General features: G+C 56.0%; 51 protein-coding genes (1 of these 51 cut by a window edge). 26 read left to right on the forward strand and 25 right to left on the reverse strand.

The features are described from left to right. From UR504_RS10055 to npr, 11 genes are all read left to right on the forward strand, one after another. Nucleotides 1-442: the final stretch of a calcium/sodium antiporter gene (locus UR504_RS10055; protein ID WP_039260412.1), read on the forward strand. The gene continues 536 nt to the left of window position 1, outside the view; only the last 442 of its 978 coding nucleotides appear in the window; its start codon lies beyond the left edge, outside the window; it ends in the stop codon at nt 440-442. Between the two features lie 13 nt (nt 443-455). After that, a complete protein-coding gene (gene kdsD, locus UR504_RS10060) occupies nt 456-1,442 on the forward strand; it encodes an arabinose-5-phosphate isomerase KdsD (protein ID WP_032659705.1) in 987 nt (328 codons plus the stop codon). Nucleotides 1,443-1,456: 14 nt separating this feature from the next. Then, nucleotides 1,457-2,023, forward strand: a complete 567-nt coding sequence (kdsC, locus tag UR504_RS10065) for a 3-deoxy-manno-octulosonate-8-phosphatase KdsC (protein WP_274243315.1) — start codon at nt 1,457-1,459, stop codon at nt 2,021-2,023. Further along, nucleotides 2,020-2,595 (forward strand): LPS export ABC transporter periplasmic protein LptC, encoded by a 576-nt coding sequence (gene lptC, locus UR504_RS10070; RefSeq protein WP_115876356.1) that lies wholly within the window; start codon nt 2,020-2,022, stop codon nt 2,593-2,595. The genes kdsC and lptC overlap by 4 nt, the downstream gene beginning before the upstream one ends. Beyond that, entirely contained in the window at nt 2,564-3,118 is a 555-nt protein-coding gene (lptA, locus tag UR504_RS10075) for a lipopolysaccharide ABC transporter substrate-binding protein LptA (protein ID WP_033146750.1), read from the forward strand. Before lptC ends, lptA begins: the two co-directional genes overlap by 32 nt. 6 nt (nt 3,119-3,124) lie before the next feature. Beyond that, a complete protein-coding gene (lptB, locus tag UR504_RS10080) occupies nt 3,125-3,850 on the forward strand; it encodes an LPS export ABC transporter ATP-binding protein (RefSeq protein WP_023309359.1) in 726 nt (241 codons plus the stop codon). Between the two features lie 47 nt (nt 3,851-3,897). Then, entirely contained in the window at nt 3,898-5,331 is a 1,434-nt protein-coding gene (rpoN, locus tag UR504_RS10085) for an RNA polymerase factor sigma-54 (protein ID WP_302236908.1), read from the forward strand. 22 nt (nt 5,332-5,353) lie between these two features. Continuing rightward, nucleotides 5,354-5,641 (forward strand): ribosome hibernation promoting factor, encoded by a 288-nt coding sequence (gene hpf / locus UR504_RS10090; RefSeq protein WP_111964975.1) that lies wholly within the window; start codon nt 5,354-5,356, stop codon nt 5,639-5,641. A gap of 82 nt (nt 5,642-5,723) precedes the next feature. After that, the gene (gene ptsN, locus UR504_RS10095) at nt 5,724-6,215 is read left to right on the forward strand and encodes a PTS IIA-like nitrogen regulatory protein PtsN (RefSeq protein WP_008501443.1); all 492 of its coding nucleotides are present in this window, start codon (nt 5,724-5,726) and stop codon (nt 6,213-6,215) included. 45 nt (nt 6,216-6,260) lie between these two features. After that, on the forward strand, nt 6,261-7,115 hold the full coding sequence (rapZ, locus tag UR504_RS10100) for an RNase adapter RapZ (protein ID WP_008501442.1): 855 nt from the start codon (nt 6,261-6,263) through the stop codon (nt 7,113-7,115). Beyond that, entirely contained in the window at nt 7,112-7,384 is a 273-nt protein-coding gene (gene npr / locus UR504_RS10105) for a PTS phosphocarrier protein NPr (protein ID WP_003861872.1), read from the forward strand. The genes rapZ and npr overlap by 4 nt, the downstream gene beginning before the upstream one ends. A gap of 39 nt (nt 7,385-7,423) precedes the next feature. Here the strand turns inward: npr and mtgA are convergent, their stop codons facing one another. From mtgA to lptF, 5 genes are all read right to left on the reverse strand, one after another. Further along, nucleotides 7,424-8,149 carry a monofunctional biosynthetic peptidoglycan transglycosylase gene (gene mtgA, locus UR504_RS10110; RefSeq protein ID WP_302236914.1) on the reverse strand — a complete coding sequence of 242 codons (726 nt, stop codon included), beginning with the start codon at nt 8,147-8,149 and terminating at the stop codon, nt 7,424-7,426. Next, entirely contained in the window at nt 8,146-8,799 is a 654-nt protein-coding gene (gene elbB, locus UR504_RS10115; protein ID WP_136195211.1) for an isoprenoid biosynthesis glyoxalase ElbB, read from the reverse strand. Before elbB ends, mtgA begins: the two co-directional genes overlap by 4 nt. Nucleotides 8,800-9,032: 233 nt before the next feature. Then, nucleotides 9,033-11,366 (reverse strand): aerobic respiration two-component sensor histidine kinase ArcB, encoded by a 2,334-nt coding sequence (gene arcB, locus UR504_RS10120; protein WP_302236917.1) that lies wholly within the window; start codon nt 11,364-11,366, stop codon nt 9,033-9,035. 135 nt (nt 11,367-11,501) lie between these two features. After that, a complete protein-coding gene (gene lptG, locus UR504_RS10125) occupies nt 11,502-12,584 on the reverse strand; it encodes an LPS export ABC transporter permease LptG (RefSeq protein WP_115876359.1) in 1,083 nt (360 codons plus the stop codon). Then, nucleotides 12,584-13,684: an LPS export ABC transporter permease LptF gene (gene lptF, locus UR504_RS10130; RefSeq protein WP_047650945.1), complete on the reverse strand. Its 1,101-nt coding sequence runs from the start codon at nt 13,682-13,684 to the stop codon at nt 12,584-12,586. The genes lptG and lptF overlap by 1 nt, the downstream gene beginning before the upstream one ends. Nucleotides 13,685-13,950: 266 nt before the next feature. On the opposite strand from lptF, the gene pepA reads away from it, so the two are divergent. From pepA to ahr, 5 genes are all read left to right on the forward strand, one after another. Beyond that, complete coding sequence (pepA, locus tag UR504_RS10135; RefSeq protein ID WP_023309366.1) at nt 13,951-15,462, forward strand: leucyl aminopeptidase; 1,512 nt, start codon at nt 13,951-13,953, stop codon at nt 15,460-15,462. 86 nt (nt 15,463-15,548) lie between these two features. Further along, nucleotides 15,549-15,992, forward strand: a complete 444-nt coding sequence (gene holC / locus UR504_RS10140; protein ID WP_008502815.1) for a DNA polymerase III subunit chi — start codon at nt 15,549-15,551, stop codon at nt 15,990-15,992. Continuing rightward, nucleotides 15,992-18,847 carry a valine--tRNA ligase gene (locus UR504_RS10145; protein ID WP_047173358.1) on the forward strand — a complete coding sequence of 952 codons (2,856 nt, stop codon included), beginning with the start codon at nt 15,992-15,994 and terminating at the stop codon, nt 18,845-18,847. The genes holC and UR504_RS10145 overlap by 1 nt, the downstream gene beginning before the upstream one ends. A gap of 123 nt (nt 18,848-18,970) precedes the next feature. Continuing rightward, a complete protein-coding gene (locus UR504_RS10150) occupies nt 18,971-19,474 on the forward strand; it encodes a GNAT family N-acetyltransferase (protein WP_045403561.1) in 504 nt (167 codons plus the stop codon). Between the two features lie 83 nt (nt 19,475-19,557). Beyond that, a complete protein-coding gene (ahr, locus tag UR504_RS10155) occupies nt 19,558-20,577 on the forward strand; it encodes an NADPH-dependent aldehyde reductase Ahr (protein WP_302236928.1) in 1,020 nt (339 codons plus the stop codon). A 43-nt stretch (nt 20,578-20,620) separates the two neighbouring features. Here ahr and UR504_RS10160 read toward each other — a convergent pair whose 3' ends face one another. Next, nucleotides 20,621-22,261, reverse strand: a complete 1,641-nt coding sequence (locus UR504_RS10160; RefSeq protein ID WP_302236931.1) for a dihydroxyacetone kinase subunit DhaK — start codon at nt 22,259-22,261, stop codon at nt 20,621-20,623. Nucleotides 22,262-22,398: 137 nt separating this feature from the next. Here UR504_RS10160 and UR504_RS10165 point away from each other — a divergent pair, with 137 nt between their 5' ends. Then, nucleotides 22,399-23,901 carry a helicase HerA-like C-terminal domain-containing protein gene (locus UR504_RS10165; RefSeq protein WP_302236934.1) on the forward strand — a complete coding sequence of 501 codons (1,503 nt, stop codon included), beginning with the start codon at nt 22,399-22,401 and terminating at the stop codon, nt 23,899-23,901. On the opposite strand, the gene UR504_RS10170 is transcribed toward UR504_RS10165, so the two are convergent. Beyond that, on the reverse strand, nt 23,881-24,822 hold the full coding sequence (locus UR504_RS10170; RefSeq protein WP_302237000.1) for a TIGR01212 family radical SAM protein: 942 nt from the start codon (nt 24,820-24,822) through the stop codon (nt 23,881-23,883). The two genes, UR504_RS10165 and UR504_RS10170, sit on opposite strands and share 21 nt — an antisense overlap. Before the next feature lie 686 nt (nt 24,823-25,508). On the opposite strand from UR504_RS10170, the gene gltB reads away from it, so the two are divergent. Both gltB and gltD read left to right on the forward strand, forming a co-directional pair. Next, the gene (gltB, locus tag UR504_RS10175) at nt 25,509-29,969 is read left to right on the forward strand and encodes a glutamate synthase large subunit (RefSeq protein ID WP_302236938.1); all 4,461 of its coding nucleotides are present in this window, start codon (nt 25,509-25,511) and stop codon (nt 29,967-29,969) included. A 9-nt stretch (nt 29,970-29,978) separates the two neighbouring features. Further along, nucleotides 29,979-31,397 (forward strand): glutamate synthase subunit GltD, encoded by a 1,419-nt coding sequence (gltD, locus tag UR504_RS10180; RefSeq protein ID WP_023309377.1) that lies wholly within the window; start codon nt 29,979-29,981, stop codon nt 31,395-31,397. A gap of 28 nt (nt 31,398-31,425) precedes the next feature. On the opposite strand, the gene sspB is transcribed toward gltD, so the two are convergent. From sspB to zapE, 5 genes are all read right to left on the reverse strand, one after another. Next, nucleotides 31,426-31,923, reverse strand: coding sequence for a ClpXP protease specificity-enhancing factor (sspB, locus tag UR504_RS10185; protein WP_115876392.1), 498 nt, complete (start codon nt 31,921-31,923; stop codon nt 31,426-31,428). Nucleotides 31,924-31,928: 5 nt separating this feature from the next. Then, a complete protein-coding gene (gene sspA / locus UR504_RS10190) occupies nt 31,929-32,567 on the reverse strand; it encodes a stringent starvation protein SspA (protein ID WP_014885418.1) in 639 nt (212 codons plus the stop codon). A 308-nt stretch (nt 32,568-32,875) separates the two neighbouring features. Next, nucleotides 32,876-33,268, reverse strand: a complete 393-nt coding sequence (rpsI, locus tag UR504_RS10195) for a 30S ribosomal protein S9 (RefSeq protein ID WP_003860436.1) — start codon at nt 33,266-33,268, stop codon at nt 32,876-32,878. Nucleotides 33,269-33,283: 15 nt separating this feature from the next. Then, nucleotides 33,284-33,712 (reverse strand): 50S ribosomal protein L13, encoded by a 429-nt coding sequence (gene rplM, locus UR504_RS10200; protein ID WP_003860434.1) that lies wholly within the window; start codon nt 33,710-33,712, stop codon nt 33,284-33,286. A gap of 302 nt (nt 33,713-34,014) precedes the next feature. Further along, nucleotides 34,015-35,139, reverse strand: coding sequence for a cell division protein ZapE (zapE, locus tag UR504_RS10205; protein WP_115876364.1), 1,125 nt, complete (start codon nt 35,137-35,139; stop codon nt 34,015-34,017). Nucleotides 35,140-35,328: 189 nt separating this feature from the next. Between zapE and zapG the strand changes: the two genes are divergently transcribed. From zapG to degS, 3 genes are all read left to right on the forward strand, one after another. Next, nucleotides 35,329-35,727 (forward strand): Z-ring associated protein ZapG, encoded by a 399-nt coding sequence (gene zapG / locus UR504_RS10210; RefSeq protein WP_008502832.1) that lies wholly within the window; start codon nt 35,329-35,331, stop codon nt 35,725-35,727. A gap of 171 nt (nt 35,728-35,898) precedes the next feature. Beyond that, a complete protein-coding gene (degQ, locus tag UR504_RS10215) occupies nt 35,899-37,266 on the forward strand; it encodes a serine endoprotease DegQ (RefSeq protein WP_115876365.1) in 1,368 nt (455 codons plus the stop codon). A gap of 91 nt (nt 37,267-37,357) precedes the next feature. Next, nucleotides 37,358-38,425 carry an outer membrane-stress sensor serine endopeptidase DegS gene (degS, locus tag UR504_RS10220; protein WP_111964987.1) on the forward strand — a complete coding sequence of 356 codons (1,068 nt, stop codon included), beginning with the start codon at nt 37,358-37,360 and terminating at the stop codon, nt 38,423-38,425. A gap of 55 nt (nt 38,426-38,480) precedes the next feature. On the opposite strand, the gene mdh is transcribed toward degS, so the two are convergent. Next, nucleotides 38,481-39,419 (reverse strand): malate dehydrogenase, encoded by a 939-nt coding sequence (gene mdh / locus UR504_RS10225; RefSeq protein ID WP_320739665.1) that lies wholly within the window; start codon nt 39,417-39,419, stop codon nt 38,481-38,483. A gap of 397 nt (nt 39,420-39,816) precedes the next feature. Here mdh and argR point away from each other — a divergent pair, with 397 nt between their 5' ends. The 3 genes from argR (at nt 39,817) to yhcN (UR504_RS10240) (ending at nt 41,303) form a co-directional block, all read left to right on the forward strand. Next, nucleotides 39,817-40,287, forward strand: a complete 471-nt coding sequence (gene argR, locus UR504_RS10230; protein ID WP_023309388.1) for a transcriptional regulator ArgR — start codon at nt 39,817-39,819, stop codon at nt 40,285-40,287. A gap of 375 nt (nt 40,288-40,662) precedes the next feature. Further along, nucleotides 40,663-40,926 (forward strand): peroxide/acid stress response protein YhcN, encoded by a 264-nt coding sequence (gene yhcN, locus UR504_RS10235; protein ID WP_023309389.1) that lies wholly within the window; start codon nt 40,663-40,665, stop codon nt 40,924-40,926. A 110-nt stretch (nt 40,927-41,036) separates the two neighbouring features. Next, the gene (gene yhcN / locus UR504_RS10240) at nt 41,037-41,303 is read left to right on the forward strand and encodes a peroxide/acid stress response protein YhcN (protein WP_032659672.1); all 267 of its coding nucleotides are present in this window, start codon (nt 41,037-41,039) and stop codon (nt 41,301-41,303) included. 61 nt (nt 41,304-41,364) lie between these two features. Here the strand turns inward: yhcN (UR504_RS10240) and UR504_RS10245 are convergent, their stop codons facing one another. The 5 genes from UR504_RS10245 to aaeX all read right to left on the reverse strand — a co-directional run bounded on the left by UR504_RS10245 (nt 41,365) and on the right by aaeX (nt 46,344). After that, nucleotides 41,365-41,637: a barstar family protein gene (locus UR504_RS10245; protein WP_090418892.1), complete on the reverse strand. Its 273-nt coding sequence runs from the start codon at nt 41,635-41,637 to the stop codon at nt 41,365-41,367. Between the two features lie 45 nt (nt 41,638-41,682). Continuing rightward, nucleotides 41,683-43,137 carry an NAD-dependent succinate-semialdehyde dehydrogenase gene (locus UR504_RS10250; RefSeq protein ID WP_271369471.1) on the reverse strand — a complete coding sequence of 485 codons (1,455 nt, stop codon included), beginning with the start codon at nt 43,135-43,137 and terminating at the stop codon, nt 41,683-41,685. Between the two features lie 90 nt (nt 43,138-43,227). Continuing rightward, complete coding sequence (aaeB, locus tag UR504_RS10255) at nt 43,228-45,195, reverse strand: p-hydroxybenzoic acid efflux pump subunit AaeB (RefSeq protein ID WP_320739668.1); 1,968 nt, start codon at nt 45,193-45,195, stop codon at nt 43,228-43,230. Nucleotides 45,196-45,200: 5 nt separating this feature from the next. Next, nucleotides 45,201-46,133 carry a p-hydroxybenzoic acid efflux pump subunit AaeA gene (gene aaeA, locus UR504_RS10260; RefSeq protein WP_248174950.1) on the reverse strand — a complete coding sequence of 311 codons (933 nt, stop codon included), beginning with the start codon at nt 46,131-46,133 and terminating at the stop codon, nt 45,201-45,203. Between the two features lie 7 nt (nt 46,134-46,140). After that, complete coding sequence (gene aaeX, locus UR504_RS10265; RefSeq protein ID WP_003860416.1) at nt 46,141-46,344, reverse strand: p-hydroxybenzoic acid efflux pump operon protein AaeX; 204 nt, start codon at nt 46,342-46,344, stop codon at nt 46,141-46,143. A 180-nt stretch (nt 46,345-46,524) separates the two neighbouring features. On the opposite strand from aaeX, the gene aaeR reads away from it, so the two are divergent. Further along, nucleotides 46,525-47,451, forward strand: coding sequence for an HTH-type transcriptional activator AaeR (gene aaeR / locus UR504_RS10270; RefSeq protein WP_023616809.1), 927 nt, complete (start codon nt 46,525-46,527; stop codon nt 47,449-47,451). A 58-nt stretch (nt 47,452-47,509) separates the two neighbouring features. On the opposite strand, the gene tldD is transcribed toward aaeR, so the two are convergent. From tldD to mreB, 7 genes are all read right to left on the reverse strand, one after another. After that, complete coding sequence (gene tldD, locus UR504_RS10275) at nt 47,510-48,955, reverse strand: metalloprotease TldD (RefSeq protein WP_023309396.1); 1,446 nt, start codon at nt 48,953-48,955, stop codon at nt 47,510-47,512. Nucleotides 48,956-49,039: 84 nt separating this feature from the next. Continuing rightward, the gene (gene yhdP, locus UR504_RS10280) at nt 49,040-52,843 is read right to left on the reverse strand and encodes an AsmA2 domain-containing protein YhdP (protein ID WP_302236959.1); all 3,804 of its coding nucleotides are present in this window, start codon (nt 52,841-52,843) and stop codon (nt 49,040-49,042) included. A gap of 40 nt (nt 52,844-52,883) precedes the next feature. Continuing rightward, entirely contained in the window at nt 52,884-54,353 is a 1,470-nt protein-coding gene (rng, locus tag UR504_RS10285; protein WP_111964993.1) for a ribonuclease G, read from the reverse strand. After that, nucleotides 54,343-54,936 (reverse strand): Maf family protein, encoded by a 594-nt coding sequence (locus UR504_RS10290; RefSeq protein ID WP_111964994.1) that lies wholly within the window; start codon nt 54,934-54,936, stop codon nt 54,343-54,345. Before UR504_RS10290 ends, rng begins: the two co-directional genes overlap by 11 nt. Before the next feature lie 9 nt (nt 54,937-54,945). Continuing rightward, nucleotides 54,946-55,434, reverse strand: a complete 489-nt coding sequence (mreD, locus tag UR504_RS10295) for a rod shape-determining protein MreD (RefSeq protein ID WP_023309399.1) — start codon at nt 55,432-55,434, stop codon at nt 54,946-54,948. Then, nucleotides 55,434-56,450: a rod shape-determining protein MreC gene (mreC, locus tag UR504_RS10300; protein WP_023309400.1), complete on the reverse strand. Its 1,017-nt coding sequence runs from the start codon at nt 56,448-56,450 to the stop codon at nt 55,434-55,436. The genes mreD and mreC overlap by 1 nt, the downstream gene beginning before the upstream one ends. Before the next feature lie 62 nt (nt 56,451-56,512). Then, nucleotides 56,513-57,556 carry a rod shape-determining protein MreB gene (gene mreB, locus UR504_RS10305; RefSeq protein ID WP_000913396.1) on the reverse strand — a complete coding sequence of 348 codons (1,044 nt, stop codon included), beginning with the start codon at nt 57,554-57,556 and terminating at the stop codon, nt 56,513-56,515. Nucleotides 57,557-57,671: the final 115 nt, after the last annotated feature.

A 57,671-nucleotide genomic window follows, 5' to 3' on the forward strand; every position in this document is an offset into this window, starting at 1 on the left:
TGGTGTTGCGCTGATCATCATGCCGATGGCAACGCGTATGGTCGTGGATAACGCGACGGTGCTGGCGAACTATTTCGCCATCAGTGAACTTACCATTGGTCTGACGGTGATTGCCATCGGTACCAGCCTGCCGGAGCTGGCCACGGCCATTGCGGGGGCACGTAAAGGTGAAGATGACATTGCCATTGGTAATATCATCGGTTCCAACATATTTAATATCGCCATTGTGATGGGCCTTCCGGCCCTCATTACGCCAGGGCCCTTTAATCCCCTGGCGTTCTCGCGTGACTACGGCGTGATGTTATTGGTCAGCGTGATATTTGCCCTGCTCTGCTGGCGGCGGCAACGACAGATCGGCAAAGGCGCAGGCGCGCTGCTGACGGGTGGATTTATCGTATGGATGGCGATGCTGTACTGGCTCTCGCCTCTTCTCTCTGGGTAAACGGAAACGCATTATGTCGCAAATAGAATTGCAGCCGGGTTTTGACTTTCAGAAAGCAGGCAAAGAGGTTCTGGAGATTGAACGTGAAGGTCTGGCGCAGTTAGATCGGTACATTAATCAGGATTTTAGTCTGGCATGTGAGAAGATGTTCTACTGTGCCGGCAAAGTCGTGGTGATGGGGATGGGTAAGTCCGGCCACATTGGACGTAAAATGGCGGCAACATTTGCCAGCACCGGAACCTCTTCCTTCTTTGTACACCCGGGGGAAGCCGCGCACGGCGACCTGGGTATGGTCACGCCGCAGGATATCGTCATCGCGCTGTCTAACTCCGGTGAGTCCAATGAAATTCTGGCGCTGATCCCGGTACTGAAACGACTGCAGGTGCCGCTTATTTGCATGACCAGCCGTCCGGAAAGTAGCATGGCGCGTGCGGCCGATATTCACCTGTGCGTGAAGGTTCCCAAGGAGGCCTGTCCGCTCGGCCTGGCGCCAACGTCCAGCACCACCGCAGCGCTGGTCATGGGTGATGCGCTTGCCGTCGCACTGCTTGAAGCCCGCGGTTTTACGCCGGAAGATTTCGCGCTTTCCCATCCGGGCGGCGCGCTGGGGCGCAAGCTGCTGCTTCGGGTAAACGATATTATGCACACCGGGGATGAGATCCCTCACGTCAGCAAAGAAGCCTCCCTACGTGATGCGCTGCTGGAAATCACCCGTAAGAATCTGGGTATGACGGTCGTGTGCGACGATCTGATGAAAATTCAGGGTATCTTCACCGATGGCGACCTGCGCCGCGTGTTCGACATGGGTGTTGATGTCCGAACCCTGGGCATTGCCGACGTGATGACGCCGGGCGGTATCCGCGTGCGTCCGGGTACGCTGGCCGTGGATGTGCTGAACCTGATGCAGTCCCGCCATATCACCTCCGTTATGGTTGCCGATGGCGACCAGTTGCTGGGTGTGGTACATATGCATGATCTGCTGCGCGCAGGCGTAGTGTAATGAAGGATAAGACAATGAGTAATGCGGGTGCATCCCTTGCAACCTGTTATGGCCCGGTCAGTACCCAGATGATGGCAAAGGCGAAAAACATTCGTCTGCTCATCCTGGATGTGGATGGCGTACTCTCCGATGGCCTGATTTACATGGGCAATAATGGTGAAGAGCTGAAAGCATTTAACGTCCGCGACGGCTATGGTATCCGCTGTGCGCTCACCTCGGGTATGGAGGTGGCTATCATCACCGGGCGAAAAGCTAAACTGGTAGAAGACCGCTGTGAAACCTTAGGAATTACCCATCTGTATCAGGGGCAGTCCGATAAGATGGCGGCGTTTAAGGATTTACTGGGTAAACTGGCTATCGCACCGGAAAACGTGGCCTACGTTGGGGACGATCTGATTGACTGGCCCGTGATGGCTGAGGTCGGGCTGAGCATCGCTGTTGCCGATGCGCATCCGCTGCTGATCCCGCGCGCTGACTACGTTACCCACATCAACGGGGGCCGTGGTGCCGTCCGTGAAGTCTGCGATCTGCTCCTGCTGGCGCAGGGCAAGCTTGATGAGGCCAAAGGGCAATCGATATGAGTAAAACCAGACGCTGGATTATCATTTTGCTTTCGCTAGTCGCACTGGTATTGATTGGCGTGAACCTTGCCGATCGCGACGATACGCAAACGGAAGTGGTTAACAATAGCGATCCAACCTATAAAAGCGATCACAGCGAAACCGTGGTCTACAGCCCGGAAGGCGCGCTGAACTATCGCCTGATTGCCCAGCATGTTGAATATTTTTCAGATGACGGTATTTCGTGGTTTACCCAACCGGTGATGACCACATTCGATAAAGACAAAGTGCCGACGTGGTCAATTAAGTCAGATCGGGCCAAACTGACAAATGACCGTATGCTTTATCTGTACGGCCACGTTGAAGTCAACGCCCTGACCGCTGACTCGCAACTGCGAAAAATTACGACGGATAATGCCCAGATCAACCTGGTAACCCAGGACGTGACGTCGCAGGATCTGGTCACACTGTATGGCACAACATTTAATTCCAGCGGTTTGAGAATGCGCGGGAACTTACGCAGCAAGAACGCCGAGCTGATTGAAAAGGTTAGAACCTCCTATGAAATTCAAAACAAACAAACTCAGCCTTAAAGTAATTATCGCCAGCGCGATGCTGGCGACCAGTCTCCCCGCGCTTGCTGTAACGGGCGATACCGACCAGCCGATTCATATCGAGTCCGACACCCAGTCTCTCGATATGCAGGGTAACGTCGTCACCTTCACGGGTAACGTCGTCATGACCCAGGGCACCATCAAAATTAACGCTGACAAAGTGGTCGTTACCCGTCCGGGTGGCGAGCAGGGCAAAGAGATCATTGATGGTTATGGCAACCCGGCAACCTTTTACCAGATGCAGGACAATGGCAAGCCGGTAAAAGGCCGCGCCTCGCATATGCACTACGAGCTGGCGAAGGACCTGGTAATCCTGACCGGAAACGCGTATCTGGAACAGCTGGACAGCAACATTACCGGCGACCAAATCACCTATCTGGTGAAAGAGCAAAAAATGCAGGCCTCCAGCGAGAAAGGTAAACGCGTCACGACCGTACTGGTTCCGTCGCAGCTGCAGGACAAAGGCAAGGGCCAGGCCCCGGCACAGAAGAAGAGTAACTAATCCGTTATGGCAACATTAACTGCAAAAAACCTCGCGAAGGCCTATAAGGGCCGCCGTGTCGTAGAAGATGTCAGTTTGACCGTCAACTCTGGCGAAATCGTGGGGCTGCTTGGCCCTAACGGTGCGGGTAAAACGACAACCTTCTACATGGTCGTTGGCATTGTGCCGCGCGATGCCGGCAACATAATCATTGACGATGAAGACATCAGTCTTCTGCCGCTTCACGCGCGCGCGCGTCGCGGGATCGGCTATCTGCCGCAGGAAGCCTCCATTTTCCGTCGTCTTAGCGTTTACGACAACCTGATGGCGGTCCTGCAAATTCGTAACGATCTGACCAGCGAACAGCGTCAGGATCGTGCCAACGAGCTGATGGAAGAGTTCCACATTGAGCATCTGCGCGACAGCCTCGGTCAGGCACTCTCCGGGGGCGAACGCCGTCGCGTTGAGATCGCGCGTGCGCTGGCCGCAAACCCTAAATTTATCCTTCTGGATGAACCGTTTGCGGGTGTTGACCCGATCTCGGTTATCGACATTAAACGTATCATTGAACACCTGCGCGACAGCGGGCTTGGCGTACTGATCACCGACCACAACGTCCGTGAAACGCTGGCCGTATGTGAACGCGCGTATATTGTGAGCCAGGGCAATCTGATCGCCCACGGTACGCCACAGCAGATCCTCGAAGACGATCATGTTAAGCGCGTCTATCTTGGGGAAGACTTCAGACTCTGATAGGGTAGAGGTAACGTAACGCCGAACCGGAGAAAAATGCTCTGAACATGAAGCAAGGTTTGCAATTAAGGCTCAGCCAACAACTGGCGATGACGCCGCAGCTACAGCAGGCAATTCGCCTGTTGCAACTGTCCACGTTAGAACTTCAGCAGGAGCTCCAGCAGGCGCTGGACAGCAACCCCCTGCTGGAACAAACCGATCTTCATGACGAGGTAGATACTCAGCAGTCACAGGACACTGAAGCGCTTGATACCGCCGACGCACTCGAACAAAAAGAGATGCCCGACGAGCTTCCGCTGGATGCCAGCTGGGATGAAATCTACACCGCCGGAACGCCTTCCGGTACGCGTGCGGACTACCAGGATGATGAGCTACCGGTCTATCAGGGAGAAACAACCCAGTCGCTGCAGGATTACCTGATGTGGCAGGTGGAACTCACTCCCTTCTCCGATACCGACCGCGCGATTGCCACCTCAATTGTCGATGCCGTTGACGACACCGGCTATTTGACCGTCACGCTTGACGATATTCTGGAAAGCATGGGCGACGAAGAGATAGAGCTTGAGGAAGTTGAAGCCGTTCTGAAGCGCATCCAGCGTTTCGATCCGGTAGGCGTAGCCGCAAAAGATCTGCGCGACTGCCTGCTAATCCAGCTTTCTCAGTTCCGCAAAGAGACGCCATGGCTCGACGAGGCGCGCGTGATCATCAGCGATCACCTGGATCTGCTGGCGAACCACGATTTCCGCACCCTGATGCGCGTCACGCGCCTGAAAGAAGATGTGCTGAAAGAAGCGGTGAATCTGATCCAGTCACTCGATCCACGCCCGGGACAGTCAATCCAGACCAGCGAGCCTGAGTACGTTATTCCGGACGTGCTGGTCAGAAAACACAATGGCCGCTGGGTCGTTGAGCTGAATTCAGACAGCATCCCTCGCCTGCAAATCAACCAGCAGTATGCCTCTATGTGCACCAGCGTGCGTAACGACTCCGACAATCAATATATTCGTAGCAATCTTCAGGAAGCGCGATGGCTGATCAAAAGTCTTGAGAGCCGAAATGATACGCTGCTGCGCGTCAGCCGCTGTATTGTCGAACAGCAGCAGGCTTTCTTTGAGCAGGGCGAAGAGTATATGAAACCGATGGTGCTGGCGGATATCGCCCAGGCCGTCGAGATGCATGAATCAACCATTTCCCGTGTCACCACGCAGAAGTATCTGCACAGTCCACGCGGTATTTTTGAGCTTAAGTATTTCTTCTCCAGCCATGTGAATACCGAGGGCGGCGGAGAAGCGTCGTCAACGGCCATTCGTGCCCTGGTGAAGAAGTTGATCGCCGCGGAGAACCCCGCGAAGCCGCTAAGCGACAGTAAGTTAACCACCATGCTGTCCGATCAGGGTATTATGGTGGCACGTCGTACTGTTGCGAAGTATCGAGAGTCTTTATCCATTCCGCCGTCCAACCAGCGTAAACAGCTGGTCTGACACAACCGATAAGGAAGACACTATGCAGCTCAACATCACTGGACAAAACGTCGAAATTACTGAGGCTTTACGCGAATTCGTGAACGCGAAGTTTGCAAAACTCGAGCAGTATTTCGAAAGGATCAATCAGGTCTATATTGTGTTGAAAGTGGAGAAAGTGACTCATATCTCGGATGCCACCCTGCATGTTAACGGGGGTGAACTGCATGCCAGTGCGGAAGGGCAAGACATGTACGCTGCTATCGACGGCTTGATTGATAAGCTTGCGCGACAGCTCAATAAACATAAAGATAAACTGAAACAACACTAATTGTCCGGGCAGTTAACGGGTGCAGGACGGCCTGTTGTGAAACACAACAGGCCATTTGTACAGTTAGCGCTTAGGTGAAATTATGATGAACAACGATTCCGCTCTTCAACTGAGCAATGTCCTTAACCAGGAATGTACCCGCAGTGCGGTTCACTGCCAGAGCAAAAAACGTGCGCTGGAGATCATCAGTGAACTGGCTGCTAAACAGCTGGGCCTGCCGCCGCAGGTGGTGTTCGAAGCGATTCTGACCCGTGAAAAAATGGGCAGTACCGGTATCGGCAACGGCATCGCGATCCCGCACGGCAAACTGGAAGAGGATACCCTGCGTGCCGTTGGTGTGTTTGTGCAGCTTGAAACACCCATCGCCTTTGATGCCATTGATAACCAGCCCGTCGATCTCCTTTTCGCGCTGCTGGTGCCTGCCGATCAGACGAAAACCCACCTGCATACGCTGTCGCTGGTCGCAAAACGTCTGGCCGATAAAACTATTTGCCGTCGACTGCGCTCGGCCCAAAGTGATGAAGAGCTCTACCAAATTATCACTGAAGCAGAAGGCAATCAGGATGATGCATAACCAGGAGATGGCCTTCACATCTGTTGTCCTGAGGAGAAACGGAACATGGTGCTGATGATTGTCAGTGGCCGTTCAGGGTCGGGGAAATCCGTTGCTCTGCGGGCGCTGGAAGACATGGGTTTTTACTGCGTTGATAACCTGCCGGTCGTGTTGTTGCCCGATCTGGCGCGCACGCTTGCGGAGAGACAAACCTCTGCAGCCGTCAGTATCGACGTCCGTAACATGCCTGAATCGCCAGAGATCTTCGAACAGGCAATGAGCAACCTGCCTGACACGTTCTCGCCTCAGCTGCTGTTCCTTGATGCAGACCGCAATACGCTAATCCGTCGCTACAGCGATACCCGTCGCTTGCACCCGCTTTCCAGTAAGAACCTCTCTCTGGAGAGTGCTATCGATGAAGAGAGCGACCTGCTGGAGCCGCTGCGTTCTCGTGCCGACCTGATTGTCGACACCTCTGAGATGTCCGTTCACGAGCTGGCAGAAATGCTGCGCACCCGGTTATTGGGTAAACGCGAGCGTGAACTGACGATGGTGTTCGAATCCTTTGGCTTCAAGCACGGTATCCCGATTGATGCGGATTATGTTTTCGACGTGCGCTTCCTGCCGAACCCGCACTGGGATCCGAAGCTGCGTCCCATGACCGGCCTGGACAAACCCGTCGCGGCCTTCCTCGACAGGCACACAGAAGTACACAATTTTATCTACCAGACGCGAAGCTACCTTGAGCTATGGTTACCTATGCTGGAGACAAACAATCGTAGCTACCTGACGGTAGCGATTGGCTGTACCGGTGGTAAACATCGTTCGGTTTATATCGCCGAACAGCTGGCCGACTATTTCCGCTCGCGCGGTAAGAACGTTCAGTCCCGTCATCGCACGCTGGAAAAACGTAAAACATGACCGTAAAACAGACCGTTGAGATCACCAATAAGCTGGGCATGCATGCACGCCCGGCGATGAAGCTGTTTGAGCTGATGCAGGGTTTCGATGCAGAGGTTCTGCTGCGAAATGACGAAGGCACCGAAGCGGAAGCGAACAGCGTGATCGCGCTGCTGATGCTGGATTCCGCTAAAGGGCGCCAGATTGAAGTCGAAGCCACCGGACCTCAGGAAGAGGAAGCGTTGGCGGCGGTGATTGCGCTGTTTAATGCAGGGTTTGACGAAGATTAAGGTCTGCTATTCAGGCGGGTAGCGCTGCGCTTACCCGCCCTACATTAATTTATTACTCTCCATAAACCCTTCCCCTCCCAACTGACGCATCTGGCGCATGATCCACGCCTGACGGCTACGCACGTACCCTGACGGGGCACTGGCTTTAAAACGGATGGGATTAGGCAGAACAGCTGCAAGCAGCGCCGCCTCCGACATGCTCAGCTTGCTGGCGGGTTTATTAAAATAGCGTTGAGATGCAGCTTCAACACCAAATACCCCGTCACCAAACTCGGCAACGTTGAGATACACGGTCAGAATGCGTTTTTTGCTCCAGACCGTTTCCATCCCCAGGGTCAACCCCGCTTCCAGCCCCTTTCGCACCCAGCTGCGGCCGTCCCACAGAAACAGATTTTTGGCCGTCTGCTGCGACAAGGTTGACGCACCGCGCACGCGGTTTTCATGGCTTTCATTATGGGCCAGCGCCTTCTCAATGGCCGCAACGTCGAATCCCCAGTGCTCCGGGAATTTCTGATCCTCCGCTGCGATGACCGCGAGCCCCATGAGCGGTGAGATCTCGTCCATGCTCACCCAGTCAGAATGGGCAACATAGCCGAAATCACCGCTGAGCCACGCGCCGAGCTGACGCTCAACCATCACGGCAGAGAACGGGACCGGCATAATGCTGAACAGGGCGAGTCCACCGCCCCAAAACACCGCCAGCACCAGAACGATGCGCAACAGGATACGTTTTACCCACGCGCCAGCACCAGATTGACGACTCATTCAGCCAGCACCAGCACTCGGGCGACCAGCTTTTCGATCCCCATAGCCGCTTCTGCAATATTCTGCGCCAGCATATACGCAGGCGTGGTGACTATTTTGTTATCTTCATCAACCACAATGTCATCCACCGGGCAAGGAACGTGCTCTCCCCCCATTTCCTCGACGATTTCCGCGGTATCAATATCCGTCCCGATGGTCAGGCGCAGCGGGAAATCAAAAATCCTGGGCAACATCGCCGGTGCGATACAGATAAAGCCCAGCGGTTTCCCTGCCGCATGCATGGCCTGCGACAGCGCTTTGAGATGAGGATCGATCTGACACTCCGCGCCCTGCTCGGCAAAGGTACTGAGATTTTTGGCCGCGCCAAATCCTCCCGGCACAATGAGCGCATCAAGCTCTGCGGCGTCTGCCTGAATAAGAGGATGGATATCACCTCGCGCAATACGTGCGGCTTCAATCAGCACGTTACGGGTTTCCGCCATTGGTTCACCGGTCAGATGGTTAATCACATCCGACTGATTTTTGTCTGGCGCAAAACAAATAACCTCCGCTCCCTGCTTAGCCAGGGCCAGCAGCGTGATTACGGCTTCATGTATCTCAGAACCATCGTAAACACCGCATCCGCTCAGCACGACACCAATCTTTTTCATCATGACAATCCTTTTCTGCAACTTGCTGAAGCACATTAATAATTTTGATTAAAACGCTATGCTTCACACATTTCACTGATTCATGTAACAAATCATTTAAGATTTGCTATCTTATCTGCGTGCGGCCTAAATTTTTCAGGCAGCGCCCTTTCGAAAATAACTTTAAAAAAACAGGCGCAGCCACGATTTCCCTGGTGTTGGCGCAGTATTCGCGCACCCCGGTTAAGCCGGGGTCATTTTTTTCTGGCGTCGACCCAGGCTTTAAGCACCGCAACATCGTTTTGCCACTCTTGTTTCATCTCTTCAACCCAATCACCCACGTTATCTTCCCATGCAGGTAAATCAGGCGACTGAATCTGTTGACCCAGCTGCTGAAGATGGCGCAAACCGACCGAGCCGGCGGCACCTTTGATTTTATGTCCTTCTTCGACGATGCCTTTCTGGTCCCGGGCCGTCAGGTTTGATTCCAGAACGCTCAGATAGCCCGGCATCATTTTTTCGAAGACCGCCAGACCATCGGTAATAAGTTTCGGGCCTACCAGATCGATATACTGCTCCAGCATCGCGGTATCGAGTATCGTTTGGGCTTTTGCGCTATCAACAGACGTCATGGTGCTCTCCTCTTCATCACGGGTATCCCAGAACTTCTTAATCATGGCGGTCAGAGCAGGCACCGCCAGCGGCTTGCTGAGTACATCGTCCATACCGGCATCGAGATACTCTTTTTTATCTTTTAGCACGTTCGCCGTCAGCGCCACCAGCGGCGGCAGTTCGTCGGCCGCGTACTGACGCGTCAGCTCACGCGAGATATCCAGCCCGGTCATATCCGGCAGCTGGATATCAAGCAGCACAAGGTCGTATTCGCCCGGTTCAAACATCTCCAGTGCGGCCTTACCGGTCATCGCGACATCCACGCTGTTGCCCAGTTTTTCCAGCACCGAGCGAGCCACAATCACGTTCAGCTCAATATCCTCCACCAGCAGAACGTGCAGGGCAGGCAGCGGCATATCGTCATTTTCGAAGGTATCTTCTACCTCTTCCGCCACCGCCGGCGCATGGACCGTCAGCGTGAAGGTTGACCCTTTGCCCGGCTGGCTGGCAACGGTGATATCGCCGCCCATGCTCTTCGCCAGACGTTTAGAGACCGCCAGGCCAATGCCTGTTCCGGTCGCCGGTTTTCCGCCGTTGCTGTCCTTCACCTGGTAGTACATGGCATAGATTTTGTCCTGCTCCTCCTGCGGAATACCAATCCCGGAATCCTCCACCTCGAAGTGCAGCATATCTCCTTCGTCATAGCGTATGCGCACCGCCACCTGCCCCTTCTGGGTAAATTTCACCGCGTTGCTGATAAGGTTCCACAGGATCTGGCGCAGACGCGTGCCGTCAGTCACCACTTTATGCGGCAGCGGCAGGGTTGGCTCCATGACAAAACTCAGTCCCTTCTGCTGCGCCTGCAGGCCAGACAGGTTTTCGAGATCGGCAAGGAAGCTGGTGAAATCAACAGGCTGATTATCAAGCTGAATTTTACGGCGCTCCATCTTATCCATATCAATAATATCGTTGAAGATATTACCCAGCGTGACCGCTGAGACATGAATAGTCTTGAGGTATTTTTCCTGCTCTGCGGTCAGGTCGGTATCCAGCAGAATACGGCTCAGCCCGACAATGCCGTTAAGCGGCGTGCGCAGCTCGTGGCTGATGGTGGAGATAAAGGTGGTCTTGTCGCGACTGGCGCGCTCCAGGGCATCCTGATAGCGCTTACGCTCGGTGATATCGCGGCCAAAGCCCATCAGGCCGTGGCGTTTCCCCACGCGGTCATAGTAGGGCACCTTACGGATCTCAAAACAGGCTTTGCGTCCGTCCGGGTAATCCAGCCACTGTTCATAGGTTAGCGAGACGTTATGACGGAAGACTTTTTCGTCGGTCTCCATGACCTTGGCCGCCGCCTCTTCAGAGTAAACGTCCTGCGGCTTCAGGTGAATCAGCTGCTTCTCGCTTTTCCCGGTGAGTAACTCCATCGCCCGGTTACAGCCGGAAAACTCTTTATCTTCATTGCGGTAAAACACCAGGTCCGGCGACGCATCGAGGAACGACCGCAGGAAAGAGGATTGCTGCTCAAGCTGGATCTGCGTGACCTCGCGCTCTTTCATTTCGATTTTCAGCTGCTCCAGCGTGGCCTGACGTTCGGCTTCCGCCTTCTCACGATCGGAGATCTCCTGATTCAGCTGCGCAATGTTGTCTTTGAGCTGGACGTTGAGCTTCAGGTCGCGCTCACGCATCTCTTCCAGTTTATCGACCAGCTTAGACAAACGCTGACGGGACTCTTCCAGCTGTTCAACCACTACGGAAAGGAAATAGACCGCCCAGGGGGTAATGAGCAAGCCAAAGAAGATGGAGCGGATGACGTCGATACTCTCGACCTGACCATGCAGAACCATAGTAACGGCCATTTGCACGACAATGGCCAGAACGACCAGCGCCAGCGCAAGCAGCATGGAGAAACGCACCAGCCCAAGCTTCATCATCAGGTCGACGTAATACTGGGCGAGCATTCGAATTTGCTTCATAGAGGATCCCTTCACGACGTTATCGCTCAATAATACTCAAATTCAGGGCGAGGCGTTGAAGGTTATGAGAAAAAGTGCGGGGTGAAACAGGTGATTAGCCTCGCTCCCGGGTAACCGGAAGCGAGGAGAGGTCATTCAGGAGCGTTTCAACATCAGCCAGAGGCTGATCAGGAGGAAGCTGGCGCTTGGCAGCAGCGCACCAATTATCGGCGGAATGCCATAAACCAGCGTCAGCGGACCGAAGATCTGATCGAGCACGTAGAACACAAAGCCGAAGCTGATGCCGGTCACGACGCGAACCCCCATCGGCACGCTGCGCAACGGACCGAAGATAAACGACAGCGCCATCAGCATCATTACCGCCACGGACATTGGCTGGAAGATTTTGCTCCACATGTTGAGCTGATAACGTCCCGCATCCTGCCCGCTCGACTTCAGATATTTCACATAGTTGTGCAGACCGCTGATGGAGAGCGCGTCAGGATCCAAGGCAACAACACCGAGCTTGTCAGGCGTCAGGTTGGTCTTCCACGTGCCGGTTACCGTCTGAGAACCCGTAATCTGTTTCGGATCGGTCAGGTCGGATTCATCAACCTGGGACAACCGCCACTGCTTATGTTCGGCGTCAAATTTCGCCGAAGAGGCGTGGCGAACGGACTGCAGACGGCGCTGGTCATCGAAAGCGTAGATGCTCACCCCGCCCAGTTCATCATTCCCCTTCACCCGTTCGATGTAGACGAAGTTTTTACCGTCTTTAGCCCATAAACCTTGCTGAGTCGAGAGCAGTGAACCACCGTACATGGCCTGAGCACGGTAGTTACGCGCCATCTGTTCACCCTGAGGCGCAACCCATTCGCCAATCGCCATGGTCAACAGCACCAGTGGGATTGCGGTTTTCATCACCGACAGCGCAACCTGCATACGGGTAAAACCCGAGGCCTGCATAACGACCAGCTCGCTGCGCTGCGCCAGCATTCCCAGCCCCAGCAGCGCCCCCAGCAGGGCCGCCATCGGGAAGAAGATCTGTACATCTTTCGGCACGCTGAGCAGGGTATACATCCCCGCGCCCAGCGCGTCATAGCTCCCCTGCCCGGCTTTTTTCAGCTGATCGACAAATTTGATAATGCCGGAGAGCGACACCAGCATGAACAACGTCATCATGATGGTGGTAAAAATGGTTTTACCGATATAGCGATCAAGAACGCCAAACGCCTGCATTAGATGGCTCCTTTACGCGAGAATCGGGCACGTATACGGCGCACAGGCACCGTATCCCACAGGTTTAACCCCAGCGCCAGTAAGATGTACAGGCTGTTGACGAACCATGTCCAGACCATAGGGTCCAGCTTACCCTTCGCGCCGTTGGAACGAATCGAGGTTTGCAGCAGGAAATAGATCAGGTAAAGCAGCATCGCCGGCAGCATAGAGAGCACGCGTCCCTGACGCGGGTTCACCACGCTCAGCGGAACGACAATCAGCGCCATCATAAACACGGTGAAGACGAGCGTGATACGCCAGTGGAACTCAGCGCGCGCCCGGTCAGTATCGGTATTCCAGAGGGTACGCATGTCCATTTGCTCGGTATCCGTTGGATCGAGCGCCACGGTCTGATGGCCGATAATGGCCTGATAGTTCTGGAAATCGGTAATACGGAAGTCGCGCAGCATCGCGGTGCCTTCAAAACGGGTACCCTTGTTCAGCGTCACGACCTGTGAACCATCTTTGCGCTGAGCAAGCTGACCGGAATCTGCAACCACCACTGAAGGACGCGCGTTTCCTTTGGGACGCAGCTGCGCAAGGAAGACGTCGTTGAATTTACTGCCGTCAACGCTCTCAATAAACAGCACGGAGTTTCCGTCGGTTGCCTGCTGGAACTGCCCCTGGGCTAACGCCGCCATGCCGGGGTTGGCTTTCGCTTCGGCCAGCACTTCGTCCTGATGGCGGGAAGACATGGGGCCCGCCCACATCACATTCACCGCCGCAACGATACCCGTGAACAGCGCCAGTATCATGGCGGCTTTCACCAGGACCGCTTTGCTCAGGCCGCAGGCGTGCATCACCGTGATTTCACTCTCGGTGTAGAGTTTCCCAAGCGTCATGAGCAGGCCAAGGAAAAGACTTAGCGGCAGGATAAGCTGCGCCATTTCCGGGATCCCTAAGCCAAGCAGGGAAAGTACCAGATTTGTTGGAATTTCGCCGTCAACGGCCGCACCGAGGATCTTAACCAGCTTCTGACAGAAAAAAATCAGCAGCAGGATGAAAAGGATCGCCAGTTGGCTTTTGAGCGTCTCCCGCACCAGATATCTTATGATTATCACTTTAAATACGCCCGTAAAAACCCGTCTCTTTGCTGGAAAATCGCTTGTTTCATGGCTTAAACGTCATTTATTCTCTTGAGTCGTCGAAATCATCGCTAAGATTAAAACATCCGGCGGATTCACGCTTCAGGATTGTTTCTGACGTGTCGAAACCGTAGTAACGTAAGATTAACACGAAGTCACCACAACAGCGGACATGAGTTACGAAAGGTTTCAATTCTATCCGTAGCTGCCGCCGTTGTCTTTAAGATTCAGGAGCGTAGTGCATGGAGTTCAGTGTAAAAAGCGGTAGCCCGGAGAAACAGCGGAGTGCCTGCATCGTTGTGGGCGTCTTTGAACCACGCCGACTCTCCCCGATCGCCGAGCAACTCGATAAAATCAGTGACGGCTATATTAGCGCCCTGCTGCGCCGTGGCGAACTGGAAGGCAAACCTGGGCAGACGCTGTTACTGCACCATGTTCCGAACGTACTGTCAGAGCGTATTCTGCTGATTGGCTGCGGCAAAGAACGCGAGCTGGATGAACGTCAGTATAAGCAGGTGATTCAGAAAACAATCAATACGCTGAATGATACTGGCTCAATGGAAGCCGTCTGCTTCCTGACCGAGCTGCACGTCAAAGGGCGTAACACCTACTGGAAAGTGCGTCAGGCGGTTGAAACGGCAAAAGAGAGCCTGTACAGCTTCGATCAGCTGAAAACCAATAAAAGCGAGCCGCGTCGTCCGCTGCGTAAAATGGTCTTTAACGTGCCAACCCGTCGTGAACTGACCAGCGGTGAACGCGCCATTCAACACGGTCTGGCCATTGCAGCCGGCATTAAAGCGGCTAAAGATCTCGGCAACATGCCGCCGAACATCTGTAACGCGGCTTACCTGGCTTCTCAGGCGCGTCAGCTGGCCGACGCCTACAGCAAAAACGTCATTACCCGCGTCATCGGCGAACAGCAGATGAAAGAGCTGGGGATGCACTCTTATCTGGCGGTCGGTAACGGCTCGCAAAACGAATCCCTGATGTCGGTCATTGAGTACAAAGGCAACCCGTCCGAAGACGCACGCCCGATTGTGCTCGTCGGTAAAGGCCTGACCTTCGACTCCGGCGGTATCTCCATCAAGCCTGCCGAAGGCATGGATGAGATGAAGTACGACATGTGCGGTGCGGCGGCGGTTTACGGCGTGATGCGGATGGTTGCGGAACTTCAGTTGCCTATCAACGTGATCGGCGTTCTGGCGGGCTGCGAAAATATGCCTGGCGGCCGCGCCTATCGTCCGGGGGACGTTCTGACCACCATGTCCGGCCAGACCGTTGAAGTGCTGAATACCGACGCCGAAGGCCGTCTGGTACTCTGTGACGTGTTGACCTACGTTGAGCGCTTCGAGCCGGAAGCGGTGATTGACGTCGCCACGCTCACCGGAGCCTGTGTGATTGCGCTGGGCCATCACATTACCGGCCTGATGTCGAACCACAATCCGCTGGCGCACGAGCTGATTGGTGCGTCAGAGCAGGCCGGGGACCGCGCATGGCGTCTGCCGCTGGGTGACGAATATCAGGATCAGCTTGAGTCTAACTTTGCGGACATGGCGAACATTGGCGGACGTCCTGGCGGGGCGATCACCGCGGGCTGCTTCCTGGCGCGCTTCACCCGCAAGTACAACTGGGCGCACCTGGATATCGCGGGCACCGCGTGGCGCTCCGGCAAGGCCAAAGGCGCAACCGGTCGCCCGGTAGCGCTGTTGTCGCAGTTCCTGCTCAATCGTGCGGGTTTTAACGGCGACGAGTAAGTCAAAACGGCAGTAAACCGTAGGCCGGGTAAGGCGAAGCCGCCGCCCGGCTTAAGCATTTAAAGTGAGCACAAGAAGCCCCATATATGAAGAATGCAACGTTCTACCTTCTGGACAACGACACCCATCAGGATGGCCTCAGCGCCGTCGAACAGCTGGTGTGTGAAATTGCCGCAGAACGTTGGCGCGCAGGCAAACGCGTGTTGATAGCCTGTGAAGATGAGCAGCAGGCGATTCGTCTCGATGAAGCGCTGTGGGCCCGCCCGCCGGAGAGTTTTGTTCCGCATAACCTGTCAGGCGAAGGTCCGCGCGGCGGGGCACCGGTTGAAATTGCCTGGCCGCAAAAGCGCAACAGCAGCGCGCGCGACATTCTGATTAGCCTGCGGATAGATTTTGCAGATTTTGCCACCGCTTTCACAGAAGTGGTAGACTTTGTCCCTTACGAAGAATCTTTGAAACAACTGGCGCGCGAACGCTACAAAGCGTACCGCCTGGCTGGTTTTAACCTGAATACGGCAACCTGGAAATAATGGAAAAGACATATAACCCACGCGATATCGAACAGCCGCTTTACGAGCACTGGGAACAGCAGGGCTATTTCAAGCCTAACGGCGACGAAAGCAAAGAGTCCTTCTGCATCATGATCCCGCCGCCGAACGTCACCGGCAGTTTGCATATGGGTCATGCTTTCCAGCAGACCATCATGGACACCATGATCCGTTACCAGCGCATGCAGGGCAAAAACACCCTGTGGCAGGCGGGGACTGACCACGCGGGTATCGCGACCCAGATGGTGGTTGAGCGTAAAATTGCCGCTGAAGAAGGAAAAACCCGCCACGACTACGGTCGCGACGCTTTTATCGACAAAATCTGGCAGTGGAAAGCGGAATCTGGCGGCACCATTACCCGTCAGATGCGTCGTCTCGGCAACTCCGTGGACTGGGAGCGCGAGCGCTTCACCATGGATGAAGGCCTGTCCAATGCCGTTAAAGAAGTCTTCGTTCGCCTGTATAAAGAAGACCTGATTTACCGCGGCAAACGCCTGGTAAACTGGGATCCGAAACTGCGCACCGCCATCTCTGACCTGGAAGTGGAAAACCGCGAGTCTAAAGGCTCCATGTGGCACATCCGCTATCCGCTGGCCGACGGTGCAAAAACCGCCGACGGCAAAGATTACCTGGTGGTCGCGACCACCCGTCCGGAAACCCTGCTGGGCGATACCGGCGTGGCCGTTAACCCGGAAGATCCGCGTTATAAAGATTTGATCGGCAAATTCGTGGTGCTGCCGCTGGTAAACCGCCGTATTCCGATTGTGGGCGACGAACACGCCGACATGGAAAAAGGCACCGGCTGCGTGAAAATTACCCCGGCGCACGACTTCAATGACTATGAAGTGGGTCGTCGTCACGCCCTGCCGATGATCAACATTCTGACCTTCGACGGCGATATCCGCGAAAGCGCAGAAGTGTACGACACCAAAGGCAACGAATCCGACGTTTATTCCAGCGACATCCCGGCGGAGTTCCAGAAGCTGGAACGTTTTGCCGCGCGTAAAGCGATCGTGGCTGCCGTTGACGCACTGGGCCTGCTGGAAGAGATCAAGCCTCACGACCTGACCGTGCCGTACGGCGACCGTGGTGGCGTGGTAATCGAGCCAATGCTGACCGACCAGTGGTACGTGCGTGCCGACGTGCTGGCGAAACCGGCTGTTGAAGCGGTTGAGAACGGCAGCATTCAGTTCGTGCCGAAGCAGTATGAAAACATGTACTTCTCCTGGATGCGCGATATTCAGGACTGGTGTATCTCTCGTCAGCTGTGGTGGGGTCACCGTATCCCGGCATGGTACGACAATGAAGGCAACGTCTACGTTGGCCGTAGCGAAGACGAAGTGCGTCAGGAAAACAATCTGAGCGCAGACGTTGCGCTGCGTCAGGACGAAGACGTGCTGGACACCTGGTTCTCCTCCGCGCTGTGGACTTTCTCCACCCTTGGCTGGCCAGAAAACACCGACGCGCTGCGTCAGTTCCATCCAACCAGCGTGATGGTGTCCGGTTTCGACATCATCTTCTTCTGGATTGCCCGCATGATCATGATGACCATGCACTTCATCAAAGACGAAGACGGCAAGCCGCAGGTTCCGTTCCATACCGTCTATATGACCGGTCTGATCCGCGACGACGAAGGCCAGAAGATGTCCAAGTCCAAGGGGAACGTTATTGACCCGCTGGACATGGTTGACGGTATCTCTCTGGAAGAGCTGCTGGAAAAACGTACCGGCAACATGATGCAGCCGCAGCTGGCGGAGAAAATCCGCAAGCGCACCGAGAAGCAGTTCCCGAACGGGATTGAGGCTCACGGTACCGACGCCCTGCGCTTCACCCTGGCGGCACTGGCCTCTACCGGCCGTGACATCAACTGGGACATGAAGCGTCTGGAAGGTTACCGTAACTTCTGTAACAAGCTGTGGAACGCCAGCCGCTTCGTGCTGATGAACACCGAAGATCAGGATTGTGGCTTCAACGGCGGCGAAATGACGCTGTCTCTGGCAGACCGCTGGATCCTGGCGGAATTCAACCAGACGGTGAAAGCGTTCCGTGAGGCGCTGGACAGCTACCGCTTCGACATCGCGGCGGGCATCCTGTATGAATTCACCTGGAACCAGTTCTGCGACTGGTATCTGGAGCTGGCGAAGCCGGTCATGAACGGCGGCACTGAAGCGGAACTGCGCGGCACGCGCAACACGCTGATTACCGTTCTGGAAGGCCTGCTGCGCCTGGCGCACCCGGTTATTCCATTCATCACCGAGACCATCTGGCAGCGCGTGAAGGTGATTGCTGGCATCAACGCAGATACCATCATGCTGCAGCCGTTCCCGGAATTCGATGCGGCGAAAGTGGATGAAGCGGCATCAGCGGATACCGAGTGGCTGAAGCAGGCGATCGTTGCAGTACGTAACATCCGCGCTGAAATGAACATTGCCCCTGGCAAACCGCTGGAGCTGCTGCTTCGTGGCTGCAGCGAAGCTGCCGTTCGTCGCGTCACAGAGAACAACACCTTCCTGAAAACCATGGCGCGTCTGGAAAGCATCACCGTGCTGCCTGCGGATGACAAAGGTCCGGTTTCCGTGACCAAAATCATCGACGGCGCCGAGCTGCTGATCCCGATGGCGGGTCTGATCGACAAAGACGCCGAGCTGGCTCGTCTGGCGAAAGAAGTGGCGAAAGTCGACGTGGAAATTGGCAAAATCGAAAGCAAGCTGGCGAACGAAGGCTTTGTCGCCCGCGCGCCGGAAGCGGTCATCGCGAAAGAGCGTGAGCGTCTGGTTGCCTTCGCCGATGCGAAGACCAAGCTGATTGAGCAGCAGGCGGTTATCGCTGCCCTGTAATGCTTTTACCCCTTACGCTTCAGAGCGTAAGGGGTATCCTTCCTGAAAACTCCTCGCTTGCACTCCCCTTTCTGCGGTGCTATTAACAGCAGTTATGTGTCAATTTTTGTAATGAGTAATGCTATGAGCGTGATTACCCCCGTCGCGACGACGATGCGCCGGATCGCTGAGCAGGATAACCCGGCTATCGCCGCCGTTATCCGCACCGTTTCTGCCGAATATGGCCTGACGGCCGACAAAGGCTACACGGTTGCCGACCCGAACCTGGACGCGCTTTACCAGCTCTACAGCCAGCCAGGGCACGCCTACTGGGTAATCGAGCAGAACGGCCAGGTTGTCGGAGGCGGCGGCGTGGCGCCCCTCAGCTGCAGCGAGCCGGATATCTGCGAGCTGCAGAAAATGTATTTTCTGCCAACGGCGCGCGGGCAAGGACTGGCGAAAAAGCTGGCGCTGATTGCTCTGGACCACGCGCGCAAGCAGGGTTTTACCCGCTGCTACCTTGAAACAACCGCTTTCCTCAAAGAGGCCATCGGCCTGTATGAACATCTGGGCTTTGAGCATATCGATGCACCGCTGGGCTGTACCGGTCACGTTGACTGCGAAGTCAGGATGCTGAAAAGTCTGTAACTTTCGTTCCTGCCCTCTTCTGTTAAGCGGCTGTAAACTGAATGCTCTACACTCTCAGTTCACACCACAACGGGGGAAACACAATGTCGAAGATAAAAAGCTACGCCGCACCGCAGGCGGGTGCAGAACTTGAGCTGTACGAGTACGATGCGGGCGAACTAAAAGCAGAAGACGTCGAAGTACAGGTTGATTACTGCGGGATCTGCCACTCGGATCTCTCGATGATCGACAACGAATGGGGCTTCTCCAGCTATCCGCTGGTTGCCGGACACGAAGTCATTGGCCGCGTCGTGGCGCTCGGTAGCGCCGCGCAGGACAAAGGGCTGAAAGTGGGCCAGCGCGTGGGCATTGGCTGGACGGCACGCAGCTGTGGTCACTGCGACGCCTGTATCAACGGAAATCAGATCAACTGCCTCGAAGGCGCCGTTCCTACCATCCTGAACAAAGGCGGTTTTGCCGATAAGCTGCGCGCCGACTGGCAATGGGTGATCCCGCTGCCGGAGAGCATTGATATCGAATCCGCCGGTCCGCTGCTGTGCGGCGGTATCACCGTCTTCAAGCCCCTGCTGATGCACCATATCACCGCCACCAGCCGCGTGGGCGTCATCGGTATTGGCGGACTGGGGCATATCGCCATCAAGCTGCTGCATGCGATGGGCTGCGAAGTCACGGCGTTCAGCTCGAACCCGGCGAAAGAGAAAGAAGTGCTGGCGATGGGGGCGGATAAAGTGGTGAATAGCCGCGATCCGCAGGCGCTGAACGCGCTGGCGGGCCAGTTTGATCTGATCATCAACACCGTTAACGTGGATCTCGACTGGCAGCCGTACTTTGAAGCGCTGGCCTACGGCGGTAACTTCCACACCGTGGGTGCGGTGATGAAGCCGCTGCCGGTTCCGGCGTTTACCCTGATCGGTGGGGATCGCAGCATATCCGGTTCTGCTACCGGTACGCCGTACGAGCTGCGAAAACTGATGAAATTCGCCGGACGCACCAAAGTGGCACCGACCACCGAACTGTATCTAATGTCGAAAATCAACGAAGCGATCCAGCACGTGCGCGACGGTAAAGCCCGCTACCGCGTGGTGCTGAAAGCGGATTTCTGATGTGAGTTTGCCGGGTGGCGGCTTCGCCTTACCCGGCCTACCTTCACTGCTGCGCCAATACGTTAAATACTTCCGCTATCGCGACCGCTCCCGGATCCATTACCCCATCCAGGTTCTCTTTATTGACATACGACGAGCGTCCCGCGCCGGCTTTCGCCATTTTCGCCGTTGCTTCGGCACCATGCTGTGCAGCCTTCGCCGCTGCCTCGATATCTCCCTTCAGCAACGCCTCCAGCGCCGGTTGCAGCGCGTCGATCAGCGTGCGATCGCCGAGATCTGCCCCGCCGTACTGCTTCATCTGCGCCAGTCCGCTGAGCAAGGCCTCAGGGAGCGTCTGACCATCGTGAAGCTTTTGCCCGGCCGCGGTGAAGAAGATCGACATCAGCACCCCGCTCGACCCGCCCATCACCGTCGCCAGCCGCTCGCCAACCAGCAGCAGCAGCTTAGACACATCATTAAGCGGGAGCGTGTTCTCCTCCAGTCGCTGCGCAATATCCCGCGCCCCTTGCGCAAAGGTGGAGCCGGTATCGCCATCACCCACTTTCGCATCCAGCGCGTTCAGGCGGTTTTCCAGCTGGATCAGCGTTGTCGACACTGCGGAGACACACGCTCCCACCTGCGGATTGTCAGACGGTGTATATTCCACACGGTCATGAATGGCGCTATGCGCCACGGTACGCAGTGGCGCAAACGCCACGGGCTTCTGCCAGCCCAGCGTCTCGACATCAGCGTGAATCGCCTTTTCGAAGAAATCATTGAGCTTCAGCAGCGTCAGAGAAAAGCCTTTCATATCCAGCGCGCTGACCAGCGGCGCAGGGCCAATCAGGTACGCGATGTTCTCTTTCAGCGCCGAGTGCGCCAGCTCTTTGGTCAGCAACGCCATTTCGAGCGCCGAGACGCCGCCGAGGTTGTTAATCAGCACGGCAAAGCGCCCTTCGCCCGCCTGCGTTTTGAGCGGCGTCACCAGCGTGTCGATAATGGCTTTGCTGTTTTGCGTATCCACCACGGAAGCCCCGGGCTCGCCGTGAATGCCCAGGCCCAGCTCGACATGGCCTTGTTTAATCCGCCCCTCTTCATCGTCGCTGCCCGGCAGGTTGCACGTTTGCATCGCCACGCCCAGGCTCCAGAGGTTATCGCAGGCCTGTTGCGCAATATCCCGCACCTCGCTCAGCGATTTCCCCTGCTCCGCCGCATAGCCCGCAATCTTGTGCACCAGCGCCGTACCGGCAATACCGCGCGGCTGCTTGTTATCCGGCAGCGCGATATCGTCCGCCACGATCACCATCTCCACCTTAAGACCGTAACGTTTAGCCTTTTCCGCCGCCAGACCAAAGTTCAGGCGATCGCCGGTGTAGTTTTTTACGATCAGCAGACAGCCCCGGTCGCCCGTGACCGCCACAATGGCATTCAGCACAGCATCCACGCTCGGCGAAGCAAAAAGATCGCCACACACTGCCGCCGTCAGCATCCCTTTGCCGACAAACCCGGCGTGCGCGGGTTCGTGGCCTGAGCCGCCGCCGGAGATCACCGCCACGCGGCTTTTGTCCCAGTCGCCGCGTGCGACGATCCTGATGGCCGGATCGATATCAAGCTTGACGAGATTGGCGTGTGGCGCAGAAAGCAGTATGCCTTCAATGGCATCGTTGACCAGCTGTTTACGATCGTTAAAGAAGAATCTGGACATAGTTTCCCACTATTTTGTGAACCGTATGCAAAAGCATAGTCCGCGCTGGATAATGCGCCGCAAAGTCAGGAATTTACTCAACCAAATTGCGGCCAGGTTGCCTATACTCCACCCAGGACTAAGAGAGGAAGCGCATCATGAGTACACCATTGTTAATTGCCAGGACGCTGGAAAAAGAGCTGTATTTACTGCCCGCGATGGCGAACCGCCACGGTCTGATCACCGGAGCGACCGGGACGGGGAAAACCGTCACCCTGCAAAAGCTGGCGGAGTCGCTTTCAGAGATTGGCGTACCGGTCTTTATGGCTGACGTGAAAGGCGATTTAACCGGTGTGGCTCAGGATGGGACGGCATCTGAAAAACTGCTCGAGCGGCTGAAAAATATTGGCATCACGGACTGGACCCCGCACGGTAACCCGGTGGTGGTGTGGGATATCTTTGGTGAGAAAGGCCACCCGGTGCGCGCCACCGTCTCCGATCTTGGCCCGCTGCTGCTGGCCCGTCTGCTTAACCTCAACGACGTGCAGTCCGGCGTGCTGAATATTATCTTCCGCATTGCCGACGATCAGGGACTGCTGCTGCTTGATTTCAAAGATCTACGCGCCATTACGCAATACATCGGCGATAACGCCAAATCCTTCCAGAACCAGTACGGCAATATCAGCAGCGCCTCGGTGGGCGCTATTCAGCGCGGTCTACTGACGCTTGAGCAGCAGGGGGCCGAACACTTCTTCGGCGAGCCGATGCTGGATATCAAGGACTGGATGCACACCGACAGCAGCGGCAAAGGCATTATTAACATCCTGAGCTCAGAGAAGCTCTACCAGATGCCGAAACTCTACGCCGCCAGCCTGCTGTGGATGCTCTCCGAGCTCTATGAACAATTACCGGAAGCGGGCGATCTGGAAAAACCGAAGCTGGTGTTCTTCTTTGACGAAGCGCATCTGCTGTTTAACGACGCGCCGCAGGTATTGCTGGATAAGATCGAACAGGTTATCCGCCTGATCCGCTCCAAAGGCGTCGGCGTCTGGTTTGTCTCGCAAAACCCGTCGGATATCCCCGACAACGTGCTCGGGCAGCTCGGCAACCGCGTGCAGCATGCCCTGCGCGCCTTTACGCCAAAAGATCAGAAAGCGGTGAAAGCCGCCGCGCAAACCATGCGCGCCAATCCTGCCTTTGATACCGAAGCGGCGATTCAGGCGCTAGGCACCGGTGAAGCGCTGATCTCGTTCCTGGATGCGAAGGGCAGCCCGTCTGTGGTAGAACGCGCCATGGTGATCGCGCCTTGCTCGCGTATGGGGCCGGTGACCGACGATGAGCGCAACGGCCTGATTAACCACTCTCCGGTTTACGGGAAATACGAAGACGAGGTGGATCGCGAGTCCGCGTTCGAGATGCTGCAAAAAGGGGTCCAGGCGACAACGGAATCGCAGGATGCGCCTGCCGCTAAAGGGCAATCTGTCGCCGTCGATGACGGCATTCTCGGTGGGCTCAAAGACATTCTGTTCGGCAGCACCGGGCCGCGCGGCGGCAAGCGCGATGGCGTGGTGCAGACCATGGCGAAAAGCGCAGCCCGACAGGTCACCAATCAAATCGTGCGCGGCATGCTGGGGAGTTTGCTAGGCGGCCGTCGCCGCTAGACGCGGAATCCAGGGGCGGCCCAGCGCCGAACCCTGTACGCCGTTCTCCTGCAGATAGCGGTCAATTTCCACCATCCCCGTCCAGCGGTTCTCACACCATAGCGGTGCCAGAAGCGTTGGACGGCGGGCGCTGGCCGAGATGCGATGGTAGACAATATCCGGCGGCGTATAGCGAATCATCTCCCCTGCCGTCACCGTATAGTCGTCGAGCTCAATACCGCTTAGCCGCCCTGCTTCCCAGGCTTTCGCCATAATGCTTCCCGTAACAATATGCAGCGGATGCAGCTTAATGCCGTCCACGCCGGTCTCAACCACCTTTTCCAGCGTTTCAAGACCATGCTGTTGACCCTCGCCGGGTAACCCAACAATCAGATGCGAGCAGACCTTCAGCCCGCGCTCGCGGGCCAGGCGCGTGGTGCGCTGGTAGCAGGCGAAATCATGGCCACGGTTAATACGGTGCAGCGTTTTGTCGTGCGCGGTCTGCAAGCCCAGCTCCAGCCAGATCTCGTAGCCTTGTTCTTTGTACTCGCTGAGCAGGTCCAGCACCGCGTCCGGTACGCAGTCCGGGCGTGTGCCCACGCAAAGCCCAACGATATTGGCCTGGCTGACGGCCTGCTGATACATCGAACGCAATACCTGCACCTCCGCCCACGTGCTGGTGTAGGCCTGGAAATAGGCCAGATATTGCTTCGCGCGGTTCACCAGGCTGGCCTGGTGGGCAAGCTGCTCAGCGATAGAATGGTGCTGCTGCGCCTCATCGGCAAACGACGCGACGTTACAGAAGGTGCAGCCGCCGCGCCCGATGGTGCCATCGCGATTCGGGCAGCTAAACCCGCCGTGCAGCGTCAGCTTATGAACCTTTTGCCCGTACCGCTGCAAAAGATCCCCACCAAACATATTGACTAATTTCTGTAACTGCATAATCTGATAGACCGTCCCGGAGAAAGGGGACAAGCCTGCCACTTTTAGCCTCTGTCGGCGATGACCTGGATCAATCGCCCTGGACGGCCTTTATCCATATGAATAAATACTCACGATTACTGCAATTTCATTCACGCCGCCTGTGATTACTTTTCCTTATGTTCTGATTGTTTTTTTCATTTATAGCGCCACCACTGAAAAACAGTGGGTTTATGCGGGTTTGCATCCATTGCCAGATTATTGTTCTGCTATAAAACCGCTATTCAGCACGCTACATTGATAATACCGCTTTCATATAGTGAGTCAGATCACACTCCGCTGCTCGCTCTCAGGTCATTCAATCAATGTAAAAATAGTTAAATACACTTAAAATACAAAAACATAGACTCTCTTTAGCACATTTTTGTATAAATAAGATTGCCATTTGACCTGTGTACCAATTCCCGATAAGTTGGAAATCCGCTGGAAGCTTTCTGGATGAGCGGCCTGCTCATCATATTTATGCAGTAATTGAGATTCCCTCTGAAGCAAGTCCTCAAACTTGTTTACCTGCGCGAAAGGATGAAAAAGAGGGCGAATGCGAGGTCCGCGTATGAAACGCAAACCCCGTCGCCATGCTCTTTCTGTGCCTGTGCGCCACGGTAAAGTTCAGTGGGAGCCCGACGAGCCTGGGGAGGTTCACTGATATGTTGTACGATAAATCCCTTGAGAAGGATAACTGTGGTTTCGGCCTGATCGCCCACATAGAAGGCGAACCTAGCCACAAGGTAGTGCGTACTGCTATTCACGCACTGGCCCGTATGCAGCACCGTGGCGCCATCCTTGCCGATGGTAAAACCGGCGACGGTTGCGGCCTGCTGCTGCAAAAACCGGATCGTTTCTTCCGCATCGTGGCGGAAGAGCGCGGCTGGCGTTTAGCCAAAAACTACGCTGTCGGCATGCTGTTCCTGAATCAGGATCCTGAAAAGGCTGCCGCCTCACGCCGCATCGTCGAAGAAGAACTTCAGCGTGAAACCCTGTCGATTGTCGGCTGGCGCGATGTGCCAACCAACGAAGGGGTGCTCGGTGAAATCGCCCTCTCCTCGCTGCCTCGTATTGAACAGATTTTCGTCAACGCGCCTGCGGGCTGGCGTCCACGTGATATGGAACGCCGTCTGTTTATCGCCCGCCGCCGCATTGAAAAACGTCTCCAGGACGATAAAGAGTTCTACGTCTGTAGCCTCTCTAACCTGGTGAACATCTATAAAGGTCTGTGTATGCCGGCTGACCTGCCGCGCTTCTACCTGGACCTGGCGGACCTGCGTCTGGAATCGGCCATTTGCCTTTTCCACCAGCGCTTCTCCACCAACACCGTTCCACGCTGGCCGCTGGCTCAACCGTTCCGCTACCTGGCGCACAACGGCGAGATCAACACCATCACCGGTAACCGCCAGTGGGCCCGTGCCCGTACCTATAAGTTCCAGACGCCACTGATCCCTGACCTGCACGATGCCGCGCCGTTCGTGAACGAAACCGGCTCGGACTCCAGCTCGATGGATAATATGCTGGAACTGCTGCTGGCGGGCGGGATGGATATCGTGCGCGCCATGCGTCTGCTCGTGCCGCCGGCCTGGCAGAACAACCCGGATATGGATCCTGAGCTGCGCGCGTTCTTCGACTTCAACTCCATGCACATGGAGCCGTGGGACGGCCCAGCGGGCATCGTTATGTCCGACGGCCGTTTTGCTGCCTGTAACCTGGACCGTAACGGTCTGCGTCCGGCGCGCTACGTTATCACCAAAGACAAGCTCATCACCTGCGCCTCTGAAGTCGGCATCTGGGATTACCAGCCTGACGAAGTGGTCGAGAAAGGCCGCGTTGGTCCGGGCGAGCTGATGGTTATCGACACCCGCGGTGGGCGCATCCTGCACTCCGCCGAAACCGACAACGATCTGAAGAGCCGCCACCCGTACAAAGAGTGGATGGAGAAGAACGTGCGTCGCCTGGTGCCGTTCGAAGATCTTACGGACGAAGAAGTGGGCAGCCGCGAGCTGGACGACGATACTCTCGCGAGCTACCAGAAGCAGTTTAACTACAGCGCGGAAGAGCTGGACTCTGTCATCCGCGTGCTCGGTGAAAACGGCCAGGAAGCGGTCGGCTCGATGGGTGACGATACCCCGTTTGCCGTGCTCTCCAGCCAGCCGCGCATCATTTACGACTACTTCCGCCAGCAGTTCGCGCAGGTGACCAACCCGCCAATCGATCCGCTGCGTGAAGCACACGTGATGTCGCTGGCCACCAGCATCGGTCGTGAGATGAACGTCTTCTGCGAGGCCGAAGGCCAGGCGCATCGTCTGACCTTTAAATCGCCGATCCTGCTGTATTCAGATTTCAAACAGCTCACCACCATGAAAGAGGAGCACTACCGCGCCGACACGCTCGACATTACCTTCGACGTGAACGAAGCGAGCCTTGAAGAGACGGTGAATGCGCTGTGTGACAAAGCCGAACAGATGGTGCGTAACGGCACCGTGCTGCTGGTGTTGTCCGACCGTAATATCGCGAAAAACCGTCTGCCTGTACCTGCCCCGATGGCGGTCGGCGCTATCCAGACGCGTTTGGTCGATAAGAGCCTGCGCTGCGACGCGAACATCATTGTTGAAACCGCAAGCGCCCGCGACCCGCATCACTTTGCCGTGCTGTTGGGCTTCGGCGCGACGGCGATCTACCCGTACCTGGCCTACGAAACGCTGGCCCGTCTGGTGGATACCCGCGCGATCGACAAAGATTACCGCGCGGTGATGCTGAACTACCGTAACGGCATCAACAAAGGTCTGTACAAGATCATGTCCAAAATGGGCATCTCGACCATTGCCTCCTACCGCTGTTCTAAGCTGTTTGAAGCGGTCGGCCTGCATGACGAAGTTGCCAACCTCTGCTTCCAGGGCGTGGTCAGCCGCATCGGCGGCGCCGGTTTTGCGGACTTCCAGCAGGATCTGGTGAACCTGTCCAAGCGCGCCTGGCTGGCACGTAAGCCGCTGGATCAGGGCGGTCTGCTGAAATACGTTCACGGTGGCGAATACCACGCCTATAACCCGGATGTGGTGCGCACGCTGCAGCAGGCGGTTCAGAGCGGTGAATACAGCGATTATCTGCAGTACGCTGAGCTGGTGAACAACCGTCCGGCGGCGACGCTGCGCGACCTTATTGCCCTCAATCCGGGCGATGAAGCGGTCAGCATTGACGAGGTTGAACCGGCATCGGAACTGTTCAAACGCTTCGATACCGCGGCGATGTCCATCGGCGCGCTGAGCCCGGAAGCTCACGAAGCGCTGGCGGAAGCCATGAACAGCATCGGCGGTAACTCTAACTCCGGCGAAGGCGGTGAAGATCCGGCCCGTTACGGCACCAACAAAGTGTCCCGTATCAAGCAGGTGGCATCCGGTCGCTTTGGCGTAACGCCTGCGTACCTGGTTAACGCCGACGTGATTCAGATTAAAGTCGCTCAGGGTGCTAAACCGGGCGAAGGCGGTCAGCTGCCGGGTGATAAAGTCACCCCGTACATCGCCAAACTGCGCTATTCCGTGCCGGGCGTGACGCTGATCTCCCCGCCGCCGCACCACGATATCTACTCTATCGAGGATCTGGCGCAGCTCATTTTCGACCTGAAACAGGTCAACCCGAAGGCGATGATCTCCGTGAAGCTGGTATCCGAACCGGGCGTCGGTACCATCGCGACCGGCGTGGCGAAGGCCTATGCGGATCTCATCACCATTGCCGGTTATGACGGCGGTACCGGCGCAAGCCCGCTCTCCTCCGTGAAATATGCGGGCTGTCCGTGGGAGCTTGGCCTGGTGGAAACCCAGCAGGCGCTGGTGGCTAACGGTCTGCGTCATAAGATCCGTCTGCAGGTGGATGGAGGTCTGAAAACTGGCCTCGACATCATCAAGGCGGCGATCCTCGGTGCGGAAAGCTTCGGCTTCGGTACGGGTCCAATGGTCGCGCTGGGCTGTAAATACCTGCGTATTTGCCACCTGAACAACTGCGCAACCGGCGTTGCAACCCAGGACGAGAAACTGCGTAAGAACCACTATCACGGCCTGCCGTTCAAAGTGACTAATTACTTTGAGTTCATCGCCCGCGAAACTCGCGAGCTGATGGCCCAGCTGGGCGTTAAACGTCTGGTGGACCTGATTGGCCGTACCGACCTGCTGAAAGAGCTGGAAGGCTTCACCGCCAAGCAGCAGAAGCTGGAGTTGAGCAAGCTGCTGGAAACCGCGCAGCCGCATCCTGGCAAAGCGGTCTACTGCACCGAGAACAACCCGCCGTTTGATAACGGCGTGCTGAACGCACAGCTGCTGCAGCAGGCGAAGCCGTACGTGGACGACAAGCAGAGCAAAACGTTCTGGTTTGATATCCGTAACACCGACCGTTCCGTGGGTGCATCGCTCTCCGGCTACATCGCGCAGACGCATGGTGACCAGGGGCTGGCGTCGGATCCGATTACCGCGCATTTCAGCGGTACCGCGGGTCAGAGCTTCGGCGTGTGGAACGCAGGTGGTGTTGAGCTGTACCTGACCGGCGATGCCAACGACTACGTCGGTAAAGGCATGGCGGGCGGTCTGCTGGCGGTGCGTCCTCCGGTCGGCTCAGCCTTCCGCAGCCATGAGGCCAGTATCATCGGTAACACCTGCCTGTACGGCGCGACCGGCGGTCGTCTGTTTGCAGCAGGCCGTGCGGGCGAGCGTTTTGCGGTGCGTAACTCCGGTGCCATCACCGTGGTGGAAGGCATTGGCGATAACGGTTGTGAATACATGACGGGCGGGATTGTTTGCGTTCTGGGTAAAACCGGCGTGAACTTCGGCGCGGGCATGACGGGCGGTTTTGCGTACGTCCTGGACGAAGACGGCGAGTTCCGCAAACGCGTGAACCCGGAGCTGGTAGAAGTGCTGGACGTTGATACGCTGGCTATCCATGAAGAACACCTGCGCGGCTTGATTACCGAACACGTGCAGCATACCGGTTCTTCGCGCGGCGAAGAGATCCTGGCGAACTGGCCGGCGTTCTCTGCGAAATTCGCGCTGGTTAAGCCGAAGTCCAGCGATGTTAAAGCCCTGTTGGGTCACCGTAGTCGTAGCGCAGCAGAGCTGCGTGTGCAGGCGCAGTAAGGAATTCAGATGAGCCAGAACGTATACCAGTTTATCGACCTGCAGCGTGTTGATCCGCCAAAGAAACCGCTGAAGATCCGCAAAATTGAATTTGTTGAAATCTACGAGCCGTTTTCAGAAGGCCAGGCCAAAGCACAGGCGGACCGCTGCCTGTCCTGCGGTAACCCTTACTGCGAATGGAAATGTCCGGTACACAACTACATCCCGAACTGGCTGAAGCTGGCCAACGAAGGACGTATTTTTGAAGCCGCCGAGCTGTCTCACCAGACCAATACCCTGCCGGAAGTGTGCGGCCGCGTGTGTCCTCAGGACCGTCTGTGCGAAGGCTCCTGTACGCTGAACGACGAGTTCGGTGCGGTGACCATCGGCAACATCGAGCGCTATATCAACGATAAAGCGTTCGAGATGGGCTGGCGTCCGGACATGACCGGCGTGAAGCAAACCGACAAGCGCGTGGCGATCATCGGCGCGGGCCCGGCGGGCCTGGCCTGTGCGGACGTGCTGACCCGCAACGGCGTGAAGGCGGTGGTCTTTGACCGTCATCCGGAAATCGGCGGTCTGCTGACCTTCGGTATCCCGGCCTTCAAGCTGGAAAAAGAGGTCATGACCCGTCGCCGTGAAATTTTCACCGGCATGGGCATTGAGTTCAAGCTGAACGTGGAAGTAGGCCGCGACGTGCAGCTCGACGACCTGCTGAAGGATTACGACGCCGTATTCCTGGGCGTGGGCACCTATCAGTCCATGCGCGGTGGTCTGGAAAACGAAGACGCGCCGGGCGTGTACGACGCGCTGCCGTTCCTGATTGCCAATACCAAGCAGATCATGGGCTACGGCGAAACCGCCGATGAGCCGTTCGTCAGCATGGAAGGCAAACGCGTGGTGGTGCTGGGCGGCGGTGATACCGCGATGGACTGCGTGCGTACCTCCATTCGTCAGAATGCGGCACACGTGATCTGCGCCTACCGTCGTGACGAAGAGAACATGCCGGGCTCTAAGCGCGAAGTGAAAAACGCGCGTGAAGAGGGCGTGGAGTTCCAGTTCAACATCCAGCCTCTGGGTATTGAAGTGAATGCCAACGGCAAAGTGAGCGGCGTGAAGATGGCGCGTACCGAGATGGGCGCACCGGATGCGAAAGGTCGCCGTCGCGCCGAGATCGTCGCCGGTTCTGAACACGTGATCCCGGCCGATGCCGTGGTGATGGCGTTCGGTTTCCGCCCTCACAGCATGGAGTGGCTGGCGAAGCACAGCGTTGAGCTGGATTCGCAGGGCCGCGTAATCGCGCCAGAAGGCAGCGATAATGCGTTCCAGACCAGCAACCCGAAAATCTTCGCCGGTGGCGATATCGTTCGCGGTTCCGACCTGGTGGTGACGGCGATTGCCGAAGGCCGCAAGGCGGCTGACGGTATACTGAACTACCTGGAAGTGTAAAAAAACAGGCCCGATTGGGCCTGTTTTTTTATTTCACGACGCGAAGAGCCGGACGACCACCGCGCGGAGGCGGATCGTCATCAGGGTCATTGTCATCGTGATGATCGGGTTTATCGCCATCGATAAGTGACATCACCGTGTCGCTTTCGCGCTCATCAGATGCATTCTCATCATTCAGGCTGGCAACCTCTTCATCATACGCCGCTTCCGGCTCGAACATAGTTCCCGCACCGTTTTCACGGGCGTAGATGGCCAGCACAGCGGCCAGCGGAACGGAAACCTGACGCGGCACGCCGCCAAAACGCGCGTTGAAGCGCACTTCATCGTTCGCCAGCTCCAGGTTACCCACCGCGCGCGGGGCGATGTTCAGTACGATCTGCCCGTCACGTGCGTATTCCATTGGAACCAGCACGCCCGGCAACGTCACATCCACAACCAGGTGCGGCGTGAGCTGGTTATCCAGCAGCCATTCATAGAAGGCGCGCAGCAGATAAGGACGGCGTGGGGTAAGTTGTGACATTTCCACAGTCATTAGCCTCGGCCGAGACGCATTTCACGTTCCGGTTCAGTTAAGGATGCCAGGAAAGAGTCGCGCTCAAAGACGCGAGTCATGTAGCCCTTCAGCTCTTTCGCGCCAGGACCGCTGAACTCTACGCCCAGGGTCGGCAGACGCCACAGCAGCGGTGCCAGGTAGCAATCCACCAGGCTGAACTCATCGCTCAGGAAGAACGGTTTCTGACCAAACACCGGGGCGATTGCCAGCAGCTCTTCACGCAGTTGCTTACGCGCAGCGTCAGCTTCAGAAGCGGAACCGCTGGTAATCACATTCATCAGCGAGTACCAGTCTTTTTCGATACGCTGCATGTACAGGCGGCTTTCACCACGCGCGACAGGGTAAACAGGCATCAGCGGCGGATGCGGGAAACGCTCATCCAGATATTCCATAATGATACGGGATTCCCACAGGGTCAGCTCGCGATCCACCAGCGTCGGTACGCTTTGGCTCGGGTTGAGATCGATCAGATCCTGAGGCGGGTTATCCTTTTCCACATGCTCGATCTCAAAACTGACACCCTTCTCGGCCAGCACGATACGAACCTGATGGCTATAAATGTCAGTAGGACCAGAAAACAGCGTCATTACCGAACGTTTGTTGGCAGCGACAGCCATGAAAACCTCCAGGTATATTCAGAATTTTTACTGCTACCAGCCCAACAGGGGCCAGCCAGATGTTGTATCGCCCATCCCAGAGAAAACACATTGTTCAATAATCGAACAAAAATCGAGTATTCACCGATATTTGGGCAGAAAATTGGATGATAGTTTACCAGATTTTGATGGCTTTGTGGTGAGGGGATTCTGGAAATGTGGAAAAAGAGAAGATATATGCATGGGTATTGTGGATAACCTGCGCATTATCCATAAAAAAACCCGCCGAAGCGGGTTTTTCGCCAATCGTTCTGCGTAAGCAGAATGGATTAACGTTTGGAGAACTGTGGACGACGACGTGCTTTACGCAGACCCACTTTCTTACGTTCAACCTGACGCGCGTCACGAGTAACGAAGCCAGCTTTACGCAGTTCAGAACGCAGGGATTCGTCGTACTCCATCAGAGCGCGGGTGATACCGTGACGGATCGCACCTGCCTGACCGGAGATACCACCACCTTTAACGGTGATGTACAGATCCAGTTTTTCTACCATGTCAACCAGTTCCAGCGGCTGGCGAACTACCATGCGGGCAGTTTCGCGACCGAAGTATTGTTCCAGAGAACGCTGGTTGATTACGATTTTACCACTGCCCGGTTTGATGAAAACGCGAGCTGCGGAACTTTTGCGGCGACCAGTGCCGTAGTATTGATTTTCAGCCATTGCCTATAATCCCGATTAGATGTCAAGAACTTGCGGTTGCTGTGCCGCGTGGTTGTGCTCGTTGCCTGCGTAAACTTTCAGTTTACGGAACATAGCACGACCCAGCGGGCCTTTTGGCAGCATGCCTTTAACCGCGATTTCAATCACACGCTCAGGACGGCGGGCAATCATCTCTTCAAAGGTCGCTTCTTTGATACCACCGATGTGGCCGGTGTGGTGGTAGTACATTTTGTCAGTACGCTTGTTGCCGGTTACAGCAACTTTATCAGCGTTCAGAACGATGATGTAATCACCGGTATCAACGTGCGGAGTGTATTCCGCTTTATGCTTACCGCGCAGGCGACGAGCCAGTTCAGTAGCCAGACGGCCCAGAGTTTTACCGGTCGCGTCAACAACATACCAGTCGCGCTGTACGGTTTCTGGTTTAGCTGTAAAAGTTTTCATTAAAAGCTTACCCAAATAATAAGTTACACGTTGGTGAACACCCAAACGTTTAGTCAGTTGAGGTTCACACGACAAAGTCCGGCAAACCTACCCCTTCGAATAGCACATGCCGACACATAGAAAGTTTCGGGAAAAAAACCTTCTCGTAACGTGGGGTCGCAAGATTATAGAGAAGTTGAGGTCAAAGATCGACCCTTAAATGTGATTTGGAATGGGTTTTTCGGGGCCACGGAAAATGCCGGGTGACGGCTGCGCCTTACCCGGCCTACAAGGATCCCTTCTCAGGGAGAGGGTGGTATTTATTACGGCATATGCTCCAGCTTCAGGTACTCCTCGCTCTGCATCTCCTGCAGGCGAGACAAGCAGCGCTGGAACTCAAACTTCAGCCGCTCTCCCTGGTAAATCTCATATAAAGGTACCTCGGCGCTGACCACCAGCTTGACGTGGCGCTCATAAAACTCGTCCACCAGCGCAATGAAGCGTCGCGCCTCGCTCTCCATCAGCCGCGTCATCACCGGCACATCCAGCACCATCACGGTGTGGAACAGACGTGAAAGCGCAATGTAGTCGTGCTGGCTACGGGCATCCACGCAAAGCGTCGTAAAGGAGACCGCCAGCGTTTGGTTTTCGACGCCAAGGGTGGGGAGCGGGCGATGGTTAATCTCGAGTTCCGGGGCGTGCTCGCGCTTTGCTCCCGCCAGCGCCAGCCAAAGTTTATCCATCTCGCGGGTGGTATCGGCATTTAGCGGCGAAAGCCACAGGTGCGCCTGGGTCAGCGTGCGCAGACGATAATCGACACCGGCATCGACGTTCATAATGTCACAATGCTGTTTGATAGCGTCAATGGCGGGCAGGAAGCGTGCCCGCTGCAGGCCGTTGCGGTACAGATCGTCCGGCGGGATATTCGACGTGGCCACCAGCGTAATCCCGCGGGCAAATAACGCCTTCATCAGGCCGCCTAACAGCATGGCATCGGTGATGTCAGACACAAAAAACTCATCGAAGCAGAGTACGTCCGTTTCCGCCTTGAACCGGTCGGCCACAATCTCCAGCGGATCGCTTTTACCCTGCAGCGCAGTCAGCTCTTCATGCACCCGCAGCATAAAGCGGTGGAAGTGCAGACGCTGTTTACGTGTACCTGGCAGGCTCTGGTAGAACATGTCCATCAGCCAGGTTTTTCCGCGACCGACCCCGCCCCACATGTATAAACCGCGCGCCGGCGCGTGAGCCTGTGGCGCTTTTTTACCGAGCAACCGCCCAAACGCCGCCTTTAGCCCGCCATTCTGTTCGGTTTCAGCGGGTTTTGCCGTGAGCTCCTGGTAAATCATCTCCAGACGGTTTACCGCCTCACGTTGAACGTCGTCAGGCTGATGAGTGCCCTCGTTAAGGGCCAGTTGATATCGCGATGCAGGGGACAGGTTTTGCATAATCTTATTGTTATTCCTTCAATTAACGCTCATCAGCAGACGTGACTGATGAAAAAAAGGCCGTTCTACACTACGCGATGATACGTCAGGATTCCACTTCTGCAGAAATAGCGGTTATAGTGGCATTATCAGGCACAGGCAGGAGCCGAGCCAACACCCTACGGAACAACAAGACAACGGGAGAAGTTCATGACCTGGGAATATGCGCTAATCGGTTTAGTCGTCGGCATCGTCATCGGTGCTGTGGCCATGCGTTTCGGTAATCGCAAATTGCGTCAGCAGCAGTCACTGCAGTACGAACTGGAAAAGAACAAAGCCGAGCTGGAAGAGTATCGTGAAGAGCTGGTCAGCCATTTTGCCCGCAGCGCCGAGCTGCTGGACAACATGGCGACCGACTATCGTCAGCTGTATCAACATATGGCAAAAAGCTCCAGCAGCCTGCTGCCGGAAATGACCGCTGAAACCAACCCATTCCGCAACCGTCTGGCTGACTCTGAGGCCGGTAACGATCAGGCGCCCGTTCAGATGCCTCGCGACTACTCCGATGGCGCGTCCGGCCTGCTGCGCGGTGGTGTAAAACGCGATTAAGCACACAACCTGAATTTATTTTACGGGCGCAGCGATTGCGCCCGTCCTTTCTTCATGACCCCAGCTATCATTTAGTTAAACACCTCATTGTTCAGCGGTTTAAAATTCAATAACATCAACGTGTTTTTGGGGCCGTTTTTCCTTTATTCCAGGTTACGAGAGTCAACATCGATGAAGAAAAAAAACCAGCTGTTGAGCGCTATCGCGTTAAGTGTCGGGTTATCTCTCTCGGCGTCCGTCCCTGTATTCGCTGCTCTCCCCTCCCAGGTGCCTGGCCAGGCGGCCATTCCAAGCCTCGCGCCCATGCTGGAAAAAGTGTTGCCTGCGGTCGTCAGCGTTCAGGTTGAAGGCACGGCGGTACAAAGCCAACGCGTCCCTGAAGAACTGAAAAAATATTTTGGCGATGAGTCTCCCGACCAGCAGGCGCAGCCTTTTGAAGGCCTGGGCTCTGGCGTCATTATTGATGCAGCTAAAGGCTATATTCTGACTAACAACCACGTCATCAGCCAGGCCGATAAAATAAGCGTCCAGCTAAACGATGGCCGCGAATTTGATGCCAAACTGATTGGCGGCGATGACCAGAGCGACATCGCGCTGCTGCAGGTGCAAAACCCGAGCAATCTGACCCAGATTGCCATCGCGGATTCTGACAAACTGCGCGTCGGCGACTTTGCCGTCGCCGTGGGCAACCCCTTTGGCTTAGGGCAAACCGCCACCTCCGGGATCGTCTCCGCGCTGGGGCGTAGCGGCCTGAATCTGGAGGGGCTGGAAAACTTTATCCAGACCGACGCCTCAATCAACCGTGGAAACTCCGGCGGGGCATTGCTCAACCTTAGCGGCGAGCTGATTGGGATTAACACGGCGATTCTGGCCCCGGGCGGCGGCAGCATCGGGATCGGTTTTGCTATCCCCAGCAATATGGCCAAAACCCTGGCGCAGCAGCTGATCCAGTTCGGTGAAATCAAACGCGGGCTGCTGGGGATTAAAGGTATGGAGATGAGCGCTGATATCGCAAAAGCGTTCAACATCAATGTACAGCGCGGGGCGTTTGTCAGTGAAGTGCTGCCAAACTCCGGTTCCGCAAAAGCGGGCGTGAAATCGGGGGATGTGATCGTCAGCCTGAACGACAAACCGCTGAACAGCTTTGCAGAACTGCGTTCGCGGATTGCCACAACCGAACCTGGCGCCAAAGTGAAGCTGGGCCTGATACGTGACGGTAAGCCGCTTGACGTTGAAGTGACGCTGGATAAGAGCACCTCTTCCTCGGCCAGCGCGGAGCTTATTGCCCCGGCGCTGCAAGGGGCTACGTTGAGCGACGGGCAGCTGAAAGACGGTACGAAAGGCATTAGCATCGACACCGTCGAGAAGAGCAGCCCTGCCGCGCAGGCCGGATTGCATCAGGATGACGTGATCATCGGTGTTAACCGCAATCGCGTGCAGTCTATTGCCGAACTGCGTAAAGTGCTGGAAAGCAAACCGGCGGTTATTGCCCTGCAGGTCATGCGTGGCAATGAGTCCATCTATATTCTGTTGCGCTAAGCATTTGCGATCCGGACATCACCGCTGCATGTGATGTCCGGATAACTCATGTTATGCTGCAAATCGTTCCTTTTTTAACGAAACGCGCATCATGCTTTCAAAGCTCTTACGTTCTATTGTCATCGGTTTGATTGTCGCTGGCCTGCTGCTGCTGGCGCTGCCGTCTTTACGTCAGTTCAATAAACTGTCTGCTCCCCAGTTTGATAGCACGGATGAAACGCCGGCCACCTATAACCAGGCCGTCCGCCGAGCCGCCCCCGCCGTAGTTAACGTCTATAACCGTGGCCTGAATAGCTCAGCCCACAACCAGCTGGAGATCCGCACCCTCGGCTCCGGCGTGATCATGGACGAGCGCGGCTACATTATTACTAACAAGCACGTGATAAACGATGCTGACCAGATCATCGTCGCCCTGCAGGATGGCCGCGTGTTTGAGGCATTACTCGTTGGGTCTGACAGCCTGACCGATCTGGCCGTTCTGAAGATTAACGCCACGGGCGGTTTGCCGGTCATCCCGATCAACCGTAAACGTACCCCGCATATTGGTGATGTCGTCCTGGCGATTGGTAACCCTTACAATCTGGGCCAGACCATCACCCAGGGGATTATCAGCGCGACCGGTCGTATCGGCCTCAACCCATCCGGACGGCAGAATTTCCTGCAAACCGATGCCTCCATCAACCACGGTAACTCCGGCGGTGCGCTGGTCAACTCGCTGGGCGAACTGATGGGCATCAACACCCTCTCGTTCGACAAGAGCAACGACGGTGAGACGCCGGAAGGGATCGGCTTTGCCATTCCGTTCCAGCTGGCGACCAAAATTATGGATAAGCTGATCCGCGACGGACGCGTGATCCGCGGTTATATCGGTATCGGCGGGCGCGAAATTGCGCCGATGCATACCCAGGGCGGCGGTATCGATCAGATCCAGGGCATCGTGGTTAACGAGGTGGCGCCAGGTGGTCCGGCGGCCAACGCGGGAATTCAGGTAAACGATGTGATTGTGTCGGTCAACGGCACGCCGGCGGTCTCTGCGCTGGAGACGATGGATCAGGTGGCGGAAATTCGCCCGGGTTCTATCATCCCTGTTGAGGTCATGCGCAACGATAAGAAACTGACGCTGCACGTAACGATTCAGGAATACCCGGCAACAAACTGACAGGCATAAAAAAACGGAGCGATGAGCTCCGTTTTTTGCCGGGAGACGGTTCGTATTACTTGTTAACGAACTCTTCGCCCAGGGTGATATCTTTCTTCAGCGTATCCAGCATGCCTTCCATCGCGTGTTGTTCAAACGCGCTCAGGGTACCAATGGATTTACGCTCTTCGATACCGTTTTTACCCAGCAGCAGCGGCTGAGAGAAGAAGCGAGCGTGTTCGCCATCGCCTTCAACGTAAGCGCATTCAACAACGCCTTTCTCGCCCTGCAGAGCGCGAACCAGTGACAGACCGAAACGTGCAGCCGCCTGGCCCATAGACAGGGTTGCAGAACCGCCACCCGCCTTCGCTTCCACCACTTCGGTGCCCGCGTTCTGGATGCGTTTAGTCAGGTCAGCCACTTCCTGCTCGGTGAAGCTCACGCCTGGGATCTGCGACAGCAGAGGCAGGATGGTGACGCCAGAGTGACCGCCGATGACCGGAACTTCCACTTCTGTTGGCTGTTTGCCTTTCAGCTCAGCAACAAAGGTGTTGGAACGGATGATATCCAGCGTGGTTACGCCGAACAGTTTGTTTTTGTCGTAAACACCTGCTTTCTTCAGCACTTCTGCCGCGATAGCAACGGTGGTGTTCACCGGGTTAGTGATGATACCGATGCACGCTTTCGGGCACACTTCAGCAATCTGCTGCACCAGGTTTTTCACGATGCCCGCGTTGACGTTGAACAGGTCTGAACGATCCATGCCCGGCTTACGCGCTACGCCTGCAGAAATCAGCACCACGTCGGCACCCTGCAGTGCAGGACGTGCATCTTCACCGGAGAAGCCTTTGATTTTTACAGCAGTTGGGATGTGGCTCAGGTCAACAGCCACGCCTGGGGTTACCGGAGCAATATCGTACAGGGAGAGTTCTGAGCCTGAAGGCAGTTGGGTTTTCAGTAGTAGGGAAAGCGCCTGGCCGATACCACCAGCAGCGCCGAGGACTGCGACTTTCATCCTAAACTCCTTATTATGGTTAACTTAAGTATCTGTAAATCCGTTGCGGCGACCATAATTCAGCAAGTAAATAATTACAATTTTCGTAGCTAAAGAATTTGAGGTCACGCGACTTTATCTCTCACCAGAAAACTATCTGACGACAGAGGGCAACGCATTAAGAGGTGGTTACAATACACCCTGCCCCGCCACCAAAACAACATCATTTTGATAACATTTAATTTACTTTTAAGCTTATTTGCGCGGCGTGACCCAGGCATGTTTTCTGATAACGAAATCTGATAAAATCACTCCCTTTCATAACATTATTTCAGCCTGGCGCTGAGTAGATAATTTGCATAAAAATTCATCCACATGCATAATAATGTTGTTTCTATCGTCATATTCCGGGTGACTTATGCGAAGCTCGTCTAAGCAAGAAGAATTAGTTAAGGCGTTTAAAGCGCTACTTAAAGAAGAGAAATTCAGTTCTCAGGGAGAAATTGTTCAGGCGCTGCAGGAACAAGGCTTCGATAACATCAATCAGTCGAAAGTCTCCCGCATGTTAACGAAATTTGGCGCGGTGCGTACCCGTAACGCCAAGATGGAGATGGTCTATTGCCTGCCGGCAGAACTTGGCGTGCCGACCACCTCCAGCCCGCTCAAAAATCTGGTTCTGGATATCGATCATAACGACGCCGTAGTGGTGATCCACACAAGCCCCGGCGCCGCACAGCTGATTGCCCGCATGCTGGACTCGCTGGGTAAAACGGAGGGTATCCTCGGGACTATCGCCGGCGATGACACCATCTTTACCACACCGGCTAGCGGTTTTTCCGTGAAAGATCTCCACGAAGCGATTCTGGTTCTGTTCGAACAGGAACTCTAATCCCCTCTCCCCGTAGCGCCGCTGCGGGGATCGTTCTGCTTCCGCTGCGTTCCCCCCTCTTTTCTACTGCCCTTCACTTTGACAAATAGTGCTTTTTATCACCCATTAACATTCACATGGTGAATGCTAAATCAAAGAATCGCACAAAAAATCAAAAGTTGATATCCATATGATTTCATTAGCTATCACCAACAAAAACGTGCAAAAAACACCCAATATTATGCAATTTGGTTATAAAAAAAGGACTGGTTAACACGTAATAACAATAGAAACCATTAGTCTGGTATTAATTTTTACCGTTATTAGTGTATACTTGATTTTGTGATGAGGGTCACGAAACAAGACCCCACTAAAAAATTCGACGAGGTAAGAACCATGAAAATCAAATCAACTGTAGCGGCTCTGAGCGTCCTGTCTGTCCTGTCATTCGGTGCTTTCGCGGCTGACTCTATTAATGCTGACCAGGCGCAATCCCGTCAGGCCATCGGTACGGTTTCTGTCGGCGCGGTCGGCACATCGCCAATGGATATGCATGAGATGCTGAACAAAAAAGCGGAAGAACAGGGTGCATCATCCTATCGCATCATCGAAGCGCGTTCTGGCGACCACTGGCACGCCACTGCTGAGCTGTACAAATAAGTTTTAGTAATAGCTGAAAACGTAAATCTCCACTCAACGGCACCAGGCATAAAAATAGCAGTTCAACCCTTCTCGCCGTTGAGTAAAAACCCTATTCAGGAGTAAAGACTATGAAAACCAAATTGATCATCGCAACCCTCGGTCTGGCATCCGTTCTCTCTTTCGGCGCAAGTGCAGCCGTACAGCAGGTGAATGCCGACCAGGCACAAAATCTACAGCGTATGGGCAGCGTCTCCGTGACGTCTGTCACTGGCTCACCGATGGATATCCGTCACGAACTGGCCGCCAAAGCTGAAAAAGCAGGTGCCAGCAGCTATCGCGTCACCGAACTGAATCAGGGTGACCACTGGCATGCAACTGCAGAACTGTATAAATAAACCCTCGTCGTATCTCATCATACGACTTGCCCCTGGCCTCATGGTCAGGGGCTTTTTTCATTCAGTGCCGCGCGTTAAAGCGCAACTGCCCTTCAAGCTCTTCTTCCGCTTCATCGAACAGCAATATCAGCGCGCCAAAACGTCTTCGCAGCTTATCGGGCAAATGGATAAACTCAATCTCCAGCGGGAGCGGCAACAGACTGCCGGTGACCACGTCCCAAAGCGTATCCAGATTCGTCACGCTTTCCCTTTCAAGATCAAACATCCGGATAAATTCCCGATAGAAGTCTTCCTGACTGTCGATCTCGTCAAAATCAAACGTATAGGTTTTCATTGCCAGCCACCCAGTCCAGGCGAGCGGCAGCTGCCGCCCTGTCTATTATAATCCCCCAATATGCAGGGTTTTAACTTCCAGATACTCTTCCAGTCCCAGCACGGAGCCTTCTCGTCCAAGACCTGACTCTTTTACGCCGCCAAAGGGCCCAAGCTCCGTGGAGACGGCGCACTCGTTGATGCCGATCATCCCGCTCTCGATGGCCTGTGAAACGCGGAAGACCCGTGAGAGATTCTGGGTGTAGAAGTAAGCCGCCAGCCCATAGGGCGTGTTGTTGGCGCGCTGGATGACTTCATCTTCCGAGGTGAAACGGAAGCACGCCGCCACCGGACCAAACGTCTCTTCTTCTGCCAGCTTCATGCCTTCATGGCAGTCGCCCAATACGGTTGGCATCCAGAAATTCCCGCCAAGCGGATGGGGCTTACCTCCTGCCAGTACGGTTGCGCCCCGGGCAACGGCGTCGTCGACATGCTCACGCACTTTGTTCACCGCAGAAGGTTCAATCAGCGGCCCGACGACCACCCCCTCCTCAAGACCGTTACCCACCTTCAGCGCCTTCACGGCATCGGCAAGTTTATTCACAAATTTGTCGTAGACGGTTTCCTGAATATAAAAACGGTTCACGCTGACGCAGACCTGCCCGGCATTGCGAAACTTGTTGGCAATCGCGCCCTTAACCGCTGCGTCGATGTCCGCATCCTCAAAAACGATATACGGGGCATTTCCGCCCAGCTCCATCGAGACTTTCTTCATGGTTTCGGCTGCGTTACGCACCAGCGTTTTGCCGACGGAGGTTGAGCCGGTAAAGGAGATCTTACGCACGTCGCGACTTGCCATAATCGCATCGCTGATTTCATGCGTATTCCCGGCAACGGCGTTGAGAACGCCATCGGGCACACCCGCCTGTTTAGCCAATGTAAGCAGCGCAAAGGCGCTGAGCGGCGTGTTATTGGCCGGTTTAATTACCCCGGTACATCCTGCCGCCAGCGCCGGGCCTAACTTGCGGGTAAGCATGGCCATCGGGAAGTTCCACGGCGTTATCGCCGCGACCACGCCTACAGGTTCACGGGTCGCCAGAATGCGCGAGCCGGGTTTGATCGGTGGAATAATTTCACCGTTCGCGCGTTTAGCCTCTTCGGCAAACCACTGGATAAAGCTGGCGGCGTACTCCACTTCGCCCTCCGCTTCTTTCAGGGGTTTGCCCTGTTCGGTGGTCATTAACCGCCCGAGCCAGCTTTTATTCTCAATAATCAATTCATACCAGCGGTAGAGAATCGCCGAGCGTTCTTTCGCGGTTTTGGCACGCCATGCCGGGAAGGCTTTGGTAGCCGCTGCGATAGCCTCTTCGGTTTGTGATTTACCCGCTTTGGCAACTTTCGCGATGACTTCCCCGGTAGCGGGGTTAAACACATCGAAGGTCGTATCCAGCGTTTTCCAGATTCCGTTGACCAGATAGCCGGTCTGAAAAAGGATGTGGTCCTGAAGCGCCTGGGTCGTCATGTGTCCTCCCTTTCTGAAATGTAAGAACGTGCTGGAATAAGTATAGCCACAAAAAAACCGACGCTTTTGGCGTCGGTTTTTTTACTTCAGTCAGCTATCAGTGAGGGCATTCTGGTAACGATGCAGCATAAACACTAGCCTTCCTACCGGCTCGGTCACCTGAGGCGGCGCTTCCCAGTGCTTGAGCTTTTCCTGATAGACATCGAGCTCTTCAAGCAGCTGCGTAAAGTAACGACGCCGTTTGTCATCGCTGCCGGCGGAAAGCACATGATCGGCGGTACGACGTAACTGGCGGTGGAAGGCCGACAGATCGTCGTTGATCGGCACGGGCGCGTTACGCAAACGCTGGTGCGCGATGATCAGGGTCAGCGCCAGGCGGAACTTCGCGATATCGCCCGGGAACTTGTTCAGCAGTAAAAACAGCTGCTGGTAGAGCGCGGGAAGGTGGTTCTCTTTACGGCGCGCGGTATTGGTTGTCAAAGACGACACGGCGGCCGACACGAACTGGTTCAACAGCACGCGGCCCGTTCTTGCCTGCGAGTTATCCCGCACCAGCAGAATCACCATCATCGCCAGGAAACAGCCCACCAGCTGGCCTAACGCGCTGTCGAGGAACTGGCTGAAATGGAAGGTCATCGGGTTATCCAGCACGATGATGTTAATCGTACTAGCCAGCGCCCCCAGCGATCCCAGACGCCGCTTTTGCACTTCAATGCCGATAAAGAACGCCATTACCGCCAGGCTAATACAGAGCAGCAGCATGCTCTGTTGCGTCGACGGGATGATGACCAGGAAATAGAGCGCGCCTATCGGCAGGGCGGCAATGGCGCCGTACAGGAAATCGATGGCGACCATACGCGGATTAGGCAGACGCATCGCCAGTGCAGTAACGACGGCAATCATCACCATCGCGCCGTTGCCGGACGTCCAGCCCGTCCACAGCCAGAACAACGTGCCGAGCATACAGGCAAGCGTCGTACGCCAGAAGTTGACCATCGCGTGATGGCGCTCAGCGGATTCCGCCTTGATCACCACTTCGCCCTGCAGTACCTCTTCTTCTGCCGCGCTGATTTTGGTGTTACCAATCACGCCGCGTTTCAGCAGCAGGTAGCGCGTCGCGGCGCCGACCCAGGTGTAGATGGTTACCGGCGTGTCGCGCTCCCCGGTCCAGGCAATCACCCGGCGCATACGCTTAAGCTGCTTATGCACGTCCTGCACGGTTTCCACCGGCTCGGCGAACAGTTCGCGGAACGTATCGGTGACCGCTTCCGGGCGCGTGTTCTGAATCAGATAGGTTTCACATGCCTGGGTAATCAGCGTTAACGAGACCGTATTAAGGGCTTTCAGACGACGGTTAGCGCGGGCCCAGCGTGACGACTCCATGTTAAGGTTGCTGCGCATCCCTTCCAGCGCCTGCGTGCGGCGAACCAGCCCGCTCCAGGCTTTATCCACCTCTTCGCTGTCACCGTGCTTAATGCAGATCTGCATCAGCTGGTACTGGGCGACAATCAGCGCGTCAAGCTCACGGTCGACTTCCTGCTTGATGGAGCGCGGAGAGAACAGCAGATCCGCGACAATCGCACTCACGATACCAATGACAATCTCGCTGCAGCGCTCAACTGCAAACTGCGGAGCCAGCAGCGGCTCGGACTGGATGGTGATGATAATAATCAGCGCGGTATAGCCCGCCAGCCCCCAAGCGTAGGAGTTCTCCACTTTCACCAGAGACGAGATCCAGGTGCAAAAACCCGCCCAAATACAGCACACCATCAGCATCAGCAATGGCGTGCGGATCATCAGAATAATAATGGTGAGCGCCGCGAAACAGCCGATAAACGTCCCGATGATACGCAGCATCCCGCGATAGCGGATCGCGCCTGAATAGGGTTCCCCACCCGCGGCAAAGGCTGGACCCGCCGCGACAATAGCAGCCGTCAGCACTGCCCAGCGAGGGGTTTCAAGCTGGAAGTGAAAGCCAACAAACAGCGCCAGCACGATGGCGCACGCCAGCTTCACGGCGAAGCGAATGTGCTGGCTGGCGATGGAAAAGATACCCATGGCGATTAACCAAACTCGCGCAGGCGGTGGGCAATTTTACGGAAGAACGAGTCCTGGCTGGCATCCCGGTCCTTTTCACCGGTGATCACCACCGTCGCCGTGGTACCCGCAGGCCACAGGTTGCCCTGCTGTTCGTCCAGGTGGATACGGACCGGCACGCGCTGGGCCAGACGCACCCACTCGAGGTTGGAATCCACCGTTGCCATCCCTTTGGCATCATTCGAACTGCTGGAGTTAGTCACCCCTGCGGCGACGCTGTCGACAGTACCTTTAAGGACGCGATTGCTGCCCAGCGGCGTAATTTCTGCCCGGTAGCCCGGGCGTACGCCTTCCAGCTTGGTCTCTTCCATATAGGCGAGTACGTAGAAGGAGTTCTGTTTCACCAGCGCCACGGCGGTTGAGCCACGGGTAATGAATTCCCCGGCATAGACGTTAAGGTTGGTCACCCAGCCATCGGACGGCGCGCGGATCACGGTACGCTCAAGATCGAGCTTTGCCAGATCGCGCGTTGCCTGCGCTTTCGCCAGCTGGTGCAGCACGGTTTGCAGCACGTTGTTGGACTGGTCAATCTCTTCACGGGACATTGCCTGAACGCCAAGCTGGTTACGGCGGCCAGCCTCGCGGCGTTTCTCCGCAGCCAGCGCCTGGTAATAGGCCACGTCCGCTTCCGCCTCTTCCAGCGCTTTCTGGTAACGAGGCTGGTCGATGGTGAACAGGACCTGATCTTTTTTCACCAGCTGGTTATCGTGGACGTTGACCGCCGTGATAAGACCGGCCACGTCAGGAGCGATTGCCACCACATCGGCGCTGAAGCGTGCATCACGCGTCCACGGTGATTCAGTGTAATAGACCCAGGCGCGGAAAATAGCGATGAAGGCGAGGATAACCAGCGCCATGGTGATGGCAGTGCGGGAGATTTTTCTTGTTAGCGTTTTCACATCAACCTCAGACAAACATGCGCGATATCAGATAAAACAGGCAGCAATACAGCGCGGTATTGAACAATGCAGGGTGCCAGACGAAATCGTAGATCCCGGTAGGGACCAGCACCTTGCGCACCAGCCAGAAGATCGCCAGTGATAAAAGAAGCTCGAAAAATATCGGTGGGAAGGACAGACCGAACACCACGATAACGGGAAACAGACTCATGTTGACCTTGATTAGAGAGAGTGCAGGCTTCAGAATTTTTTTAGCGCACGCCATCGCAGGAGAGCAAGAAACGCCGGGCGAGAATGGCGCAGCCGTTATGTAATAAATAATATATTAACGTAACTGTTATGCTGTTATCTATAATATGTGATCTAAATCACTTTTAAGCCAGAGTGAACAATGGAACGTTTAAAACGCATGTCGGTCTTCGCCAAAGTGGTTGAACTGGGCTCCTTTACCGCCGCTGCACGCCAGCTTCAGATGAGCGTCTCATCCATCAGCCAGACGGTGTCCAAACTGGAAGATGAGCTTCAGGTCAAGCTGCTCAACCGCAGCACCCGCAGCATTGGCCTGACGGAAGCGGGCAAAATTTACTATCAGGGCTGTCGCCGTATGCTGCTGGAAGTGCAGGATGTTCACGAACAGCTCTACGCCTTCAACAACACCCCCATCGGCACGCTGCGCATCGGGTGTTCTTCAACTATGGCACAAAATGTTCTCGCTGCCATGACGGCGGATATGCTGAAAGAGTATCCCGGGCTTACCGTTAATCTGGTGACGGGTATCCCGGCGCCTGACCTGATTGCCGACGGTCTGGACGTGGTGATCCGCGTCGGCGCGCTGCAGGATTCCAGCCTGTTCTCGCGTCGGCTGGGCAGCATGCCGATGGTCGTCTGCGCTTCGAAGAGCTATCTGGCCCAGTACGGTGTTCCGGAGAAACCCGCCGATCTCACCAACCACTCGTGGCTGGAATACAGCGTGCGGCCCGACAATGAATTTGAGCTGATTGCCCCGGAAGGGATCTCCACCAAACTGCTGCCGGAAGGGCGATTTGTCACTAACGATCCGATGACCATTTCGCGCTGGCTGGTGGCCGGCGCCGGGATTGCCTACGTGCCGTTAATGTGGGTCATCAACGAGATCAACAGCGGCGTGCTTGAGATCCTCTTCCCGCGCTACCAGTCCGATCCGCGTCCGGTGTACGCCCTGTATACCGAAAAAGACAAACTCCCGCTCAAGGTGCAGGTGTGTATTAACTATCTGACCGAGTATTTTGTTGACGTAGCAGAGCTGTTTCAGGGGATGCGGGGAAGAAGGAAAGAATAGGTTTTGTAATTCAAGACACCTCTCCCGGTTTGGGAGAGGGTTAGAGTGACGGGAAAACTTACGCCGTGCCGCCCACCGTCAGGTTGTCCACTTTCAGCGTTGGCTGGCCCACGCCAACCGGCAGGCTCTGGCCCTCTTTACCGCAGACGCCCACGCCGTTATCCAGCTTCAGATCGTTACCGACCATCGAGATCTGCTGCATGGCTTCAATACCGGAGCCAATCAGCGTCGCACCTTTCACCGCTTTGGTCACTTTGCCCTTCTCGATCAGGTACGCTTCTGAAGTAGAGAAGACAAACTTACCGGAGGTGATGTCCACCTGGCCGCCGCCAAAGTTTGGCGCAAAGATACCGTAATCAACGGATTCGATAATCTCCTGCGGCGTGGATTTACCCGGCAGCATATACGTGTTGGTCATGCGCGGCATCGGCAGGTGCGCGTAAGATTCGCGACGTCCGTTGCCCGTCGGCGCGACGCCCATCAGGCGCGCGTTGAGTTTGTCCTGCATGTAGCCTTTCAGCACGCCATTTTCGATCAGCACGTTGTACTGGCCGGGCGTACCTTCATCGTCGATAGCCACCGAGCCGCGACGATCGCGCATCGTGCCGTCATCCACCACGGTGCACAGTTCAGAGGAGACAAGCTGCCCGATCTGACCGCTGAAGACCGACGTCCCGCGACGGTTAAAGTCGCCTTCCAGCCCGTGGCCTACCGCCTCGTGCAGCAGCACGCCCGGCCAGCCAGCACCCAGCACCACCGGGAATGAGCCCGCCGGCGCCGCGACGGCATTCAGATTCACCAGCGCCATGCGCACGGCTTCTTTTGCCCACGCGTCAGCGCGCGCTTCACCGTCAACGTCGCCCAGGAACCAGTCATAGCCGAAACGACCGCCGCCACCGCTTGAGCCGCGCTCGCGTTTGCCATCGTCGTCGACCTGCACGCTGATGGAGAGACGTACCAGCGGGCGAACGTCTGCCGCCAGAGTGCCGTCCGTTGCCGCCACCAGAATCAGTTCATACACACCGCTCAGGCTGGCTGAAACCTCCTGCACGCGTTTATCCGCCGCGCGGGCGACTTTGTCCACGCGACGCAGGATATCCAGCTTCTCTTCACGGCTCATGCTCTGCAGAGGATCGATGCTGGTATAGAGCGCAGAGTGCTGCACTTCTCCAAGGGTTTTCACGCGACCATCGCCGGTATCACGCACAATGGTACGCGCGGCCTGCGCGCTCTGCTCAAGTGCAGCCAGGCTAATCTGATCGGCATAGGCAAAACCGGTTTTCTCGCCGCTAACGGCGCGGACGCCGACGCCCTGGTCGATGTTGTAAGAGCCATCTTTAATGATGCTGTCTTCTAAAACCCAGGATTCGTGATAGCTCGACTGGAAATAAAGGTCGCCGTAGTCGAGACGGCGTTCGGTCAGTTGACCAAGAATGGAGAACAGGTCCTGATGATTCAGGCCGTTCGCTGCGAGCAAATGTTCACTTACCAGGTTCAGACTCATCGTATTGCTACTCGTTCGTTGCCGCCCGTGGCGGTATAAAGATCGTATTTATTGAGAGTGAGGCAATTACCTGCCCACGTCAAATCATTGCTGTGCATCTTTGCGCGGCTGGCGCAGCACCTCGTTAATCTGCGGTTTATCGACCGGACCGGTAATGCGGTAGCGCAGAATGGAGACCTTGCTCCACAGCGGCCCCAGCACTTTGCTGGCGGCAAACACCGCCGCACCGACAATCGGGTTCACCACAAAGGCCGCCGCAACGCCCACGCTCGCGGAAATTTCCGGTGCCACTACGGCTTCCATATCCAATTCGCGGCGCACGAGGTTGACCGAGCCTTTCATGGCGATATCTGCTTCCAGGCCATCCACCAGCGTATCGTCCGTATGCAGAACGCCGTCCTTAATCCATGCCGTACTGCGGATGGAATCGTAGTAGAAACCTTCGCTGAACGTATCGCTGAAATCGAAGCGCAGCTTGCGCAGCAGCGCATCAAAACTCAGCAGGCGCAGGATCTGCCCGGCGCGCCCCGTGCTCACGTCGGCAATTTCACCTTTGCCGAAGCGGGTTTTCAGAATGCCGTTCAGCGAGGCCTCATCCGGCTTCCACGGAGCGTCACGCCAGTGAAGATCATAATCGACGTCAAATGACGAGCCGCGCAGCGGCGTGCTGATACCAAAGAAATTGGCTGCCGCATCCAGCTTGTTGCCTTTAATGTCACCCTTCAGGGAAGTTCGCTGCTCGCCCGGGTTATTCACCCATTCCCCTGCGGCCGTCATGCGGCCAAAACCGGTATCAACCAGGCCGCCGGAGAGCGTAAGCGTGTTAGCCTGAATAGTGAAATCACCGTCAATACGGCCATATTTCTGCCCCCACAGCCAGCACTCAGCACAGCGCAGCTGGAGATCGGGCCAGCCGCTAAAATCGACGCGGGAGACATTACTCAGCGGAGACGCTTCTGCCGGTTTATCTTTCCCGCTCGTGGCGCTTGCCGGGTTGTAGTAGAGATAGCGAATCGCCGCCTGCCATGGCGCGTGATTGCGCATGGTCAAAGTACCGTTGATCTCTCTGCCCTGGGCCTCTACCTTCGTGCCGTTAGCGCCAGGCTGCGAGACGATGCTCAGGTTGTTCCACTGCTGCCCGCCCAGCATCAGCGAAGGCGTACGTACGGTAATGGTTTGCGGGAACTGGGCGGTTTCATCAACGTTTTGCCCAACGCCTTTCTGGAAAAGCGCCAGCCACTCTGCACCGTCCATCGGTGGGAGATTCAGCTCAACGCCCGTCTGCTCCGGCAGCGGCGGCGTGGAGCGGCTATCCGTTGTCCAGATGGCTTTGTCGAGGGTGAGCTTGCGGTTAAGCAGCCAGCGGCTGTTGAAGTGGTTTGTCCCGCCCGCGCTGCCGGTCAGCGCGAAGCTGTTCAGGTTGCCATCGACGTTCAGCTTTACCGGCAGCGGCTGTCCGGCCTGTTTATCCAGCGGCGCTGGCAGCTGGCTTCGAATATTCTTCAGGTCACCCGTGATGTCGACCTTATACTGGGCGCCCGCGTGATAAGGCAGGTCGATTGCCACTTTACCCTGCCAGGCGACCGCGCCATCCACCGACGCCTCGATGGGCTTCGGCAGGACGTCCATACGCGCTGGCTGCCAGTTGCCGTCCAGATTGACGGCCACCTGATAAGCCTTTTCACCCTCTGTGGTCGTGAAGTCGATATTCACGGGCTGATTAAACCAGCTGGCAGTAAGCGGCTCGCTCTTCAGGTTACCGTTTTCAAAGCTGAACTGCCCGCTGAGATTTTTCAGCGTGCTCTCAAGGGGTTTGATGAACAGGCTGTTGTTCTTCAGGCGGACATCACCTTTGGCGGTGGTCATCTCTCCGTCCAGCGGGATATCAAGATGTAAGCGAGCATTCACATCGCCATCAAGCTGGAGCTGCTGAAGCGTCGCCGCCAGCGACTCTTTCAGCGGCGTCTCCTCAAAGTACGGTCCCACCGCCTTGCCGGGACCGTTGATCTCGGCATCAATCAGCAGCTTCTCTTTGGAGTAATCCGGGATGTTGGCCGTCAGGTTGCTGGCCGTCACGCCGCCCAGCGCCACGCTGTCGGACTTCATCCAGAGGCCGTCATTGAGGAAATTAAGTTCGATATCCAGGTTTTTCAGCGCGGGCCAGCCGGGCTGGAACGCGAAGGTGGCGTCATGCAGCGGGACCAGAACCTGGAACTGACCTTCATTGTGTTTGTACGGGAACAGATGGGGATTACCGCCGTAGACCAGCGTGGCATTATCCGCCTGACCGCCCTGAATCGCGCCGCTGAGATAGTCTACCAGCGCTTTCCCCATCAGGTTTTCCGGGAAATAGCGCCAGGCCTGGGAGCCATCATCGGTACTGATCCCGGCCAGAATCCCCAGCCATGGCTCATCGCCTTCAGGCTGCATATAGCGGAAATCGCCGCGCGCGTGCACCGCTTTCGCTTTGACGTCGATATGCCGACCATCGAGCTGGAAACCCTTATCGTTACGGAGCCAGTTAAGCACTGCGTTGCCCTGTTCGATTTCCAGCGGCGCGCGGAAGACCGTCTCGTAAGGCATTTTGGCGTCGTGCATATCAACCGTCAGCCTGCCATTCTCCACGCTGCCTTCCAGCTTGCCGCTGAAGTGCTCCGCACCCGGCAGCAGCTTCCACTGTTTCCAGGCAAGATCTTTCCATGTCGCCTGGAAACGGGTTTTTTCCGTCGCCTGAAGCGGAATATCCAGCGCCAGAGAATCAATCTTTCCGCTCGGCTGCGTAGCCAGCCAGATCTCGCCCAGGTCAGGAGAGAGCTTTGCCGCCATCGAGCGTAGCCCTTCAATGGCGGCCAAATCCAGGTTACTGGCACGGATGCGCAGCTCGTCGCTGCGTTTACTGGCCGTGCCGCCAACGTCCTGCTCCGGCATCCAGGCCAGCGTCAGCGCACCGCGCGGCCACGGCTTGCCGTCCATCGTGATGCGCGTATCGGGAATGGCAAACTGCCAGCCCTCTTTCTCCTGCGTCACGTGCGCGGTGAGGTTATCGACGGAAAGCTGATGCTGTTGTTTTTCGCCTTTCCAGCTCGCGCCCCCCTGCTTGAGCCAGATATCGCCGCTGGCAAATTCGCCTTTCGTCAGGGTCAACCAGCCCTCAAGGCTGAAGCGGGCCGTTTCCAGCTGCATGTTTTGCTGGAGCCAGTCGCCCAGCCACGGCTTGACGTCCACATCGTCGGCCTGCAGCCAGACTTTGCCGTTATTTAACAGGCCGTCATCGTCGCGCAGATCCATACGCACCTGCATCACGCCGTGCTGGCCGTTCAGGCTCGAGAGATTGACCTGCCCCTCGGCGCGGTGCCGATCCTTACCGTTAAGCCAGGTAAGCTGCGGGATCGCCAGCTCGGCGCGCTGCCCGGAAAGGGTAATAAAGCTCACTTCGCTGTCGCGCAGATCGAAATGATCGAACTGGCGGAGGAAAAGATCGCTGAAGCGGTTAGCTTCAAGACCCTGACCGCTATCGCCGCCAGACAGCGGCGTATTGGTCAGAAACTGGAGCTGATAAAAGGTGAGATCGCGAAACTGCCAGCGCAGATGCAGCAGGCTTTGCCAGACGTCCAGCGCCAGGGTCACGCGTTTGATTTTCAGGTAGCCGCCATCTTTCAGGCTGGCGTTGATATCCCGGACATCAAGCGTCGGGCCAAAATTCTGCCAGTTAGCGCTAACCTGGCTTACGTTCACCGGCACGCCGGTGGTGGATTCGATTTTCGCCAGCAGCTGCGGACGCCAGCTGTCCAGATGCGGTAAAACGAGGCGTAGCCCGCTCACGAGCAACGCGACAATCACGACCAGCGTTGCCCCTGTAAGCAATAAAATCCCCGGCAATCGCCTCACGCATCTCTCCTTGTCAGCTTCGTCACGCAGCGTACTGCGCTTACATCATCACGACGTCAAACTGCTCCTGGTTATAGAGCGGTTCAATTTGTACTTTTACCTGTTTGCCGACAAAGATTTCCACTTCCGCCAGCGCGTGCGACTCTTCGCCTTTCAGCGCTTCAGCCACCGCAGGGGAAGCATAGACCAGAAAACGATCGGAGTCGTAGGCATGATGAACACGGACGATTTCACGCATAATTTCGTAGCAGACGGTCTCAACCGTCTTTACCGTTCCGCGTCCATGGCAGGTTGGGCATTCATTGCACAGCACATGCTCCACGCTCTCGCGGGTACGCTTACGCGTCATTTCCACCAGCCCCAGCTGCGAGAAGCCGTTAATGCTGGTTTTCACGCGGTCTTTGCTCAGCGCCTGCTCAAGCGAGTGCAGCACGCGGCGACGGTGGTCTTCATTACTCATATCGATGAAGTCGATGATGATAATGCCGCCCAGATTGCGCAGACGAAGCTGGCGCGCAATGGCCTGCGTGGCTTCGATATTGGTGTTGAAGATGGTGTCATCCAGGTTGCGATGGCCGACAAAAGCGCCGGTGTTGATATCGACGGTAGTCATCGCTTCAGTCTGATCGATGATCAGATAGCCGCCTGACTTCAGCTCGACCTTACGCTCCAGGGCACGCTGGATCTCGTTTTCGACATCATAGAGATCGAAGATCGGCTGACGCCCGGTGTAGTGCTCCAGCAGGCCAGGCATCTCAGGGATATATTCGGCGGTAAACTCGAGCAGGGCCTCGTACGTCAGACGAGAGTCCACGCGAATGCGGTCGAGCTGCGCGTCGGCAAAATCACGCAGAACGCGCTGCGCCAGCGCCAGCTCACCATAGAGCTGATAGCGGGTCTGGTTACGTTTTTTACGCTCCATCACTTTTGTCCAGACGCGCTTCAGGTAAGCCGCATCCGACGCCAGGTCTTCCTCGCTGATCCCTTCCGCGGCGGTACGGATAATAAATCCGCCCTGTTCATCGCAGTAGGCGCTGACCACTTTCTTCAGACGCTCGCGCTCGGTTTCACTCTCAATACGCTGCGAAACGCCCACGTGCGACGCGCCGGGCATAAAGACCAGATAGCGGGAAGGTAAGGTGATGTCGGTGGTCAGACGGGCGCCTTTGGTACCGAGGGGATCTTTCACCACCTGCACCATCAGATCCTGTCCCTGACGCACCAGTTCAGAAATGTCGCGCACGGCAAACTGCTTTTGCTCTTCGCCCGCGACGCACTCGGTGTGCGGCATGATATCGGAGGCATGTAAAAATGCCGCCTTATCGAGTCCAATATCTACAAAAGCCGCCTGCATACCCGGTAGTACACGACTGACACGACCTTTGTAGATATTGCCTACTATTCCGCGCCGCGCTTCACGCTCAATATGAATTTCCTGAAGAATGCCACCATCAATATAGGCCACACGGGTTTCCGAGGGCGTTACGTTTACCAACAATTCAGCCGTCATAATTATCCCTTCCCTCACGCAGTGAGTTAAAATTGCTCAGCAACTCATACGTTTCCACCAGCGGTAAGCCGACTACGGCGTGATAGCTGCCATGAATCTTCCTGACAAAACAGCCACCCAGCCCCTGAATACCGTATGCACCTGCTTTATCCATCGGTTCACCGCTGGCAATATAAGCGGCGATGTCGTCGTCGGTAAGTACTCTGAAGGTCACTTCCGTCACCACCAGGCAGTCCAGCACGTGCTGGCTGTCAGCCAGCGCGACGGCCGTCATCACCTGATGCGTTTGTCCGGACAGCTTGCGCAGCATGCGCGCTGCATGATCGGCGTCGTGCGGTTTCTCCAGCACTTCACCGTTCAGGATAACGATGGTATCTGCCCCCAGCACGGGAAGATCGCGTGGCACACTGGCCACGCCCGCCTGCGCTTTCTCCCGCGCCAGGCGAGACACGTACTGTTGAGCGCTTTCGCCCTCAGCACGTTTTTCTTCAATGCCGGTCACGATGCGTTCAAAAGAGACCCCTAGCTGCGTCAGGAGTTCCTGACGGCGCGGGGAGCCGGAAGCGAGATACAAAGACGTCATAGAAACCTTTTATTGCACAGCAAACTGCTGGCGAACCTTACGCATCAGCAGGAATAGCCATGGCCAGAGCACACCGTTTACTACACTACTCCAGAACACTTCCGGTCGGAAAGAGACGTTGATCACTAAAAACTCTGCCCAGAAAACAACGATATCCGCAGCGAGCGACAATAGCATCACAACCAGGGCCTGTTGCCAGAGCGCAAGGTTACGAAAGAGCTGGAATTTGAGTGCGACGAGGTACGCAATAATGCTCATGGACAAGGCGCGCACGCCAAGCGTAGAGCCGCTAATGAGATCCAGTATGGCACCCATCACGAAACCCGTGCCGACATTTACGCGATGCGGCAGGGCAAGGATCCAGTAGAGTAAAATGAGCAATACCCAGTTTGGCCGGAAAACGAGAATGTCATCCGGCCAGGGCATAACCTGCAGTAACAGTGCAATAAGAAACGAGAGCCAGATGACCCAGCGTCCCTGGCTACGATAGCTTGCCACTACTGCCCTCCCGAAGAGAGTTTAGGCGGTGGCGGCGCATCCGGCAGCGGCTGCGTTAACCCGGTTGCCGGCGCCGGGACTGGCGCAGGCGGCCCCATGGAATCCGCAGGCGGAAGAACCTGCGGCATCATCTGCATCAGGCGCTCGTTTGCTACGCGATGGACCTCTTCAGGCGTCATCGGGTTAGCCCCGTTACGATCGGCACCCCACAGCAGCAGCAGATAGCGCAGACGCTGCAAACCAGCAGTTGGACGCGCCTGAATCACGGTATAGGCACGCTGGGTATCCAGCTTGACCGAAGAGACCACCGCAACCGGATAACCTTCAGGGAAGCGTCCACCCAGACCAGACGTCACCAGCACGTCGCCTACGCGGATATCCGTGTTAGCCGGCAGGTGTTCCAGCTGCAGGTCGTCCGTACAGCCGTTACCGGCCGCGATCACGCGGATGTCGTTGCGCAGGACCTGGATCGGCAGCGCATGCGTGGCGTCGCAAATCAGCAGCACGCGGCTGGTCAGTTTAGCCACGGCAACAACCTGGCCTACTACGCCTTTATCACTGATAACTGGCTGGCCTTCATACACCCCGTTCACGCTCCCTTTGTCGATCACAACCTGATCGCTGTAAGGGTCGTTCACGGTGGAGATCACCTGGGTAACCATCTTCTGCTCATCCTGACGCAGCGGCGAGCCGAGCAGTTCACGCAGTCGCGCGTTTTCCTGCTTGTATTGCCCCAGCATCAGCAGTTCGCTGTTTTTCAGCAACAGTTCCTGACGTAATGCCCGGTTTTCGAGTTCGAGTTGGTCACGCGAAGACAGCGTTTGAGAAACGGAGTCGAGCAGTTCACGGGGACCATTTGAAACAAAGTAGAAAGGACTGACGGCGGTATCCATGTACGTTCTGATCTGGCTGAACGTACCGAGGCGGCTATCGGCAATAATGACCCCAAGCGCAACCAGAACCGCCAGAATAAGGCGAAACTGTAGCGATGGGCCACGGCTAAAAATTGGCTTCATAGGCTATGCGTATTCTCGCGTCAGAGAGAAAGGGTAGCAAATTGCTACCCTCTCAAACTCGACTACTCTTCGCTGAACAAATCGCCGCCGTGCATGTCGATCATTTCCAGCGCCTTGCCACCACCACGGGCGACGCAAGTCAGTGGATCTTCTGCAACTACGACAGGAATACCTGTCTCTTCCATTAACAGGCGGTCGAGGTTACGCAGCAGCGCACCACCACCGGTCAGAACCATACCGCGCTCGGAGATATCGGACGCCAGCTCTGGTGGACACTGTTCCAGCGCGACCATTACCGCGCTCACGATGCCCGTCAGTGGTTCCTGCAGTGCTTCCAGAATTTCGTTGGAGTTCAGGGTGAAACCGCGTGGAACACCCTCAGCCAGGTTACGCCCACGTACTTCGATCTCACGCACTTCATCGCCCGGATACGCAGAGCCGATTTCATGTTTGATACGCTCTGCGGTGGCTTCACCGATCAGAGAGCCGTAGTTACGGCGCACATAATTAATGATGGCTTCGTCGAAGCGGTCACCACCGATACGTACGGAAGAGGAGTACACCACGCCGTTCAGAGAGATAACGGCCACTTCAGTGGTACCACCACCGATATCCACCACCATGGAACCGGTCGCTTCAGACACAGGCAGACCTGCACCGATTGCCGCCGCCATTGGCTCTTCAATCAGGAACACTTCACGCGCACCTGCACCCTGGGCAGATTCACGGATTGCGCGACGTTCTACCTGGGTTGCGCCAACCGGTACACACACCAGAACACGCGGGCTTGGACGCATGAAGCTGTTGCTGTGAACCTGCTTGATGAAGTGCTGAAGCATTTTTTCAGTCACGAAGAAGTCGGCGATAACGCCGTCTTTCATTGGGCGGATAGCGGCGATGTTGCCAGGGGTACGACCCAGCATCTGCTTCGCGTCATGACCCACTGCGGCCACGCTTTTTGGCGAGCCAGCACGATCCTGACGAATGGCCACAACGGAAGGCTCATTCAATACGATGCCTTGTCCTTTTACATAAATAAGGGTATTCGCGGTACCCAGGTCAATGGACAGGTCATTGGAAAACATGCCACGAAATTTTTTCAACATACTAAGGGATAATCCTGAAAGCTGGGGCGGAAAACAAAATCCGCTTACTTTACCAACCACACGCAGCAGCGACAAGGCGCAAAAATCATCTGCAACGGTGAAAATTTATGCAGTA

The organism is Enterobacter sp. 241F3, assembly GCF_034106785.1.
Lineage (GTDB): Bacteria > Pseudomonadota > Gammaproteobacteria > Enterobacterales > Enterobacteriaceae > Enterobacter > Enterobacter vonholyi.

What these genes read in the sequence shown, in the direction of transcription:
- UR504_RS10290 (WP_111964994.1), bottom strand. Translation starts at nt 54,936, where the DNA reads ATGACGTCTTTGTATCTCGCTTCCGGCTCCCCGCGCCGTCAGGAACTC.
- gltB (WP_302236938.1), top strand. Translation starts at nt 25,509, where the DNA reads ATGTTGTACGATAAATCCCTTGAGAAGGATAACTGTGGTTTCGGCCTG.
- gltD (WP_023309377.1), top strand. Translation starts at nt 29,979, where the DNA reads ATGAGCCAGAACGTATACCAGTTTATCGACCTGCAGCGTGTTGATCCG.
- npr (WP_003861872.1), top strand. Translation starts at nt 7,112, where the DNA reads ATGACCGTAAAACAGACCGTTGAGATCACCAATAAGCTGGGCATGCAT.
- zapE (WP_115876364.1), bottom strand. Translation starts at nt 35,139, where the DNA reads ATGCAAAACCTGTCCCCTGCATCGCGATATCAACTGGCCCTTAACGAG.
- yhcN (WP_023309389.1), top strand. Translation starts at nt 40,663, where the DNA reads ATGAAAATCAAATCAACTGTAGCGGCTCTGAGCGTCCTGTCTGTCCTG.
- lptB (WP_023309359.1), top strand. Translation starts at nt 3,125, where the DNA reads ATGGCAACATTAACTGCAAAAAACCTCGCGAAGGCCTATAAGGGCCGC.
- UR504_RS10245 (WP_090418892.1), bottom strand. Translation starts at nt 41,637, where the DNA reads ATGAAAACCTATACGTTTGATTTTGACGAGATCGACAGTCAGGAAGAC.
- UR504_RS10250 (WP_271369471.1), bottom strand. Translation starts at nt 43,137, where the DNA reads ATGACGACCCAGGCGCTTCAGGACCACATCCTTTTTCAGACCGGCTAT.
- mtgA (WP_302236914.1), bottom strand. Translation starts at nt 8,149, where the DNA reads ATGAGTCGTCAATCTGGTGCTGGCGCGTGGGTAAAACGTATCCTGTTG.
- zapG (WP_008502832.1), top strand. Translation starts at nt 35,329, where the DNA reads ATGACCTGGGAATATGCGCTAATCGGTTTAGTCGTCGGCATCGTCATC.
- hpf (WP_111964975.1), top strand. Translation starts at nt 5,354, where the DNA reads ATGCAGCTCAACATCACTGGACAAAACGTCGAAATTACTGAGGCTTTA.
- ahr (WP_302236928.1), top strand. Translation starts at nt 19,558, where the DNA reads ATGTCGAAGATAAAAAGCTACGCCGCACCGCAGGCGGGTGCAGAACTT.
- UR504_RS10160 (WP_302236931.1), bottom strand. Translation starts at nt 22,261, where the DNA reads ATGTCCAGATTCTTCTTTAACGATCGTAAACAGCTGGTCAACGATGCC.
- degS (WP_111964987.1), top strand. Translation starts at nt 37,358, where the DNA reads ATGCTTTCAAAGCTCTTACGTTCTATTGTCATCGGTTTGATTGTCGCT.
- rapZ (WP_008501442.1), top strand. Translation starts at nt 6,261, where the DNA reads ATGGTGCTGATGATTGTCAGTGGCCGTTCAGGGTCGGGGAAATCCGTT.
- degQ (WP_115876365.1), top strand. Translation starts at nt 35,899, where the DNA reads ATGAAGAAAAAAAACCAGCTGTTGAGCGCTATCGCGTTAAGTGTCGGG.
- tldD (WP_023309396.1), bottom strand. Translation starts at nt 48,955, where the DNA reads ATGAGTCTGAACCTGGTAAGTGAACATTTGCTCGCAGCGAACGGCCTG.
- ptsN (WP_008501443.1), top strand. Translation starts at nt 5,724, where the DNA reads ATGATGAACAACGATTCCGCTCTTCAACTGAGCAATGTCCTTAACCAG.
- arcB (WP_302236917.1), bottom strand. Translation starts at nt 11,366, where the DNA reads ATGAAGCAAATTCGAATGCTCGCCCAGTATTACGTCGACCTGATGATG.
- mreB (WP_000913396.1), bottom strand. Translation starts at nt 57,556, where the DNA reads ATGTTGAAAAAATTTCGTGGCATGTTTTCCAATGACCTGTCCATTGAC.
- aaeR (WP_023616809.1), top strand. Translation starts at nt 46,525, where the DNA reads ATGGAACGTTTAAAACGCATGTCGGTCTTCGCCAAAGTGGTTGAACTG.
- aaeX (WP_003860416.1), bottom strand. Translation starts at nt 46,344, where the DNA reads ATGAGTCTGTTTCCCGTTATCGTGGTGTTCGGTCTGTCCTTCCCACCG.
- rpoN (WP_302236908.1), top strand. Translation starts at nt 3,898, where the DNA reads ATGAAGCAAGGTTTGCAATTAAGGCTCAGCCAACAACTGGCGATGACG.
- elbB (WP_136195211.1), bottom strand. Translation starts at nt 8,799, where the DNA reads ATGAAAAAGATTGGTGTCGTGCTGAGCGGATGCGGTGTTTACGATGGT.
- UR504_RS10145 (WP_047173358.1), top strand. Translation starts at nt 15,992, where the DNA reads ATGGAAAAGACATATAACCCACGCGATATCGAACAGCCGCTTTACGAG.
- UR504_RS10165 (WP_302236934.1), top strand. Translation starts at nt 22,399, where the DNA reads ATGAGTACACCATTGTTAATTGCCAGGACGCTGGAAAAAGAGCTGTAT.
- kdsD (WP_032659705.1), top strand. Translation starts at nt 456, where the DNA reads ATGTCGCAAATAGAATTGCAGCCGGGTTTTGACTTTCAGAAAGCAGGC.
- UR504_RS10170 (WP_302237000.1), bottom strand. Translation starts at nt 24,822, where the DNA reads ATGCAGTTACAGAAATTAGTCAATATGTTTGGTGGGGATCTTTTGCAG.
- holC (WP_008502815.1), top strand. Translation starts at nt 15,549, where the DNA reads ATGAAGAATGCAACGTTCTACCTTCTGGACAACGACACCCATCAGGAT.
- argR (WP_023309388.1), top strand. Translation starts at nt 39,817, where the DNA reads ATGCGAAGCTCGTCTAAGCAAGAAGAATTAGTTAAGGCGTTTAAAGCG.
- aaeB (WP_320739668.1), bottom strand. Translation starts at nt 45,195, where the DNA reads ATGGGTATCTTTTCCATCGCCAGCCAGCACATTCGCTTCGCCGTGAAG.
- lptA (WP_033146750.1), top strand. Translation starts at nt 2,564, where the DNA reads ATGAAATTCAAAACAAACAAACTCAGCCTTAAAGTAATTATCGCCAGC.
- rng (WP_111964993.1), bottom strand. Translation starts at nt 54,353, where the DNA reads ATGACGGCTGAATTGTTGGTAAACGTAACGCCCTCGGAAACCCGTGTG.
- kdsC (WP_274243315.1), top strand. Translation starts at nt 1,457, where the DNA reads ATGAGTAATGCGGGTGCATCCCTTGCAACCTGTTATGGCCCGGTCAGT.
- lptC (WP_115876356.1), top strand. Translation starts at nt 2,020, where the DNA reads ATGAGTAAAACCAGACGCTGGATTATCATTTTGCTTTCGCTAGTCGCA.
- rpsI (WP_003860436.1), bottom strand. Translation starts at nt 33,268, where the DNA reads ATGGCTGAAAATCAATACTACGGCACTGGTCGCCGCAAAAGTTCCGCA.
- mdh (WP_320739665.1), bottom strand. Translation starts at nt 39,419, where the DNA reads ATGAAAGTCGCAGTCCTCGGCGCTGCTGGTGGTATCGGCCAGGCGCTT.
- UR504_RS10150 (WP_045403561.1), top strand. Translation starts at nt 18,971, where the DNA reads ATGAGCGTGATTACCCCCGTCGCGACGACGATGCGCCGGATCGCTGAG.
- mreC (WP_023309400.1), bottom strand. Translation starts at nt 56,450, where the DNA reads ATGAAGCCAATTTTTAGCCGTGGCCCATCGCTACAGTTTCGCCTTATT.
- lptG (WP_115876359.1), bottom strand. Translation starts at nt 12,584, where the DNA reads ATGCAGGCGTTTGGCGTTCTTGATCGCTATATCGGTAAAACCATTTTT.
- pepA (WP_023309366.1), top strand. Translation starts at nt 13,951, where the DNA reads ATGGAGTTCAGTGTAAAAAGCGGTAGCCCGGAGAAACAGCGGAGTGCC.
- sspA (WP_014885418.1), bottom strand. Translation starts at nt 32,567, where the DNA reads ATGGCTGTCGCTGCCAACAAACGTTCGGTAATGACGCTGTTTTCTGGT.
- yhcN (WP_032659672.1), top strand. Translation starts at nt 41,037, where the DNA reads ATGAAAACCAAATTGATCATCGCAACCCTCGGTCTGGCATCCGTTCTC.
- rplM (WP_003860434.1), bottom strand. Translation starts at nt 33,712, where the DNA reads ATGAAAACTTTTACAGCTAAACCAGAAACCGTACAGCGCGACTGGTAT.